This window comes from Micromonospora sp. NPDC000207, assembly GCF_040300925.1.
Lineage (GTDB): Bacteria > Actinomycetota > Actinomycetes > Mycobacteriales > Micromonosporaceae > Micromonospora.
Genome location: NZ_JBEPEQ010000006.1, coordinates 1 through 57,671, shown reverse-complemented (window position 1 = coordinate 57,671; position 57,671 = coordinate 1). Strand labels below are relative to the sequence as shown.

Genomic DNA, 57,671 nt, shown 5'->3' with positions numbered 1-57,671 from the left:
ACGCGGCCCGCCCGGCTGGAATCCGTACGGGTTGCCGTACTGACCGGCGGGGGGCCGGTAGGAGCTCCGCCGCGCCGGCGGGGGGACGCGAAGGTGTGCCCGCGGTCGGGTCCAGGCCTCCTTGAGCCTCTCCGCCTGGTCGGAGAGGTAAATGTTGGACTCGCTCTCCTGTTTCACCAGGTCCTGTACCCGGTACGTGGTGACCGCCGAGACGCAATCCTTGTGGAGTGCCCCGATGAAGGCGACCTCGTCGCCGCTCGGGCACGCCGACCTGCCCACCGAGGAGTTCATGTCGTAGCCCCGCGTCGTCCAGATGGTGTAGCGGTAGGCGAACTCGGCAGACGGCCGGCCGTAGCGCTCCAGGGCGTGGTCGAGGACGTACCGGCCGGGTTCGCGTTGCCGGGTGGTGCTCAGGATGCAGGTTTCAGCCTGTACGAGGTGCTCCGAGAGGGTTGCGGGAATCGCAGGGTCCGGCGGTTGCAGGTGCGCCTCGCCGAAGACCTCCTCCGGGGGTACGGGGCTCCAGCAGTACAGCGGTGCCCGGTCCACCCGGGGCACGTTGGCGGGGGTGTCGAAGCCGGTGTAGCGGTACATGACGTCCTCCCGGCGTGAGCGGTGTCCCGGACGGCGGCCGGGACGGGTCCACCCCGACGACGGCCCCACCGTGCCATCGGTTCGGAGATGGGACAGAGGTCATGTGTCGGTCACCGCTGGTGCCCCGGGCCGGGTGGGCGGCCGAGTTGTCCCGGCGGGCGGTGGGGACCCTGCGGACCGTAGGGCGGCTGCGCAGCTGACGGATACGGTCCGGCGGGGGCCGGTGGCATCGCGCCCGGGAGTGTTCTCGGCGGCGACCGGAACAGGATCGGGTGCGGCTGGTAGGACATCGGCTGGGCCGGATGCGGAATCGGCGGGGTCGGCCGTGGCCACGGGGCAGGCGGCGGGGCGAGTCGGGCCATGGCGCGGGTTGCCACCTGAGCCCGTTCGAAGTCCCGTTCCCGCCGCACCTGAACCGTGCCCCACGCATTGGGGTTGCCCACTGTCGCCCCGCACTGCCGGCTGTCTCGGTCGAACGGGGTGGCGGTGTCCACGTACTCCGGACCGACACGGTCCGGGATCAGCACCTCCTGTTGGTGGCTGTAGGCCGCCGGACCCAGCGAGGCCAGGACGTCGATCCCGCCCCGAATCGAGATCTTGTAGAGCCACAGTCCACCCGGCGTCGGATCCACCGAAGCGAGGATCTCCCGGAACAGCTCCGGGTCGACGCGCGGATCCCGGGTGGTGCTGACGAATCGGGTGTAGGGCGAGGATTTCTGGTAGTCCTGGAGGCTGACGGGCAGGTGGTCGTTGTACCCGGTGAAGCCCTCCTGGAAGATGACGTCGGGGGGCCGGGAGTCCAACCGGTAGAGGGTCTCCCGATCCAACCGGTACACGACCGGGTATCCGGCCGACGGTCCGGTACGAGCCACCCGCAGCGCTTCCGGTGGATAGGGAAGGTCCGCAGGGGGGTACGTGGTGACGTTCCGGTGGAAGCTCCGGTAGGCGTGGACGAAGGCGTCGTTCGATTCGGCCTCGTCGAAGGACTGGGCGTCACTGCCGGAGTCCGCGTACTGCGGCCGACCAGGATCCTGCAAGGCGTGGCTTCCTCTCCGCTGCCGAGTGGCAGAGGTGGGTACGAGCGCGCGGCGTGACCGGTTCGACGTCCTGCGCGCCGGTGTCAGGGTTTGCTCTCCCGGTACCAGGCGGCGGCTCCCGGGTGCAGGGGGAGCGGGGTGGTGGCGATCGCCGACCGGGGGCTCAGCCGACCGGCGGCGGGGTGGGCGGCGGCCAGCTCGGCGCGGCGTTCCATCAACAGCCGGGTCAGCTCGCGGACCAGACGGTCCGGCAGGTCGGCCTGGACGATGAGGTAGTTCGGGTTGGCCACCGTGGTGATCGGGTCCACCCCGTAGACGGACCGGGGGATGTCCCGGGAGACGTACACCTCGGGGTAGTTGCGGCGGAGGGGCTCGATCCAGTCGCCGAGGTCGACGACCCGGGCGGCGGTGTCGGCGAGCAGTTGCTCCACACCCCGCACCGGCAGCCCACCGGAGAAGAAGAAGGCGTCGATCCGGCCCTCCCGGAGGGCGGCCACCGAGTCGTCCAGGTTCAGGGCGTGCCTGTCGACGTCGCCCGCCACCCCGGCCACCGTCAGCAGCCGGTTCGCGGTGATCCCGGTGCCGGAGCCGGGGGCGCCCAGGGAGACCCGCCTCCCGCGCAGGTCGGCGACGGTCCGGATCGGGCTCTGCGCCGTGGTGACCAGGTGCAACAGGTCGTCGTAGACGCGGGCCACGGCGACCACGGCGGGGGTGGGGGTGGTCACCGGGGCCAGGACGTCGGCCTGGGTGAAGCCCAGCTCGGCCTGACCGGTACGGACCAGCTCGACGTTCGCCGCCGACGCGGCGGTCACCACCACGCTGGCCTCCACCTCGGGCAGCTCCCGGTTGAGGATGGTGGCCAGGGACTGGCCGAAGGCGTGGTAGACGGCGGTCGGGCTGCCGGTGGCGATCCGGATCTGCACCGCCTCGTCGGGGTCCTCCCGGCACCCACCGAGCGTGCCCGGCAGCATCAGCAGCACCGCCAGGCGGGCGGTGTACCGCCGTGAGCGCACAGACCAGCGACCGTTCACCCGCTGCACTGTGCGCCGTGAACGGGGCGTATGCAACCCGACCTGTGGTCGGGATGCGGTCAGCCGGTCGGTCGGAGGGGGGTGGCCAGGGCGGCGGCGTCCAGGATCCGGTCCCGGTCCGGGCCGTCGGCGACACTGACCACGAAGCATCCCGCCCCCGGGCGCAGCAGGGCCGGCACGTCGAGCATGGCGGCGCTGCGGACCAGGACGGCGGCCAGCTCCCGGTCGGCGAGTCGGACGCCGAGGATGTGTCGGCGTACGTGCCGTCCGGCGGCCAGCAGCGCCGAACGCCAGGCGGCTGCCGCCAGCCGGGCCCGCCACGCCTGACGGGTCGGGGAGGCCCCCGCCACGGGGCCGCCGAGGAGTTCCCGGCGGGCCTGCCGCCAACCGGTGTCCAGCAGCGCCACGTAGCTCGACTGGGCGGCCGGGGCGACCCGGAGCTGGTGCAGCTCGTACCGGCGGCGCAGGCCACCGACGGCCCGTTCGTGGCGGACCGGGACGGCGAGCCGGTCGAGGAGGTGGAGCATCCGCAGCGCGGCGTCCTCCCGGTTGAACTCGGCCGGCCCGGCCGGGCGGGGGCCGGTCGGGCGACGCCGTCCCGCCGACGCCGACGCCGGGGCGGGCGCAGGGGTGCAGCGCAGCAGACAGGCGGCCTCGAACGCGTCCGCCAGGGTCGGCCAGTCCAGGGGACCGGCGGGGGTCACCAGCGGCCGGGCGCGGTCGAGCAGGGTGGATTCGCGGGCCAAGGCGGGCACTCCTGGGGTCGGGGGAGAGCCCCTACCGTGTCAACACGGCAGGCCCGGCGGTACCGATCGGGGCGAGGCTTGAGGAAAACTTGCGCTACGAGGGCTGGAGGTCGGTCACCACGACGTCGACCTGCCGGGGCCGGTCGGTCGCCCCCGGCGACTCCAGCACCGTGTACTTGAGGTCCCGCAGCGCCGTCACCAGGTCGTCGGCGGTGTCCGGCCGGGCACCGGCGGTGAGCAGGTCCCGGACCAGTCGACCCTTGGTGGCCTTGTTGAAGTGGCTGACCACGGTCCGGACCACCGCCCCGTCGACGATCCGCTCGTGCAGCACCCGCACCGTCACCGTCCGTCCGGCCGACTCGCCCCGGGGGGTCCAGGTGGCCGCGTACGCCCCGGAGCGCAGGTCGAGCACCGGCCGTTCACCGGCGGTCGCCGTCATCGTCTCCGCCAGCTCCCGCCGCCAGTACGCCGACAGCGCCCCCGGGCCGGGCAGCCGGACCCCGATCGGGCAGCGGTACGGCGGGATCCGGTCGGTCAACCGGACCGCCCCCCACAGCCCGGAGGAGACCAGGACCGTACGGTTCGCCAGTCGGGCGGCGGGGGCGGGCAGGGTGCCCAGGTCCAGTGCGGTGTACAGCACCCCGGTGTAGATCCGCCCGGCGGGCGCACACGCGGCCCGGGTCAGTCGGGCGTTGCGGCGCAGTTCGGCGCGCTGCCCCTCGCCGAGTCCGAGGACCGTCCTCGCGGTGTCGTCGTCGCCGCTGCTGAGGTCGACGAGCGCGTCGAGGACCCGCTCCCGGGCCGCTGTCAGTTCGGGCAGGCTCAGGCGGGACAGGTCGAGGCGGCGGCCGGCACCGGCGTCGGCCTTGCCCTCCGAGGGCGGCAACAGGATCAGCATCCGGGTACGTCTCCTCGACGCGGTCGGCACGGGACGGCCCGGTCAGCGTACGGGTCGGTGCGGGGGTTCGATGTGACCGGTCTTTTGACCCGATTGTGTCTCGGTTGGTGCTGGTGATCGCCTCGCGTGGCCGGTCCCGTCCAGGTGTGGCAGGGTGGCAACGTGCCACCGACAACCGCCAAGCAGCTGGCAGTGCCGACCCTGCACCGGGCCGCCCGGATCGAGGACGCGCTGCACCAGTTCTTCGAACGGCGTCTGCGGCGGACCGGTTGGCAGACCAACGTGATCGCCTACACCGGGTACGGCGCACCGGGCTGGATCCGGGTGATGTGCCGGGTGCTGCTGGGGCGGCCCGACCACAGGCAGCGGGGGCGGCTGGAGAAGGTCCGCGGCTGGCGCAGCTTCGCCACCCTGCCGGCCAAGCACGCCACGGTCACCATCGAGGCGGCCGGTGTGCGACACCGGGCCAAGGCCGACCGTAGCGGCTTCGTCCAGGCCGTGATCAGGGCGGATCTGCCGCCCGGCTGGGGGACGGTCCGGATCAGCCTGCCCGACGCCGCGCCGGTCGAGGCCCCGGTGCGGATCCTCGACCCGGACGTCACGTTCGGCATCCTCTCCGACATCGACGACACAGTCATGGTCACCGCACTGCCCCGACCGCTGCTCGCGGCGTGGAACACCTTCGTCCTCGACGAGCACGCCCGGATGGCGGTGCCCGGGATGGCGGTGCTCTACGAGCGTCTGGTCACCGCCCACCCCGGGGCACCGGTCTTCTACCTGTCCACCGGGGCCTGGAACGTCGCCCCGACCCTGACCCGGTTCCTGTCCCGGCACCTCTACCCGGCCGGACCCCTGCTGCTCACCGACTGGGGTCCGACCCACGACCGCTGGTTCCGCAGCGGCCGGGAACACAAGCGGGCCACCCTGGAACGGCTCTCCCGGGAGTTCCCGAAGATGAAGTGGCTCCTCGTCGGCGACGACGGCCAACACGACCAGGAGATCTACCGGGAGTTCGCCGCCGGTCACCCGGACAACGTCGCCGGGGTCGCCATCCGCCAACTCTCGCCCACCGAGGCGGTCCTGGCCGGCACCCTGCCCACCCCCCTGGACAGCACCGTCGAGGGGCCGGTCGGCCAGCGGTGGCTCTCCGCCCCGGACGGCGCGGGCCTGTGGCGGCTCATGCGCGACAACGGCCTCGTCTGACCGACGGAACGAGGGTGTGACTCGATGGACCATCAGGAAGAGCTCGCCTACCTCCGGGAGAACCTGTCGGAGCGGGTGGGTTCGAGCGTCGCGGCACTCACAGACGATCAGCAGCGGTGGCTGCTGGCAGTCCCGGCCGTCCAGTCGCGCCTGGACGACCTCAGGCTTCAGCAGGCCAACACGCTGGGGTTGGAGGAGATGCGCGACTGGGTGCTCTCCTGGATCAGGGACAATCCGAGACCCGACCGGCCCGACTACTACCTCTACCACCAGAGAAGGGCCAACGGGAGGCTGTCGCCAACTCCGGCCACTACGCCATCGCCGTGCCGGAGATCATCCAGGGGGTGTCGGTGACCCAGGCGTACTCCTATGTCACCAGAGCGGGCCTTGCCCAGGCCGACCAGGCGGAGCGGGACTTCCTCAGAGGATCGGCCGGACGGGGTCGGTCGGTGTCGCAGGCCCAGATCGAAGACCAGAACGTCAGGGAGGAGACGGCTCGGCTCGACCTGGAGAGGGCTGTCACCACGGCACTCGGGGTTGCCGGACCGCCGCCCCCGACCCTGGTCCGGCAGGCGAACGCCAGGCTTGGGGGAGGCCCTCCGCCCGGCGGGAGGGGTCCGGGACCGTCCCGGGACCTCTCCGGCGGATCGGGTTCCCACCGGGTCGCTCCCCGGCGGTAGAAGACCCCGGAGGAACGGCCCCGACCCGACCGTACGGGGGCTGTGGGTGCCCCGGCCGGTGATCGACAATGGTCTGGCAGGATCAGCCGTAGCCCTCGTGGCGGGCCCGTCTCCCGGTGGCTGCCGACTGTGGGCCTCGGTGCCGCTGGCGGGCTTCCGGGTCCTGTTCGTCCGGCCCGAACCACAGCTGCCGCCGCTGCGGGTCGGGCCCCGGTTCACAGCGCCGCCGCAGACCTTCTCTGGGTAAGGACGGGTGTAGCCAGAGGGCGCCCAGCGGCGGACCGGTCCTTTCCTGGACCGACCGTGCGGCGGATCACGGGTGCGGGTCGTCACCTGGCCAGGTCTCTCGGCGGTGAACCGCGCCGCTGCTCGGCTCGTAGACGGACGAGCAGCCGTTAGGAGCACATTGTGGACCAGAATTCGCGTGACTTCCGCCGCCAGACGCCGCCTTTCTGGGGTGGCCCTTCGGCCGACGACCCGGGCGAGGAACCGGCCTCCTTCCTGCCAGCGGATCTTTCCGGGTCCTCGGCACCGCAGGCCGGGCAGTCCGACGACGCCTCCCGGCTTATGGAGGAGCGGGCATTCTGGTTCGACCAGCCGGATGTGGGGCAGTACGCCTCACCGGGGACGGGCGGAAATCTCTTCGCAGGGGCAATGGACTGGGCCGACGACATTCCGGACGAGCGCTCCACCAGAGAAACCAGGCGCCGGGTTCCAGTCGATCGAAAGAACTGGGTCAGCGAGTTCAACAAGCTTGTGGAAAAGGGGGTGATTAAGGAAAGCGGCAGGGTGATGGATTCCCGTAAAAAAAGCTCCCAAGTTGTGAAAGACCTGCGTCAATGGTACCCTCATGGAATCCCGTTGAAAATTAGAAATGACGAACATGAGATCATGAAGGCGTTGGAGAGTCACCCGGGGGTGTGGGGCAAGCTGACGAAAGCGCCGGGGGTCAGATTCGTCGATGGATACAAAGAATTCATGAGACTGCATCCCGGAGTGGTGCCGACGGGTAAGTCTGATTCGGTCTATGCCGGAGTGGATATCTCTGCTCAGCGAGCAGCACTTCATGATGGGCGGATTCTGCATTCTGAGGAGGCCGACTTCTTCGCGGGGAACCCTCAGTGGTTGGAATCTTTCCGCCCCCTGAAGAGGGAGCATCAGTCGGCCTACGACGAGGCGATCGCTGCGGCCCGGCAAAGGCTCGGGCTCCCTGAGTCGTCGAACTCGGTGAATCTCGAAGGCCCGGGTGAAGTACGTGTGCAGGGTGCCGATCGCTCGGGGTGGGTTACCGAGTTCCAGCAACTTGTAGAATCCGGGATCATCAAGTCGGATGGAATCCTGGCTGATTCGGGCCGGAAAGATTCCAGAGTTCTTCGCGACCTGCGCATGTGGTCTTCCAGGGGTAGTCTGCTGGAGTCAGTCGAACGTAACGAACCCGCTATCATGCAGGCGTTGAAGGGTCATCCTGGGGTGTGGGGTAAGCTGACGAAAGAACCGGGTGTCAGGTATGTCGATGGATTCAAGGAATTCATGAGACTGCATCCCGGAGCGGTGCCTCCGGCTAAGTCTGATGCGGTCTATGCCGGCGTAAAGGTCAGCGTTCGGCGAAGGACGATTGTGGATGGTTCGAAGCTGCAACCAGAGGAGGCCGAGTTTCTCGCGACAAACAATAAGTGGGGTGAATATTTCAGGCCGGTGAAGGCCGCCTTTCAGCGGGCCTACGACGAGGCGATCGCTGCGGCCCGGCAGAGGCTCGGAATCTCTGACGCCCAGCTTGCTCCCGCAGCCGTCGCGGGTTTGAGCTTCCGCCCGAACGTGGCCTCCGGGCAACCGTCGGACACCACCACTCCGCAACTACCCGGTTCCTTCGCGTCCCCTTCCGGTCAGCACCAGGCCGGTCGAGAAGGCAAGCGCCAGCGGCATCGGTGACCGGGGTCGTGCCCCGGCGGCGGTAGCCGTCGGGGCGTCGGCTTCGTCGGGTTGGTGCGGGCGGTTCGTCTGATCAGGACGGACGTAGCCAGAGGGCACCCAGCGGCGGCACCCGTAGCGACACCGAGGCAGGCTGCCCGTGCCAGGGCACGCCCTGGGCGTGCACCTCACCGAGGTTGCCCACCCCGGAGCCGCCGTAGTGGTGGGCGTCGGTGTTGACCACCTCGGTCCACCGCCCCCCGGCCGGGAGCCCGACCCGGTAGTCCTCCAACGGCAGGGCGGAGAAGTTGACCACGCAGACCAGGGTCTGTCCGTCCGGGGCGATCCGGACGAAGGAGATGGTGTTGTTGGCCAGGTCGTCCCCGGCCAGCCAGCGGAACCCGGCCGGGGAGGTGTCCTGGGCGTACAGGGCGGGGGAGTCCCGGTAGACCCGGTTGAGGTCGCCGACGAGGCGCTGCACCCCGGCGCGGGCCGGGTCGTGCAACAGGTACCAGTCGAGGCCCCGCTCCTCGCTCCACTCCCGCTCGTCACCCAGCTCGCAGCCCATGAAGAGCAGCTGCTTGCCCGGGTGGGCCCACATGTACGCCAGCAGTGCCCGGGCGGTGGCCAGCCGCTGCCAGGTGTCGCCGGGCATCTTCGCCACCAGCGCCCCCTTGCCGTGCACCACCTCGTCGTGGCTGATCGGCAGGAGGTAGTTCTCGCTCCACGCGTACGCCAGGGAGAAGGTGAGCTGGTGGTGGTGGTGCTGGCGGTAGACGGGGTCCTTCGAGGTGTAGAGCAGGGTGTCGTGCATCCAGCCCATGTTCCACTTGAACCCGAACCCGAGCCCGCCGTCGGAGGTCGGGCGGGTGACGCCCGGCCAGGCCGTCGACTCCTCGGCGATCATCATGACCCCGGCGTGGTGCTTGTAGACGGTCGCGTTCACCTCCTGCATGAACGCGATGGCCTCCAGGTTCTCCCGGCCGCCGTACTCGTTGGGCAGCCACTGCCCCTCCGGGCGGGAGTAGTCCAGGTAGAGCATCGAGGCGACGGCGTCGACCCGGAGCCCGTCGACGTGGAACTCCTCGCACCAGTAGAGGGCGTTGGCGACCAGGAAGTTGCGGACCTCCCGGCGGCCGAAGTCGAAGACGTACGTACCCCAGTCGGGGTGTTCGCCACGGCGCGGGTCGGGGTGCTCGTAGAGCGGTGTGCCGTCGAACCGGGCCAGGGCCCAGTCGTCCTTGGGGAAGTGGGCGGGGACCCAGTCCAGGATCACCCCGACCCCGGCCCGGTGCAGGGTGTCGACCAGGTGCCGGAAGTCGTCCGGGTCACCGAACCGGGAGGTGGGGGCGTAGTACCCGGTGACCTGGTAACCCCAGGACCCGCCGAAGGGGTGCTCCATCACCGGCAGGAACTCCACGTGGGTGAAGCCCAGCTCCACCACGTACGCGGTGAGCTGTTCGGCCAGCTCGCGGTAGCCGAGCCCGGGACGCCAGGAGCCGAGGTGCACCTCGTAGACGCTCATCGCCTCCTGGTGCGGCCGGCGGCGGACCCGCTCGGCCAGCCAGGCCCCGTCCGACCACTGGTACGTCGACCGGTGCACCACCGACGCGGTGGCCGGGGGGACCTCCGCGTACGCCGCCATCGGGTCGATCTTGTCCCGCCACCGTCCGTCGGCGCCGAGGATCCGGTACTTGTACCGCTGCCCGGAGACGGCCCCCGGGACGAAGACCTCCCACACGCCGCTGGAGCCCAGCGACCGCATCGGCCACCCGTCGTGCGCCCCCCACCCGGTGAAGTCCCCGACGACCCGGACCCCCCGGGCGTTGGGTGCCCAGACCGCGAACCCGACCCCGTCGTCGCGGACCCGCGCGCCGAGCGCCTCCCAGAGCCGTTCGTGTCGGCCCTCGGCGATCAGGTGCAGGTCCAGTTCCCCCAGGACCGGCGGGTGCCGGTACGGGTCGTCGACGACGGTGCCGTCCACGTCGAGGCGGTAGTCGAGCACGGTGCCGGGCACTGTGACCTCGAAGACCCCGACGCCGTGCACCCGGGTCGCCGGGTGTCGTTCCCCGCCGACCAGGACGGTGACCGACCCGGCTCCCCGCCGGAGGGTACGCACTGTGGTCCGGCCGTCGGCCGGGTGTGCCCCGAGGATCGCGTGCGGGTCGTGGGTCTCGCCGGCGATCAACTGGTCCATCGGGCCTCGTCCTTAGGGGCGTCGTCGGTCAGGTCGGGACCGGTCGGGGCCGGGGTGTCGCCGGTGTCCGGGTGCCGGACCGTGAACACGTGTGCGGGTTGAAGATACGGGTCGAGCCGGACCGCGTTGTGCTGGCCCCAGTCGTAGGTTGCCCCGGTCAGTTCGTCGTGGACGGTGAACCGGTCGTGCCAGTCCAGGCCGAGCGCCGGCATGTCCAGGACAGTGTTGCCCCACTGGACTTCCCGTGAGTCGAACGAGCAGACCACGAGCACCGTGTTCCCGGTGGCCGGATCGTGTTTGGACCAGCAGAGCACCGCCGGGTTGTCCACGTCGTGGAAGACGAGGTTGCGCAGCCGGTGCAGGGCAGGGTTCTCCCGGCGTACCCGGTTGAGGGTGCCGACGAACGGGGCGAGGGACCGGCCCTGGGCGAGCGCGTCGGACCAGTCCCGGGGGCGCAGCTCGAACTTCTCGTTGTCGAGGTACTCCTCAGCGCCGGGGCGGGGGACGTGCTCGAAGAGTTCGTATCCGGCGTACATCCCCCAGGAGGGGCTCAGCAACGCGGCCAGGACCGCCCGGATCTTGAACATCGGGGGTCCGCCGTGCTGCAACGACTCGTGCAGGATGTCCGGGGTGTTCGGCCAGAAGTTCGGCCGCATGTAGTCGGCCGCCGCGACCAGTTCCTCGCAGTACTCCCGCAGCTGCGCCGCCGAGGTACGCCAGGTGAAGTACGTGTACGACTGGGTGAAACCGATCCTGCCGAGCCCGTGCATGATCGCCGGCCGGGTGAACGCCTCGGCGAGGAACAACACGTCCGGGTCGACCCGCTTGACCTCGGCGATCAGCCAGTGCCAGAAGTCGAACGGCTTGGTGTGCGGATTGTCGACCCGGAAGATCCTGATCCCCTCGCCGACCCAGTGCAGCACCACCCGCAGGATCTCCGCCCGGATCCCCTCCGGGTCGTTGTCGAAGTTCAGCGGGTAGATGTCCTGGTACTTCTTGGGCGGGTTCTCCGCGTAGGCGATGCTCCCGTCGGCCCGGGTGGTGAACCACTGCGGGTGCTCGGTGACCCACGGGTGGTCCGGGGCGCACTGCAACGCCAGGTCCATCGCCACCTCCAGGCCCACCTCGGCGGCGGCGGCGACGAAGTCACGGAACTCCTGCGGCGTACCCAGGTCGGGGTGCAGGGCGTCGTGCCCGCCCTCGGCCGCGCCGATCGCCCACGGCGAGCCCACGTCGTCGGGACCGGCGGTCAGGGTGTTGTTCCGGCCCTTGCGGTTGACCCGCCCGATCGGGTGGATCGGCGGCAGGTAGAGCACGTCGAACCCCATCTGGGCCACCCCCGGCAGCCGGGACGTGGCGGTGACGAAGGTGCCCGACCGGGCCGGTTCGTCGGCCGTCGCCAGGACCGCCCCCTCGGAGCGGGGAAAGAACTCGTACCAGGCGGAGAAGAGCGCCCGGGGCCGGTCCACCCAGATCCGGTACGGCTCGCCGGTGGTCACCAGCTCCCGCACCGGATACGCCCAGAGCAGGTCGGCCAGCTCCAGCGCCGGGGCGACCCGGCGGGACAGCGGCAGCCCCTCGTCGCTGAGCGCCGCGACCGCCGCCCGGACCCGGTCGGTGTCGGCGGCCGGGACCAGGGCGAGGGCCCCGGTCAGGACCCGGGCACCCTCGGCGAGGTCGTTGGCCAGTTCGCCGACCGTCTGCCCGGCGGCGACCTTCTTCGTCACCGCGTTCTGCCAGGTCAGGTACGGATCCTGGAACGCCTCGACGGTGAAGGTCCACTCGCCGACGGCGTCCGGGGTGATGGTGGCGTGCCACAGGTCGTGCCCCGGCTCGCCGGCCACCATCCGGGTGAACGGCCGACCCCGCCCGTCCGGGCCGAGCCAGACCACGTTGCAGCCGAGCGCGTCGTGTCCCTCGCGGTACGCCCGCGCGGACACCGGGACCACCTCCCCGACCACCGCCTTGGCCGGGTAGCGACCGCAGGAGACGGCGGGGGTGACGTCTTCGATCGGAAACCGTCCACTCACCCGATCAACCTACTGTGCGAACCCCCTTCGCGCGCGGCCAAGCGCGACCGTTCGCTGGCCGACTGCCTCCTGCCCACCGCCGTGAACGCCACGCGACGTGGTTCCTTTCTGTTGAGGTCGTCGCCGACGTTGACGGTGATGCTGAACATGGCCGAGGTGTGGGGAGGTTGGAAGGTGGCGTCACCACAGGTGTCGCGTATCGTTGGTATTACGTGACACGGAGGTCGGGCATGCGGTTGAACAGCAAGGGGCAGGTCACCATCCCGGCAGCCCTGCGGGCACGTCATGGCCTGCATGAGGGGGACGAGGTGGACGTGGTGGAGGAGGGCGGAGCTTTGCGAATCGTCCGGGTCCAGGGGGCCGAAACTCGCGGCCAGCGCCTCGTTCGCCACATGCGCGGACGGGGTGGCACCAAGGAGACCGAGCACATGACCACCGACGAGTTGATGGAGCTGCTGCGTGGGGAGTGACCGGCTCCGGGTCCTGCCACCGCGTGCCCCAGGGACGTCGACAACCCTGGTCGACACGAACGTGTTGCTGGACATCCTGACCGAGGACCCGAAGTGGGCGCAGTGGTCGGAGGCGGCTCTGGCCGAGGCGCGCGACGCCGGCACCATCGTGATCAATCCGATCGTCTACGCGGAGGTATCGGTACGCTTCGAGCGCATCGAGATGTTGGACGAGGCACTGCCCGCCAGCGACTTCCTTCGCGAGGAGTTGCCGTATCCGGCGGGCTTTCTCGCAGGCAAGGCCTATGCGCGGTACCGTCGACTGGGTGGGGTGAAGCGAGCCCCGTTGGCCGACTTCTACATCGGGGCGCACGCGGCGGTGTGCCGGTACGCCCTGCTCACCCGGGACGCTTCGCGCTACCGCACGTATTTCCCGAGCCTGGCACTGACCACCCCGGAGCCCTGACGAACCCGTCCCGGCCCCCGCGCCCCCGCTGAAGTCCGGCGGATCTTGGACGATTCTGGCCCCTCTGGGGGCCGGTTCCTTCCAAGTCCGTAGGTGCGGCGGTTCAGCCGGGAAGGTCAGGCGGGCGGTTCCGGGGCGACGAAGGAGCCCTTGCCCTGGCGGGTCACGATCCAGCCGCGCTCTTCAAGGATCCGAAGGGCGTATCGGATGGGCCAGGCGCTCGACTGGTACTGCTCACGCAGTTCGGCGATGGACGGCAACTTGTCATCCGGCTGCAGGGTTCCCGCCCGGATGGAGGCCGAGACGTCGGTGATGATCTGCTCGTAAAGCGGTACCTGCGGCATCGTGGTGCACCTCTCGTCAGCGCTTCGATCTTCGCACTCGGAGTGACGCACCGTGCCTTCTCTGTTGACTGTGACGACAGTGCCTTCTATGTTGAGTCGAGTGGGGCCTCTCGTCAGCAGCGGAGTGCCTCGATCTCGGGGCGGGGTGGTTCCCCGTGCCACCCCGCCCTGACCTGCTCATTTCCCTGATCGTGAGGAGGCACCGATGAACGAGCGCCCGCACGAGGGGCCGTTGCCCCCGGCGTACCCGGTTGCCGGTGGTCGACCCCCGCTGCCCGACGGGGACCGGATGCCCTGCCCGCCACGGGCCTCGCCGGTCTCCCGCCGGGAGTACGTCTACGGGGTGGCCGTCGCGGTGGTGGTGCTGGTCCTGCTACTGGTCGGGATCCTCGGGTGGGGGAGGGCCGGATGGTGAACGAGCTGCCGGTGGGGCGGCGGGTGGCGCAGTGGCGGATCCGGCGGAACATGACCCAGCAGCAGTTCGCCGACCGGATCGGCAAGTCGAAGAGTTGGGTCGACAAGGTCGAACGCGGGGTACGCCGACTGGAACGGGTGTCGAGTCTCCGGGAGGTCGCCGAGGCGCTGCGGATCGAGATGGACGCACTCCTCCCGGAGCGACCCGGACGGGCCGTCCCCGGGGCCGGGGTGGAGCGGCTGCGGGCCGCCCTCGCCCGGTACCACGTTCCGACGCCGACCCGACCGCCGGACCTCGCCGAGCTGCGGGTCCGGATCGAGCATGCGGAGCAGAGTTACCGGCACGCCAGGTATCCGGCGCTGCTCACCGTCCTGCCCGACCTCCTCGACGCCGCCCGGGAGGCCCGCGCGACGCTGCCGGGTCGGACGACCGACGGGCTCCTGGTGCCGGTGTACGGCCTGATCGCGGTGACCCTGATCAAAGTGGACCAGCCGGAACTCGCCTGGCTGGCCGCGGACCGGGGGATGTCTGTCGCCCTGGCCGTCGGGGAACCTCGGCTGGCCGGGGTCGCCACCGTACCGCTGGTCCAGGCCCTGCGGGGTGTCGGTCGGCATCGGTCGGCGGTGGAGGCCGCCGTCGTCGCCGCCCACCGGCTCAGACCCCCGGGCGACGCTCGCCCGGCCGACCCGTCCCTGGTCGGGGTGCTCCTGTCGCAGGCCGCGCTGGCCGCCGCCGGTCGGGGAGACGAGTCCGGCACCCGAGAGTTGATCCTCCGAGCCAGGGCGCTCGCCACGACGACCGGTGCCGACACCGGGCTCTCCCGTTCCGCCGTCGAGGGCCGTGATGCCGACGTCGCGGCGCCCCGTGCCGCCGTCGGGAACCTCGGTCCCGGCCTGTCGCCCGGTGGGGCGAGCTTCGGGTCGGCGTCGGTGGCGGCCGTCGAGGTGGTGGCCGAGACCGCCCTCGGGCACGTCGCGGCGGCGACGGTACGCCACGAGCGGCTGCTCGCCGCCGAGGGCTGGCGGTGGCTGCCCCCCGAGCATCGGGCCGCCTACCTCCTCGACGCCGCCCGCGCGTACACCCTGGCCGGTGACATGTTCCGGGCCGGTCGCACCCTCCTGGAGGCCGAACGTACCGCCCGCAGCGAGGTCCACGACCGACCCGGCGTACGCGACCTCGTCGCCGTGGTGGCCCGTGCCGCGACCGCCCCCGCCGGACTGGCCCGCCTCGCCGCCGACCTGCACGTCACCTGAACCCACCCGAGCGCTGCTCGCGCTGCCCGGTGCGAGTGTGGAAGGGGAACCCTTCTATGCAGTAGGCGTTGACAGGGGCACTTCCTCACCCCAGGGTGCGGTAGAGGTCGAGGGTGCGGGTGGCGATGGTGTCCCAGGAGAAGTGGTCGACGGCCCGGCGGCGGCCCGCCTTCCCGAGGGCGGCGGTCCGGGCCGGATCGGAGAGCAGCTCGTTGACGGCGGCGGCCAGGTCGGCGACGAACTGGTCCGGGGCCAGCGGGGTGCCGGTGCCGTCGGCGGACTGCATGATCGGCACCAGGAGGCCGGTCTCGTCGTGGGCGACCACCTCGGGGATCCCGCCGGTGGCGGTCGCCACCACTGCGGTCTCGCAGGCCATCGCCTCCAGGTTGACGATCCCCATCGGCTCGTAGACCGAGGGGCAGACGAAGACCGTGGCGTGGGTGAGGACCTGGATCACCTCGGGCTTGGCAAGCATCTCGGCGACCCAGACCACCCCGGACCGACCGGCCCGCAGCTCGGCCACCAACCCCTCCACCTCGGCGGCGATCTCCGGAGTGTCGGGAGCACCGGCGAGCAGGACGAGCTGGGTGTCGGCGGGCAGCTCCCGGGCGGCCCGTAGCAGGTAGGGCAGCCCCTTCTGCCTGGTGATCCGCCCGACGTAGACCACGCTGGGGCGGGTCGGGTCGATTCCCAGCCGGTCCAGCACCGCCGTGTCGTGGTCCGGGGCGTACTGCTCGGTGTCGATCCCGTTGTGGATCACGTACACCCGGTCCGGGTCGACGGCCGGGTACGCGGCCAGGACGTCCCGGCGCATCCCCTCGCTGACGGCCACCACCGCGTCGGCCGCCTCGTACGCGGTCCGCTCGATCCAGGAGGAGAGGGCGTACCCGCCGCCGAGCTGTTCGGCCTTCCACGGTCGCAGCGGCTCCAGGCTGTGCGCCGTCACCACGTGGGGCACCCCGTGCAGCAGCTTGGCGGTGTGCCCGGCGAGGTTGGCGTACCAGGTGTGGCTGTGCACCACGTCGGTGCCGGCGCAGGCGGCGGCCATCTCCAGGTCGACGCCCATGGTCCGCAGGGCGGCGTTCGCCCCCGCCAACCCGGCCGGGTCGGGGTAGCCGGTGACCCCCGGCTCGGTGCGGTCACCGCCGAAGCAGTGCACCCGGACGTCGGCGAGTCGACGCAGCTCGCGGGCCAGGTACTCGACGTGGACCCCGGCCCCGCCGTACACCTCCGGGGGGTACTCCCGGGTCAACAGATCGACGCGCAGCGGTGAGGAGTCCGTCATGCCCTCGCACCCTAGTGCAGGAGAGTCGTCGTACGAGTGGTGAAGTCGGTCGAGGGTGGTTAGCGTCTGTTCATGGCTGCGAAGGTGCTTGCGATCGTCCTGGCGGGGGGAGAGGGTAAGCGCCTCATGCCGCTCACCGCCGACCGGGCCAAACCGGCCGTTCCGTTCGGCGGTATGTACCGGATGGTGGATTTCGTGCTGTCGAACCTGGCGAACGCCGGGTATCTGAAGATCGTCGTCCTGACCCAGTACAAGTCCCACTCGCTGGACCGGCACATCAGCATGACCTGGCGGATGTCGACGCTGCTCGGCAACTACGTCACCCCGGTCCCGGCCCAGCAGCGCCGGGGGCCGTGGTGGTTCGCCGGGTCCGCCGACGCCATCTACCAGAGCCTCAACCTGATCCACGACGAGCAGCCGGAGTACGTCATCGTCTTCGGCGCCGACCACATCTACCGGATGGATCCCCGCCAGATGGTGGAGGCTCACATCGCCTCCGGGGCCGGGGTGACGGTCGCCGGTATCCGCCAGCCGCTCTCCAGCGCCGACCAGTTCGGGGTGATCGAGGTCGGCGAGGACGGCCGCCGGATCCGGGCGTTCCGCGAGAAGCCCACCGACGCGGTAGGGCTCCCCGACGCACCCGACGAGATCTACGCCTCGATGGGCAACTACGTCTTCACCACCAAGGCCCTCCTGGACGTGGTGGAGGCCGACGCCGAGGACAAGACCAGCAAGCACGACATGGGCGGCAGCATCATCCCGCTGCTCGTCGAGCGGGGCGAGGCGAACGTCTACGACTTCCGTGACAACGAGGTCCCCGGCAGCACCGACCGGGACCGGGGTTACTGGCGGGACGTGGGGACCCTCGACTCGTTCTACGACGCACACATGGATCTGATCAACGTCCACCCGGTGTTCAACCTCTACAACTTCGACTGGCCGATCCTCACCGCGCAGCCGCCGTACCCGCCCGCGAAGTTCGTCCACCAGTGGGGCGAGCGGGTCGGCCGGGCCGTCGCCTCGATGGTGTCACCCGGTGCGGTGGTCTCCGGGTCGCTGGTGGAGAACTCGATCGTCTCCCCGAAGGTGAAGGTCCACTCCTGGGCGCACGTCGAGGGGTCGGTCCTGATGGAGGGGGTGGACATCGGCCGGCACGCGGTGGTCCGCCGGGCCATCCTCGACAAGAACGTGGTCGTCCCGGAGGGCGCCGAGATCGGCGTGGACCTGGAACGGGACCGGCAGCGCTACACCGTCTCCGACAACGGCGTCGTGGTCATCGGCAAGGGGCAGCGGGTCGAACCGTGACAACGTGTGACCCGGTCCCCGCCGGGGAATCAGCGAACCCACCGCACCACCCCACAGGAGGATCCCGTCGTGGCCCATCCCCGTGCCGGTCAGCCGGCCCAGCCCGCCGACCTGGTCGACGTGCCGAGGCTGGTCACCGCCTACTACGCCGAGCATCCCGACCCGGACGACCCGGCGCAGCAGGTCTCCTTCGGCACCTCCGGGCACCGGGGCTCGTCGCTGCGCGGGGCGTTCAACTCCGACCACATCCTCGCCGTCACCCAGGCCCTCTGCGACTACCGCCGGGACCGGGGGGTCGACGGACCCCTGTTCCTGGCCCGCGACACCCACGCGCTCTCCGCCCCCGCCGCGGTGGACGCGCTGGAGGTCCTCGCCGCCAACGGGGTCACGGTGCTGGTGGACAGCCGGGACGGCTACACCCCCACCCCGGCCCTGTCCCACGCGGTGCTCACCCACAACCGGGGGCGCACCACGGGCCTCGCCGACGGGATCGTGATCACCCCGTCGCACAACCCGCCCGACGACGGCGGGTTCAAGTACAACCCCACCCACGGCGGCCCCGCCGACTCCGACGCGACCAGATGGATCCAGGACCGGGCGAACGCGATCCTCGCCGCCGGCCTCAAGGAGGTGCAGCGGATTCCGTACGCCCGGGCCCGCGCCGCCGACACCACCGGTGAGTACGACTTCCTCGCCCACTACGTCGACGACCTGCCCGCCGTGCTGGACCTGGCCGCGATCCGCGACGCCGGGGTCCGGATCGGGGCGGACCCGCTCGGCGGGGCGAGCGTGGCGTACTGGGGGGAGATCGCCGACCGGCACCGGCTCGACCTGACGGTCCTCAACCCCACAGTCGACCCGACCTGGCGGTTCATGACCCTCGACGGGGACGGCAAGATCCGGATGGACTGCTCCTCGCCGAACGCGATGGCCTCCCTGATCGCCAACCGGACCGACTACGCCCTCTCCACAGGCAACGACGCCGACGCCGACCGGCACGGGATCGTCACCCCCGACGGGGGGCTGATGAACCCCAACCACTACCTGGCGGTGGCGATCGGGCACCTGTTCCGGACCCGGGACCGGTGGGGGGCGCAGGCGGCGGTCGGCAAGACCCTGGTCTCCTCGTCGATGATCGACCGGGTCGCCGCCGACCTGGGTCGGCCCCTGCTGGAGGTGCCTGTCGGGTTCAAGTGGTTCGTCCCGGGGCTCCTCGACGGGACTGTCGGGTTCGGCGGGGAGGAGAGCGCCGGGGCGTCCTTCCTGCGCCGCGACGGCGGCACCTGGACGACCGACAAGGACGGGCTGCTGCTCTGCCTGCTCGCCGCCGAGATCATCGCCACCACCGGGCGGACCCCCAGCGAGCACTACACAACGCTGACCGAACGTTTCGGTGCGCCCGCGTACGCCCGGATCGACGCCCCGGCCGACCGGGAGCAGAAGGCGGCGCTGGGGCGGCTCTCCCCGGCGCAGGTGACCGCGTCGGAGCTGGCCGGGGAGCCGATCACGGCCACCCTGACCGAGGCCCCCGGCAACGGGGCGGCGCTCGGCGGACTGAAGGTGACCACCGAGTCGGGGTGGTTCGCCGCCCGCCCCTCCGGCACCGAGGACGTCTACAAGATCTACGCCGAGTCGTTCCAGGGACCCGAGCACCTCGCCCGCATCCAGGAGGAGGCCAAGGCGCTCGTCGACGGGGTCCTCTCGGGGAGCTGACCGGGGCGCCCGCGTCACCGCCCGGCACGCGGATCGTTACCTCTGTGGTCGTCGAGCAGAGGGGGTCCCCGTGCCCAGTCGTGTCCGGGCGATCGTCGGCAGGGTGCACGACAGGTGGGCGGCGTCGCGTGACCCGATGGGCTTCGCCCGGTCGCTCGGGGTGAACCTCAACGGCCGGGTGACCTTCTACGGGATCAACAGGCAGATGTTCGGCTCGGAACCGTGGATGATCACCCTCGGGAACGACGTCCACGTCACCGCCGGGGTCCAGTTCGTCACCCACGACGGGGGCACCCTGATCCTCCGCAAGGACCATCCCGACCTGGAGTGGACCGCCCCGATCGTGGTCGGCGACGACGTCTACCTCGGCATCCGGACCATCGTCCTGCCCGGGGTCACCATCGGCGACAGGTGCGTCATCGGGGCCGGTTCGGTGGTGGCCCGGGACATCCCCGACGGCACAGTGGCGGCCGGGGTGCCGGCCCGACCGATCCGCACCACCGACGACTACCTGGCCCGGTTGCAGGCCAAGTCGCTACGGGTCGGACACCTGCCCGCCCAGGCCAAGGCCGAGGCGATCAAGAAGATCTACGGCATCCCGACCGGCTGACCGCCCGGCCCGGGGGTCACCGGGGCGGACGCATCCGACGCCTGTCGAACTGGTCGCGCAACTGCTCCGGGAGAAGTTCACGCAGCTGCTCGGGCAGCAGCGGCAGGTCCAACAGGCTCAACTTGATCTGGTTGCGTTCCTGGTAGCGGTTCGGGTCGAGGCGGACCACCTGCCCGGCGTCGCGCACGTAGCGGACCCGGACCGAGCCCTCGGTGGCGGCCTCCCTGATGACCAGGCCGTCCATCTCCACCGTCACCGCCGCCGAGTCCGGGCGCAGCTCCAGGTGGATCGTCTCGTCGGGGGAGAGGACCACCGAACGGGAGATCCCGGCCATCGGTGCCGACGGGGTCACCACCACCGCATGCGTCGCCGGGGAGACCAGCGGCCCGCCCGCCGCGTAGCTGTACGCCGTGGACCCGGTCGGGGTGGCCACCACCAGCGCGTCGCATCGGTAGTAGCCGTACCGCCGACCGTCCACCGACAGGGTGACGGTGACGAACCCGGAACCGGGCCGACGGACCAGGGCCACGTCGTTGAAGGCCACCACGTCGTCGCCGCACACCTCGCAGGAGAGGCAGGCGTGCGACTCGACGGTGAAGTCCCCCGTGGCCAGCCGGTCCAACGCCCCGGGCAACTCCGGCGGGTCCACCTCGACCAGGAACCCCAGCCGACCCAGGTGCACGCCGAGAACGGGTTTCGGGGTGCGGACCGCCGCACGCAGCGCGCCCAGCATCGTCCCGTCCCCGCCGATGCTGATCAGGGCGTCACAGCGGGCGGCCAACTCGTCGGCGGGCACCGGCTGCACCGAGGACGGCACCCGGTGCCGGTCGGCCGACCGTACGGCCAGGGTGCGCCCGTGCCGGGCCGCCCACCGGTCGACGATCCCCACCACCTCGGAGACGTCCCGGGTGGGATGTAGCACCAGACCGAACCCGTACCCCGCCACCGGTCCAGCTCACCACAGCGGGTCCGGCCACGCGGCGATCCGCCCGATCTCCGGCGACAAGTTCTCCGAGGAGTTTCCGCGACGGCCCCGCCCCCCGGTCGTTGAAGTCATGTACCGACCAGGGCGTGGAGGCAGCTCGTCATGCGACTACTCATCACCGGTGGTGCCGGGTTCATCGGCGCCAACCTCGCACGGGCGGCGGTCGCCGACCCGTCCATCGGGGACGTACGGGTCCTCGACGACCTGGCCACCGGTGTCCTCGGCAACCTCGACGGGCTCGACGTACGGGTCATCCCCGGGTCCATCCTCGCCCCCGACGTCCTCGACGACGCCGTACGGGGTCGCGACGCGATAGTGCACCTGGCGGCCCTGCCCAGCGTCCCCCGGTCGCTGCGCGACCCGGTAGCCTCCCACCACGCCAACGCCACCGGCACCCTCTGCGTCCTGGAGGCGGCCCGCCGTCACGGGGTGGGCCACGTCGTGGTGGCCTCCTCCTCGTCGGTGTACGGGGCCAACCCGGTGCTGCCCAAGACGGAGCTGACCTGGACCCGCCCGCTGAGCCCGTACGCGGTGAGCAAGCTGGCCACCGAGGCGTACGCCCTGGCGCACCAGGCCTCCTTCGGGCTGCCCACGCTGGCCTTCCGCTTCTTCAACGTGTACGGCCCCCGGCAGCGCCACGACCACGCGTACGCCGCTGTGGTGCCCCGGTTCGTGCACGCCGCCCTCAGCGACGAGCCGGTGCAGGTCAACGGCGACGGGCGGCAGTCCCGGGACTTCACCTACGTCCAGACTGTCTGCGACGTGCTGTTGGACGCCGTACGGCGGACCGTCTCCCACCCGCATCCGGTGAACCTCGCCTTCGGGGCCCGGGTGGACCTGCTGACAGTCCTCGACGAGTTGGAGCAGATCGTCGGTCGGCCGATCACCCGTCGACACGCCCCGCCCCGCACCGGCGACGTACGGCACTCCGAGGCCGACAACGAGGTGCTGCGTCGGCTCTTCCCGTCGGTGGTGCCCACCCCCCGGGCGCAGGGGTTGCGGGAGACCGTCGACTGGTTCCGGACCCACGTGATGAAGCAGCCGACCCGTTGACCGGCGCCGCCACCGGAACCGTCGAGGCCGGTGCGGCCCCGTCGTCCGGGGGCGGCCCGCCGGAGCCCGCCGGGGTCGGCCGGACCCGACGGTTGGCCACCGGGATCGTCTCGTCACTGGCCGGTCGGGCGGTGGGCCTGGTCGCGCCGCTTGTCGTCACCCCGTTGACCTTCGGCTACCTCGGTGCCGAACGGTACGGCCTGTGGATGGCTGTCACCTCCCTGACCGGGATGGCCCTCTTCGCCGACCTGGGGCTCGGCAACGGCCTGCTGACCCGACTGTCCCGACTGCACGGCACCGGTGACCGGCCCGCCGCCGCCCGGGAGGTCTCCAGCGCGTACGCGGTGCTCGGTGCGCTCACCGCCGGGCTGCTGGTGCTGCTCGCCGTCGCGGGGGTGACGGTGCCCTGGGCGGACCTGTTCGCGGTGACCGACCCCCGGGTGGCCGCCGGTGCGCCCGCCGTGGCGCTGGTCTGCCTCGGGGCCTTCCTGGTCAACGTCCCCCTCGCCCTGGTGCAGCGCATCCAGTACGCCCACCAGGAGGTGACCCGCAGCAACCTGTGGCAGGCGGCGGGAAGCCTGTCGTCGGTGGTCCTGGTCGGCGTGGCGGTGGCGGCCCGGGTCGACCCGGTGCTGGTGGTGGCGGTGGCGGTCGGTGCGGTACCGGCGACGAACCTGGTGAACACCGTGGCGTACTTCGCCGGTCGGGGTCGGGACCTGCGACCCCGCCGCCGACTCGTGGACCGGCGGGTCGCCCGGAACCTGCTGCGGCTGGGTGCGGCGTTCTGCGCCCTGTCGGTGCTGACCTCCGCCGCGCTCAACGTGGACGCCTTCCTGGTGGGGCGGGTGCTGGGGCTGACCGAGGCCGCCGTGTACGCGGTCGTCCTGCGGCTGTTCGCCCTGCTCGGTCTCTTCGTGACCGTGGTCAACCTGCCGTTGTGGCCTGCGAACGGGGAGGCGATCGCCCGGGGTGACGTGCGCTGGGTCCGCCGCAGCACCCGCCGGATGGTCCTGGTGTCCGTCGGGGCTGTGACACTGCCCGGGGTGGCCCTCGTGGTGGCGGGCAATCCCCTGCTCGACTGGTGGCTGCGCGATCCGCTGTTCCCGACCGTCCCGGTGGCGCTGCTGGCCGCGCTCGCCGGGTGGTCGGTGCTGGTGGCGGCGGCGGCCCCGCTGTTCATGGCACAGAACGCGGTGAGCCTCCTCGGCCCGCAGTTCTTCGGCTGGGCGGGGTTCCTGGCCGTGTCGGTCCCGGCGAAGGTGCTGCTCGCCGAGGGGTACGGCCTCACTGGCGTCGCCGTGGCCACCACCGCCGGTTACGCGCTCACGGTGCTGCCCGCCGCCGTCGTCGGCTACCGCCGGACCCTGTCCGCCGTCGCCACCGGCACCACCGCCGTCGCCACCGGCACCCGGGAGGCCGTCGTCGGCGGCGAGAGGAGGCCTGACGATGCGGATTGACGCCGGACGTCCCGGCCGGACGCTGGGTGCCCTGGCCCGGCTCGTCGACGCGGCCTGGCAGGCGGGGAACCGGACCCGGCGGGCGGTGCGCGGCTGGGCGGTCGCCCACCGGTTCGCCGCCCGGGGCGACCGCCTGGCCTTCGACCCCGACGGGACCTACACCTACGAGACGATCGAGGTGGGTGACGACGTCGACCTCGGGTACCGGCCGATACTGATCGCCGCCCGCAGTCGGATCCGGATCGGCGACAACGTGATGTTCGGTCCGGAGGTGACGATCCGGGGTGGCAACCACCGCATCGACCGGGTCGGCCTGCCGATGATCGCGGTCGGGAAGGAACCCGGCGACGAACGGTACGACAGGGGGGTGACCATCGGCGACGACGTCTGGGTGGGGACCCGGGCGATCATCCTGCACGGGGTGACGGTGGGACGGGGTGCGGTGGTGGGCGCCGGGGCGGTGGTCACCCGGTCGGTGCCGCCGTACGCGATAGTCGCCGGTAACCCGGCCCGGGTGCTGCGGCTGCGCTGGCCGGTCGACCGGATCGCCGCGCACGAGACGGCCTGCTACCCACCCGGGCGACGGTTGACCGAGGCTCAGTTGGCGGAGCTGTCCGACCTCGCCCCCGACGGCCCGGGAACGCCGCCGACACCCGCGTCCGGGGAGCCGTCCGTACCCGGTTCGGCGGAGCCGTCCGTACCCGCGTCGGGGGAGCCGGCCGACCCGTCGGGGGCCGTCGATCCGGTGGCGACGAAGGTGCTCACCGTCGACCGCCAGGCCCGGTAGTCGAAACTGGTGGTGGCGCGGTTGCGGGCCGCCAGGCTCAGCTGCCGCCAGCCCGCGTCGTCGAGTCGGGCGGCACGGCGCAGCCCGGCCCCCACGTCGGCCACCGTGGACCCGGCCAGGACGATGCCCTCCTGCCCGTCGACGACGTACCGGTGCAGGTCGCTGGTGTGGTTGAGCAGCACCGGGCAGCCGGCCGCCAGGCTCTCCGGGACCTTCGAGGGGAAACCCGCGTTGGCGTACCCGGCGTCCGGCCGGACCAGGACCGACAGGTGCGACCGGGACAGCTCCGCCAGGACCCGGTCGCGGGGGACCCGGCCGAGGAAGGTGACCCGGTCGCCGACCTCGACGAGCTGACCCCGGTCCAGGTCGGAGGCGCGGGCCGCGTCGGCCCCGGTCATCCCGGCGACCACCAGTTCGATCCGGTCCCGGTCGGCGGGCGGGAGGGCCAGCAGCGCCGAGACGACCACCGCCAGGAGGTCCTTCGGTCCGGCGGTACCGGCGTAGAGCAGCCGTACGCCGGTCGCCGTCGGGGGCGGGTCACACCTGGCGTACTCGGTGGGGTCGACCAGCGGCGGCACCACGAGCGTCGGCCGCCCGGCGGCCCGGAACCGCTCCCCGAGGGTCTGCGAGACGGTGGTCACCCGGTCGGCCAGCCGGGCGGCCAGCATCGACGCCCAGCGGTGCCGCAGGAAGTAGGGCGTCCACCGGCCCCGGGGGAACTGGGCGGCGTCGTGCCGTTCGCAGACGTCCACTGTCAACGGTCGCCGCAGGGCGGTCCGCAGGACCAGCCAGGTGGTGAGACTCCACAGGTTCAGGGGGACGCAGACCCCGGCCAGGTCCGCCGGGCGCAGCCCGTGCCGCCGCAGCGCCCGGACCATCCGCCACGGTCGGGTCCACTGCCACCACCAGCGCCCCCACCGTCCCTGCGGCGACCCGGTGAGGGTGATCAGCCGTACGCCCGCCGGGAGGATCGGCGCGGCGGGGGGCGGTGACCCCTGCGGGGGCCAGTCGTTGACCACGACGGTGGTGCCGCCCTCGGGGGTGGCCGACCGGGCCAGGTGCAGCAGCCGGTTGGACATCGCGTCGCCGTGGGGGAAGCGGAACGCGCTCAGGGCCACCGTGGTGTCGGGGGTGGCCGACGACGGGCGAAGCTCCGGTTCGACCTTAATTGCAGTATTTCTCATTACCTAGTCACCATTCCTCCGGAAAGTCGGTTAACCGTACGTCGTCGCGGCGGGACCGACGGTCAGGTGCCCCGGCCCGTCGTCGCCGACCCACGGAAGAGGTGACGATGGACGACCCCTATCGGCGGCCCCGACGTCCGGTGGTGGTGCAGCACTCGGCGGGCCGTTCCGGCTCCAACGGGCCGCTGACCGCCGTCGAGCGGGTCGTCGGCTCCCACCTCGCGCAACGGTACGAGTTCGTCCGGATGCACCAGTCCGACGACGGCAACGGCGCGCTCAACGTCCCACTGCTGCGCCGCTGGGTGTCGATGCTCCGGCAGGTCCGACCCGACCTGGTGCACGTGCGGGGACTACAGAACGAGGGCTTCCACGGGGTGCTCGCCGCCCGGCTCGCCCGCGTACCCCGGATCCTGGTCACTGTGCACGGCACGGTCCGTGACCTCACCAGCCCGCCGTCGTGGCGTCGTCACCTGCTGGTGCACGGCGCGGAGCCGTTCACCCTCCGGGCCGCCACCCACGTCGGCACCGTCTGCGAGTACGCCGCAGCGCGACGGTTCGTCCAGGCGGTGGGGGAGAGGTTCGTCGGCGTCATCCCCAACGGCGTACCGGTCCCCGCCGACCCCTCCGCCGCCCGCGACCGGGTCCGCGCCGAACTGGGCCTGGCCCCCAGCGACGTCGTCATGATCGCGGTCAGCCGACTGACCTGGGAGAAGGGGTACGCCGTCCTGGCCCGGGCGCTGCGCCGGCTGGCCCCCGGCCACCTGCGGCGGGTGCTGCTGGTCGTCGGGGACGGACCGGACCGGACCGGGATCGAGTCGGCGCTGTCCGACGCCGGACCGGTCGACGTCAGGTTCCTCGGATCCCGTCGGGACGTACCCGACCTGCTCTCCGCCGCCGACCTGTTCGTCTTCCCGACCCGGCACGAGAACCTGTCGAACGCGCTGCTGGAGGCGATGGCGTACGGACTTCCGGCGGTGGCCTCCGCCGTCGGCGGGAACGTGGAGGTGCTGCGGCGCGGCGGCGGCCGACTGGTGCCGCCGGACGACCCGTCGGCGTTGGCCGCCGCGATCGCCCCACTCCTTGCAGACCCGGTCGAACGTCGGCACCTCGGCGACCTGGCGCGAAAGGTCGTCGACGACGGCTACAGCCTCGACGTGATGCTCGGGACCCTGGACCGGACGTACCGGCGGATCCTCGGAACCCGGGGATGAACCCGCCCGACGCGCCCCGGGTCGCCCTGCTCGGGTTCACCGTCGCCGACGAGGAGTTCGCCAGCGCCACCGCCGGGGACGCCCTGTTGGCGACGCAGACCCACACCTTCGCCTGGGCGCTGGTCCGCAGCCTGACCACTGCGGGCTGCCCGGTGCGGCTGGTCTCGGCGGTCCCGGTCTCCACGTACCCGCGTAACCCGCACGTCCTGTTGCGCGGCGGACGGTTCCGACAGGACGGCGTCGAGGGGCGGCTGCTCGGCTTCGTCAACCTGATCGGCCTCAAGCACCTCACCCGGTTCCTGGCGGCACGTCGTGAGGTCGCCCGGATCCTGCGGGAACGACACACCGACGTCCTCGTCGTACACGGGGTGCACAGCCCGTTCCTGTGGTGCGGAGCGTGGGCCGCGCGCGGCGGTGACCTGCGGGTCGTCGTGGTCCTCACCGACCCGCCCGGAGTGGCCCAACCCACCGACGGTGGGCTGGTCCGTCTCCTGCGCGGCCTGGACGTCCGGCTGGTCCGGGCGGCGCTGCGGCGCTGCGCCGGAGTCGTCGCCCTGACCCCGGCGCTCGCCGACGACCTCGCCCCGGGTCGACCCCGGTTGGTCATGGAGGGCATCTGCACCCCGCCCGGCCCGGTTACGCCCTCCCCGGCGCCCCCCGGGGTACGGGAGATCGCCTACGCCGGCGGGCTGACCCGGGCGTACGGGGTGGACCGGCTGGTCACCGCGTTTCGCGCCCTCCCGGACCCGGATCTGCGGCTGTGCCTGTACGGGCGCGGCGACCTCACCGACTGGCTGAACGTCCAGGCGGTCCAGGACCCCCGGATCCTGCCGCCGACGGTCCTCGACCGGGCGGAGTTGGTGGGTCGACTCACCTCGGCCTCGGTGCTCGTCAACCCCCGCCCGGTCGACCAGGGCTTCGTCCGCTACTCGTTCCCCTCGAAGCTGATCGAGTACCTGGCCACCGGGGTTCCGGTGGTGACCACCCGGCTGCCCGGCATCCCGGCCGACTACACGCCCTGGCTGCGCTTCGCCGAGCCGGACACCGCCGAGGGGCTGCGGGCGGCGCTGGCCTCGGTGCTCGCCCTGCCGCCGGACACCGCCCGGGCGCTCGGATCGCAGGCGGCTGACTTCGTCCGGACCAGTCGCGGCCCGGCGGCCCAGGGCGAGCGGATGCGGACCTTCCTGGCCGACCTGGTGGCCGGAGCCCGGGCGGCCGACCGGACGGGGTCGGCCACCGCCACCACCGGTTAGGACGCCTCGTTGCCCGGACGAACCGTCACCTGTGGTCCCGCACCACCAGCGCGGTCCCCGTCCCCGTCCCCGGGCGGTCGGGCGTCGGCCGCCGCACCGGCATCCCCGGTACGACGCCGTTCGGGGTCTTCGGCCGACGGCGGGCCTCCCGGTCCGGGTCGGTCAGCAGCGACCGGCCCTCCCCGGCAGGCGACCGGTCCCCGGCATCCACCGATCCGCCCTCGGCGGTCAGGACCGAGGTGAGGGCGAGCAGGAGCCACATGCCCAGTGCCACGTCCCAGTGACCGGTCATCCAGATGGGCAGCAACCCGACCAGGAACAGCCCGGTGAGGCGTCGGCCACCCGCGGTGCGGGCCACCGGCACCAGGGCCGTGGCCACGACGGCGGCGAACAGCACCAGCCCGACCAGGCCGAGGTCGTTGCCGACGGTCAGAACCAGGCTGTGCGCCCCGAACCCGAGCGGGTTGGCGACCGGAAAGATCCCCGCGCCGACGCCGAGCAGCAACGACTCCGACCAGGACTGGAGGGCGTACGGCCACACCTGCATCCGTCCGGCGAGGTCACCTGTGGACCGGTAGGCGAAGAGCGTGTCCAGCCAGGTGAGGGCGGAGTGGGTCACCCTGATCGGAATCACCACCAGCAGCACCGGTACGCCGATCAGCGCCACCGGCCAGCAGAACCGCCCGGTCCACCGGGAGACCACGAAGTAGCCGGTGCCCAGGACCAGGGCGAAGAGGGCACCCCGGGTGCCGTTGAGCAGGACCGCGTACCCCAGGACCGGCAGGAGCCCGTACAGGCCGAGGCGCAGCACCCGGTGCAGGCCACCGACCCGGATCAGGACCAGCGCGAGCAGGAACCCGGTGGCCAGCGAGTACGCCGTGAAGTTGATGTTGAATCCCTCGATGCCGTACCGGACCGACAGGGCCATCGACCCGGTGTTCGGGGAGATCCCGGCGGCCTGGGCGTCGGCAATCACCTGCCCGGCCCGGACCGTGCACCCGAGCAGGTACGCGCCGCCGACGAGCAGCAGGTCGACCCGGGTGGTGACCAGGTGGCGCACCGTGACGAACAGGAACGTGGCGGCGACGTACAGGTAGGCGTTGGTGCGGGACACCCCGACGTCGGGGGTCCAGAACAGGGTGCAGACGGCCCACCCGCCGAGGAGCAACGCGAGTGTGTCGGCGGCCCGGGGCCGGGGCATCCGTCCGCTGAGTGCGACGGCGGCCAGCAGCGCCACCCCCAGCAGCGTCTGGTCCCGCAGCCAGCAGGCCAGGAACGCGACCACGCAGAGGATGCCGACGCTGAGGGTGGTGACCTCCCGTCGGGGGGTGGGTGCCGATCCGGGGGCGGAACCGGTGCCGGGAACCTGCCGTCGGGCCGACAGCGGGGGCAGACCGTTCATCGTGGAGCCGTACACGCCTTCGTCCTTCGCGCCGATGCGGATGGAACGACGTCGTGACGACGTCGGGAGGCCACCTGGACGCGGATGGTCCGGCGACGGCACGCCGGGCGACCCGTCGCCGCCGGGACGACAGGTAGGGCGTGAACCGCTCAATGGTGACTGGTCGGTTCTATCAGATGTTGGGGAAGTCAGACGCTTTTTCTGGATTTCGTTGCTTGGTCCGGCCTGTGTCGTTGCCCGAGTTGAGGCCTGCCGCCTGCCGATGTCGGCACGCGGGGCCACCAGACGAACAACGGGAGCGTCAGTGACTTTCTTGACTGCCGGACGCCGGGTGCTCATCACCGGCGGCACCGGCTCGTTCGGCCAGACGATGGTGCGTCGCCTCCTCGACGGAGACGTCGGCGAGGTCCGGGTGCTCAGCCGGGACGAGGCCAAGCAGGACGAGATGCGTCGCCGTCTCGGTGACGAACGGGTCCGCTACCTCATCGGTGACGTCCGGGACCCGGACTCGGTCCGGCTCGCCACCCGGGACGTCGACTTCGTCTTCCACGCCGCCGCGCTCAAGCAGGTACCCTCCTGCGAGTTCTTCCCGCTGGAGGCGGTCCGCACCAACATTCTCGGCAGCGCCAACGTCATCGAGGCCGCCGAACGCAACGGCGTCGGCTCGGTGGTGGTGCTCAGCACCGACAAGGCCGTCTACCCGGTGAACGCCATGGGCATCAGCAAGGCCCTGATGGAGAAGGTCGCCCAGGCCCACGCCCGCAACAACCCACGCAGCGCCACGGTGGTCTCCTGCGTCCGCTACGGCAACGTGATGTACTCCCGGGGCTCGGTGATCCCGCTCTTCGTCGAGCAGGTCAAGGCGGGCCGGGCCCCCACCGTGACGAACCCGGCGATGACCCGGTTCCTGATGTCGCTGACCGAGTCGGTGGAGCTGGTGGAGCACGCCTTCCAGCACGCCCGCCCCGGTGACGTGTTCGTCCGCAAGGCGGTCGCCTGCACCATCGGTGACCTCGCCGAGGCGGTCTGCCGGATCTTCGACGTTCCGTCCAAGATCGAGATGATCGGGGTGCGGCACGGCGAGAAGCAGGACGAGACACTGGCCAGCCGGGAGGAGTTGGCCCAGGCCGAGGACTTCGGCGACTTCTTCCGGGTTCCGGTCGACGCCCGGGACCTCAACTACGCCGTCTACACCTCCGAGGGCGAGTTCCGGGAGTCCCTCCCCGAGGACTTCAACTCGGCCAACGCGCCCCGTCTGGACGTACCGGGGATCATGGAACTGCTCCTCGACCTGCCCGAGATCCGGGCGGAGCTGGCGCTGCGGGACCCGGTGTTGGCGTGCTGAGGCTGGCGCTCACCGGCGGTCGGGGCTTCCTCGGCTGGCACGTCCGGGTCCTCGCCCGCGCCCTGGGCTGGCCGGAACCGGTCCTGGTCGACCGCGACGACCTGCGCGACGACGTCGCCACCGCCGCCAAGCTGGCCGGGGTGGACCGGGTGCTGCACCTGGCCGGGGTGAACCGGGGTGATCCCCGCGAGGTGGCCGCCGGCAACGTCGAGCTGGCCGCCGCCCTCGTCCGAGGGCTGCGTCGGTGCGACACCCCGCCGCCCACAGTGGTCTTCGCCAACTCGGTGCAGGCGGGCAACGGCACACCGTACGGCGACTCGAAGGCGTTGGCCGCCGTCACCCTGGCGGCGGCCCGACCGGACCTGGTCGACGTCGAACTGCCGAACCTGTACGGCGAACACGGCCAGCCCTACTACAACTCGGTGGTGGCCACCTTCTGCCGGCTCCTGGCCGAGCAGCGTGCGCCGCAGGTGGACCAGGACCGGGAACTGAACCTGGTGCACGTCTCCGACGCGGCGGCCCGCCTGATGGGCGCCCCCACCCAGGGCCCCTGGGACGCCGACATGCCGGGACTGCGCGTGGGGGTGCGCGAGTTGGCCGACCGGCTCGCCGGGTTCGCCGCCGTCTACCGGGGCGGGGAGATCCCCCCGCTGACCGACCGGCACGCGGTACGCCTGTTCAACACCTACCGGTCGCACTGCTTCCCGGCGCACTATCCGCTGCCGACGGTGCGGCGGGCCGACGCCCGGGGCGAACTGGTCGAGACGGTGAAGGTGCACGGCGGGGGCGGGCAGACGTTCTGCTCCACCAGTCGTCCCGGGGTCGTCCGGGGGGAGCACTTCCACCTGGCCAAGGTGGAGCGCTTCTGTGTCCTGCGGGGGACCGCCGAGATCCGGCTGCGTCGGGTCGGCACCGACGAGGTCGTCAGGTTCCCGGTCGAGGGCACCGAGCCGGTGGTGGTGGACATGCCGACGATGTGGGTGCACAACATCGTCAACACCGGCTCGACGGAGCTGCTCACTCTCTTCTGGACCAACGAGCTGTTCGATGCGGCCCGCCCCGACACCTGGGCCGAGGCGGTGGAGTTGACTCCGGCGGAGCCGGCCGTGGCGGCGGCGTGAACGCCCACCGGGCGGTCGGCGGGATCAGGGAGGAACAGGCATGACCAGAGTGATGACAGTGGTCGGCACCCGTCCGGAGATCATCCGGCTGTCCCGGGTGTTGGACCGGCTGGACCGTACCGTCGACCACGTCCTGGTGCACACCGGGCAGAACTGGGACCGGTCGCTGTCCGACGTGTTCTTCACCGAGCTGCGGCTGCGCCAGCCGGACCGGTTCCTCAGGGTGGACACCTCGTCGTTGGGGCGGGTCCTGGGCGGGGTCCTGGTCGGGGTGGAGCAGGCCATCACCGAGGTACGCCCCGACGCCCTGCTGGTCCTCGGGGACACCAACAGCTGCATCGCGGCGCTGATGGCCCGCCGGATGCGGGTGCCGGTCTACCACATGGAGGCCGGGAACCGGTGTTTCGACCTCAACGTCCCGGAGGAGACCAACAGGCGGCTTGTCGACCACGTCGCCGACTTCAACCTGGTCTACACCGAGCACGCCCGACGCAACCTGCTCGCCGAGGGCCTGCACCCGCGCCGGATCCTGCACACCGGCTCCCCGATGCGGGAGGTGTTGACGCACTACCTGCCCGACGTGGAACGCTCCGCCGTCCTCGACCAACTCGGTCTCACCGAGGACGGGTACTTCCTGGTCAGCGCGCACCGGGAGGAGAACGTCGACAGGCCGGACCGGTTGGGTTGCCTGCTCGACTGCCTCCGCGCGGTCCGTGACACCTGGGGACTGCCGGTGCTGGTCAGCACCCATCCCCGGACCCGCAAGCGGTTGGAGTCGCTGGCCGCCGACGCGTTGAGCCTGGACCGGATCACCTTCCACGAACCGTTCGGTCTGATCGACTACGTCCAGTTGCAGCGCCGGGCCCGCTGCACCCTCTCCGACAGCGGCACGATCAGCGAGGAGGCGGCGATCCTCGGCTTCCCGGCGGTCACCCTCCGCGAGTCGATCGAGCGTCCGGAGGCGCTGGACGCGGGCGGGATCGTGATGACCGGCCTGGACCCGGCCGGGGTGGTGGAGGCGGTCCGGGTGGTAGTCGACCAGGTGGCCGCCGACGGGGTGCCCTGCCCGGCCGACTACCGGGTCACCGACACGTCCCGCCGGGTTGTCGACTTCGTCCTCTCCACAGTCCGCCGCCACCACGACTGGGCCGGCATCCGCCACTGACGACCCGACGCGGGCCGGGGATTCGACCTCCGACCCGACGCGCGGGCCGGGGGGTTCGACCTCCGGCCCGCGCGTCGCCGGGTCACCTGCTGAGCACCACCCGCACGGTACGGGCGAGGATGCGCAGGTCCCCGAGGAAGCTGCGGGTGTCGACGTAGCGCAGGTACATCTCCACCTTCCGGGGCAGGACCACCGAGACGTAGTACTCCTCCGGCTGGGCGGCCTGCGCCAACTCGGCCGACTCGTGGCGGTACGCGATCGACGCCGGGTCGGTGATCCCGGGCCGTACGGACAGGATCCGCAGACGGGCCGGCGGGGGCCAGTGGGCGACGTACCTGTGCACCTCGGGACGCGGACCCACCAGGCTCATGTGGCCGACCAGGACGTCGTACAGCTGGGGGAGTTCGTCGAGTTTCGTGGCGCGCAGGAGTCGACCCACCCGGGTGATCCGGTCGTCGGTGTCGGAGGTGACGGCGGCCCCCGCCACCGACCGCATGCTGCGGAACTTGTGGATGTGGAAGCTGGTGCCACCCCGACCGGCCCGCTGCTGCCGGAACAGCACCGGGCCGCCGTCGTCGAGCCGGATCGCCACAGCGATCAGGGCCAGCACCGGGGCGGACAGCAGCAGGGCCACGGCCGCGACCGTGACGTCGAAGATCCTCTTGATCACTGGAGCACCTTGTGGACAGTGGTGACGACCCGCTCGACCTGTTCGTCGGTCATGGCCGAGAAGAGGGGCAGGCTGACCACCCGGGCGAACTCCGCGCTGGCGACCGGGAACAGGTCGTCGGTGAGCCGCCCCCGGTCGCGCCAGTAGGTGTGCTGGTGCAGCGGGATGAAGTGCACGCTGCACCCGACGCCGAGGCGGGACATCTCCCGGACGAAACCGTCCCGGTCGCAGGGCGCGTCGGAGCGCAGCCGGACCACGAACAGGTGCCAGGCGTGCACGTCCCCGGCTGGACCGGGCGGCGGGAGGTCCAGGGGGAGGTCGGCGAAGGCGCTCCGGTACCGCCCGGCGATCTCCTGTCGGCGGGCGCGCATCGCCTCCGCCCGGTCGAGTTGGACCAGGCCCATGGCGGCGGCCGGGTCGGTGAGGTTGCACTTCCAACCCGCCTCGACCACGTCGTACCGCCAGGACGGTCGGTCGCTGCGGTACCGGGCGAAGCCGTCCCTGTCGAACCCGTGCAGCCGGGTGGTACGGATCCGGCGGGCCACGTCGGGGTCGCGGGTGACCACCATCCCGCCCTCGCCGGTGGTGATGGTCTTCGTCGCGTAGAAGCTGAAGACCGTCGCCGCGCTGGTGCCGGCACCCACCGGGATCCCCTGGCTGCTCGCCGGGAAGGAGTGGGCGGCGTCCTCGACCACAGCGAGGCGGTGGGTGTCGGCGAAGTCGCGAAGGTCGGCGGCGGACACGGGTTGGCCGGCGAAGTGCACCGGGACGACGGCGACGGTCCGGTCGGTGACCTTGCGGGCCGCGTCGGTGAAGTCGATGTGGAGGGTGTCCGGTTCCACGTCGACGAGGACCGGTTCGGCGCCCAGGTGGACCACGACCTCGGCGGTGGCGGTGAAGGTCCAGGTCGGGACCAGCACCTCCATGCCGGGGCCGACGCCGAGCGCCTCCAACGCCAGGTGCAGACCGGCGGTCGCGGAGTTCACCGCGACGGCACCGACCCGGCCCCCGCACGCGTCGGCGAAGCGCTGTTCGAAGCGGGGCACCAGGGGACCGCTGGAGAGCCAGCCCGAACGCAGGGCGTCGGTGACGGCGGCGATCTCCTCCTCCCCGATGTCCGGCAACGCGAAGGGAAGCCTGCTGTCGTCCACCACGAACTCCTCTTTCCTGCATTGCGAGTTTTCGGGTCTACCGCAGAGTTAAACTCCTTTCGCCCTTTCTGGTGACTATTCAACCGTTATGCGAATCTTTCTCGTGAGGTGCGAATGCGGGTCGGCCTGCTCACCCAGTGGTACGACCCCGAGCCGGGTCCGGCGGCACTGCCCGGTGCCCTCGCCCGGGGGCTCGCCCGCCGAGGCCACGACGTCCAGGTGCTCACCGGGTTCCCGAACTACCCCACCGGCCGACTCGCCCCCGGTCACCGGATCACCCGCCGCCGCGACGAGGTCGGCGACGAGGGCGTACGGATCCGCCGGGTCGCCCTCTACCCCAGCCACGACGCGTCGGCGCTGCGCCGACTGACCACCTACGGCTCCTTCGCCGCCTCCGCCCTCGCCTCCGGCACCGACGCGCTGCGCGGCCTCGACGCCCTCTGGGTCAGCAACTCCCCGATCACCGTCTCGCTGCCGATGTGGTTCACCCGCTACGCCCACCGGATCCCGGTCGTCCTGCACGTGCTCGACCTCTGGCCGGACAGCGCCCAGGCCAGCGGATTCCTCGGCACCGGCCGACGCGGACGGGTCCTCACCCACGCCATGAGCGGCTGGTGCGCGGCGATGTACCGGGCCGCCGCCCGGGTCGCCTACATCTCGCCCGGAGTCGGGGAACTCCTCGCCCGCCGGGGCGTACCCGAGGAGAAGCTCGTGCACATCCCGATGTGGGCCGACGAACACCCCGGCCCCGGCCCCGGCGACCTCCGCGCCGAACTGGGCCTGAGCCCCGACCAGACCGTCCTGGCGTACGCGGGCACCATGGGCGAGGCCCAGGGGCTCGACGCCCTGGTGGAGGCCCTGACCCTGGTCGACGAGCCCGGACTGGTCTGCCTCTTCGCCGGCTCCGGGAACGCCGAGGGACGCCTACGGGACCAGGTCGAACGGCACGGGCTGCGCAACGTCCGGTTCCTCGGGCGGCTGCCCGCCGACCGGATGCCGGCCCTGCTGCGCACCGGTGACGCCCACGTGGTGAGCCTGCGATCCACCGGGATGTCGGCCTACACCATGCCGAGCAAGGTCCAGACCATCCTCGCCGCCGGACGCGCCCTGCTGGTCGCCGCCGACGGTGACGCGGCGGCCGTCGCGGCGGCCAGCGGTGCCGGGATCACCGCCCGGCCCGGCGACCCGCACTCGATCGCCGACGCCGTCCGCGAGGTGTGCGCGCTCGGCAGGGAGAAACTCGACATCCTGGGCCGGGCCGGCCGCGAGTTCTACGACAGGGAGTACTCGCTCGCCGCCGGGGTGCGGCGGGTCGAGGAGGCGCTGCGGGCCGCCGCCGCGACCGGGGGCCGTCGATGAACCCCGGCACCCACTGCGACCTCGCCCCGCTGACCGCAGCAGACGTCCGGGCCGCCGCCGCGCTGCACGTCCGCGCCTTCGACAGGTTCTTCCTGTCCAGCCTCGGCGAGCCCTTCCTCAGGGAGTTCTACACCGGCTTCGTGCAGGACCCCGACGCGGTCACCGCCGTGGCCCGGGATCCCGACGGTCGGCTCGTCGGCACCGTCGTCGGGACAGTCGCCCCGGGGATGTTCTTCCGCCGGCTCCTGCGCCGCAGGGGCGCCCGGCTGGCGTTGGCGGCCGTGCCGGCGGTGCTGCGTCGACCCGGGGTGGCGGTACGGGTGCTGCGCGGGCTCGCCTACCGGGGCGAGGTGCCCGTCGCCACCCGGGGTGCCCTGCTCAGCTCGATCTGCGTCGACCCCGCCACCGAACACGGCGGGCACGGTCGCCGCCTCGTCGACGCCTGGTGGCGGCAGGTCCGCCGACGGGGGGTCACCTCGGCGTACCTGACCACCGACGCCGTCGACAACGACCGGGTCAACGCCTTCTACCGCCGGGCCGGGTGGACCCCGGCGGGAAGCTTCACCACCGCCGAGGGACGGCCGATGAACTGCTACACCCGCTGCGCCGGTGTCGACGCCGACCAGCCGGTCAGCGCCAGTCGTCACCGGCCTCCAGTCGCCGGGTGAGCAGGGCCCGCAACGGGATCGACTCGCCGTCGCGGCCACCCCGACCGAGCACCAACGGCGGCGGATCACCCGCCGGCTCCACCCCGAACAACCGGAACCGGAACCGGGACGGGACGCTCAACAGGTGGAACCGGCCTTCGGTGTCCACCGCCCGGGTCCGGGCCCGATCCACGTACCAGCCGGTCAGTGGCGTCCGGTAGCGCGCCCGGCCGTCGTGGGACCGGGCGGTAAGACGGGTCGTGGCCAGCCCGCGCCGGGCCGCCTCGGCGGCGAACCCCGCCACCATCTCGGCGGCCTCGGCGTGCTCGGCCGCCAGTCGCCGCCGCTCGGCCTCCGCGTGCGCCCGGACCGCCCGCCCGCGCTGCTCCTGCCAGTCCCGGCCGTCGTCGTCACCCACGCCCCGACGCTACGCCCCGCACCCCCGACCGGACCACGCCGGACGGGGGTGCGGGCACCGGTTCAGGCCAGGCCGGCCCGGCGCAGCGCCTCGGCCATCGCGTCGTTGACCGGGGCGGCACCCCGGCCGGAACGCTGCTGCGGCCCGCCCCGTGCACCCCGGCCGCCCTGGTCACCGCGCTGGTCACCCCGGCCGCCGCGCTGGCCACCGGCGGTCGACCGCCCGGCCCCGCCCGCACCGGCCTGGTCGCTCCGGTCGCCGCGCTGACCACCCGAACCACCCCGTCGGCCCCCACCGGCGTCCCGCTGACCGCCGGTCGGCGCGGCACCCCGGCGACCACCCTCGCCGGAGCCCCGACCGCCACCGGCCGGCGACTCGTCCTCCAGCCGCAGGGTCAGCGAGATCCGCTTGCGCGGTACGTCCACGTCGAGCACCTTCACCCGGACCACGTCACCGGACTTCACCACGTCGCGGGGATCCTTGACGAAGGTGTGCGACATCGCCGAGACGTGCACCAGGCCGTCCTGGTGCACCCCGACGTCGACGAAGGCCCCGAACGCGGCCACGTTCGTGACCACCCCCTCCAGCACCATGCCGGGGGTGAGGTCGCCGATCTTCTCCACCCCCTCGACGAAGGTCGCCGTACGGAACTCCGGCCGGGGGTCACGTCCCGGCTTCTCCAACTCGGCGAGGATGTCGGTGACTGTGGGCAGACCGAACGTGTCGTCGACGAAGTCGGTGGCCCGCAGCCCGCGCAGGATGGCGCTCTTGCCGATGATCGAGGTGAGGTCCTGCCCGGTGCCGGCCAGGATCCGGCGGACCACCGGGTACGCCTCCGGGTGCACGCTCGACGAGTCCAGCGGGTCGTCCCCACCCGGGACGCGCAGGAAGCCCGCGCACTGCTCGAACGCCTTCGGCCCGAGCCGGGGCACCTTGCGCAGCTCCGCCCGGCTCCGGAACGGGCCGTTGGCGTCCCGGTGCAGCACGATGTTCTCGGCCAACCCCGCACCGATCCCGGAGACCCGGGTGAGCAGCGGGGCGGAGGCGGTGTTCACGTCCACCCCGACCGCGTTGACGCAGTCCTCGACCACAGCGTCCAGCGACCGGGAGAGCTTCACCTCGGAGAGGTCGTGCTGGTACTGCCCGACCCCGATCGAGCGCGGGTCGATCTTGACCAGCTCGGCCAGCGGGTCCTGGAGCCGACGGGCGATGGAGACCGCACCGCGCAGCGACACGTCCAGACCGGGCAGCTCCTGCGAGGCGTACGCGGAGGCGGAGTAGACAGAGGCCCCGGCCTCGGAGACCACCACCTTGGTCAACGACAGCTCCGGGTGCCGCTTGATCAGCTCACCGGCGAGCTTGTCGGTCTCCCGGCTGGCGGTGCCGTTGCCGATGGCGATCAGCTCCACGCCGTGCGCGGCGGCCAGCGTCGCCAGGGTCGACAGCGAGGCGTCCCACTGTCGGCGCGGCTCGTGCGGGTAGATCGTGTCGGTGGCGACGACCTTTCCGGTGGCGTCCACCACCGCCACCTTCACCCCGGTACGCAGACCCGGGTCCAGGCCCATGGTCGCCCGGGTGCCGGCCGGCGCGGCCAGCAGGAGGTCACGCAGGTTGGTGGCGAAGACCCGGACCGCCTCCTCCTCGGCGGCCTGCCACAGCCGCATCCGCAGGTCCGCCCCGAGGTGGATGAGGATCCGGGTACGCCACGCCCAACGGACCGTGTCCGCCAGCCACCGGTCCGCCGGGCGACCCGCGTCGGTGATCCCGAACCGGCCGGCGACCGCCGCCTCGTACCGGCTGGGGCCGGCCGGGACGCCGTCCGAGTCACCCTCGGGCTCCGGATCCATCGTCAGGTCGAGCACGCCCTCCTTCTCGCCCCGCAGCATCGCCAGGATCCGGTGCGAGGGCAGCTTCGGGTACGGCTCGGCGAAGTCGAAGTAGTCGGCGAACTTCGCCCCGGCGGCCTCCTGGCCGTCGCGTACCTTCGCCACCAGCCGGCCCCGCGACCACATCTGCTCCCGCAGGGTGCCGATCAGGTCGGCGTCCTCGGCGAAGCGCTCGATGAGGATGGCCCGGGCCCCCTCCAGCGCGGCTGCCGGATCGGCCACCCCGGCGTCGGCGTTCACGTACCCGACGGCGGCGACCTTCGGCTCCACCCCCGGATCGGCCAGCAGCGTCTCGGCCAACGGCTCCAGACCGGCCTCCCGGGCGATCTGGGCCCGGGTCCGGCGCTTCGGCTTGAACGGCAGGTAGATGTCCTCCAGCCGGGACTTCGAGTCGGCCGCCATGATCTGGGCTTCGAGGGCCTCGTCGAGCTTGCCCTGGCCCCTGATCGACTCCAGCACCGCCGCGCGCCGCTCGTCCAGCTCCCGCAGGTAGCGCAGCCGTTCCTCAAGGGTGCGCAGCTGGGCGTCGTCGAGGAGCCCGGTGGCCTCCTTGCGGTAGCGGGCGATGAACGGGACTGTGGAGCCGCCGTCGAGCAGCTCCACTGCCGCCCGTACCTGGCGCTCGGCGACGCCGAGCTCGTCGGCGATCCGCTGATGAACAGACTGGGTCACGATGATGATCCGCCTTCTCGGGTGGGTTCCGTCCTGCATTGTGCCGCCCTGCCCCGACAGCCGACCCCGCACCCGCCGGGAACCGCTGCGATCAGGGCCTCGACTGTCGTGTCCACCGCGCTCCGGTGACCCGTCGCCCCGCCGCCGGGTCTGCGCTAGCGTGGCGATCATGGAACCACCTGCGGACGCGCGGGCCCGCCGACTCTTCGGCGGAAGTGCCCGCACCCTCGGTGACCTGGCCGCCAGCCCGTTCCGGGCGGACCGGGACCGGATCGTCAGCTCACCGTTCTTCGCCCGGCTGGCCGGGGTCACCCAGGTGGTCAGTCCCGGCGGATCCGGGCTGCTGGTGCACAACCGGCTCACCCACAGCCTGAAGGTCGCCCAGGTGGCCCGGGCGATCGCCGAGCGGCTCGGGACCGACGAGGGGCACCGCGAGCTGCTGACCGCCCTCGGCGGCTGTGACCCGGACGTGGTGGAGGCCGCCGCGCTCGCCCACGACCTGGGCCACCCGCCCTTCGGGCACCTGGGGGAGCGGGTACTGGATCGGCTCGCCCGCAACCGGCTCGGCCTGACCGACGGATTCGAGGGCAACGCCCAGTCGTACCGGATCGTCACCAGCACCGAGATCCGGGGAGCTGCCACCACCGGGCTCGACCTGACCGCCGCCGTCCGCGCCGCGATGCTGAAGTACCCGTGGACCCGGCTGGACCACCCCGACCCGCACCCCCGCCTGCTCGACCCGCCGCCGCGTGGGGCCACCCCACCGCCGGACGACCCGGGCAGCGGCTCGTCGAAGTTCGGGGCGTACCGCACGGAGCTGGGTGACCTCCGGCAGGCCCGGGAGCCGTTCGTCGGGCGGATCGCCGACTGGCAGCAGACCCCCGAGGCGTCGGTGATGGACACCGCCGACGACATCGCGTACGCCATCCACGACGTGGAGGACTTCTACCGGGTGGGGGTGCTCCAGCAGGGCACCGTGGCCGCCGAGCTGATGGCCTGGCAGCGGGAGAGCGGCCACTTCCGGGCGATCACCGACCCGGCGCTGGACGGGGTGGCCCGCCGACCCGGGGCCGCCATCGAACAGCTCCGTCGACAACTGCACCGCAAGGACGGCTGGATCGCCGACGACGAGGCGTTCGCCGCCGCCGTCGAGCACGTCCGCGCCGAACTGGTCGAGGGACTGTTGGCGTTGCCCTTCGACGGGTCGATCGAGGCGGAACAGTACGTGGCCCGCTTCTCCGCCCGCTGGACCACCCGACTGGTCGACTCGATCACCGTCACCGACAAGCCCTCGATGCGCTCAGGTCACGTCCTGCTCGCCCCGGCCCAGTGGCACGAGGTGCAGGTCCTCAAGTTCGTCCACCACCGGTTCGTGCTGGCCCGCCCCGACCTGGCCCTGCACCAGCGGGGTCAGGCCCGGCTGTTGGACACCCTGGTCGACGCGTTGTGGGAGTGGCTGCTGGACCCGGAGGAGACCTCCCGGCTGCCGCGCCGACTGCACGACCTGGTCGAGTTGGCCGAGGCCGAACTGCACCCCCGGACCACCGACCGGATCGGCAAGGCCCGGGGACGGGCGATCATCGACTTCGTCGCCCAGCTCACCGACGGACAGGCGGTGGCGATGCTCGACGTCCTCTCCGGGCGCTCCGGGGCGCTCTGGACCGACGCCTTCGTCCTCTGACCCGACCACCTCGGGGCGACCGACGCCGTCAGGTGATCGAGCGCCACCATCGGTCGACCGGCGGCGGGTCGTCGACCACCACCCGCTCGCCGGGGCGGGGGACGGCCAGCCGGACGCCCCGGGTCGCCGCCTCGGCCACCAGCCGCTCCACCGGTTCGGACCAGTCGTGCAGGGCCAGGGTGAAGGTGGCCCAGTGGACCGGGATCAGCAGGTCACCACGGAGGTCGACGTGGGCGGCGACGGCCTCCTCGGGGAACATGTGGATGCTCGGCCACGCCCTGTCGTACGCGCCGATCTGCATCAACGTCACGTCGAAGGGGCCGTGTTCGGCACCGATCTCGGCGTACCCGTCGAAGTAGCCCGAGTCACCTGTGTAGTAGACCCGCCGCCGTTCCCCGGCCACCACCCAGGAACTCCAGAGCGTGCCGTCGCGGCTCAACCCCCGCCCGGAGAAGTGCTGGGCGACGGTGGCGGTGATGGTCAACCCGGCCACCCGGTGGCTCTGCGACCAGTCCAGCTCGACGATCCGGTGCTCCGGCACCCCCCACCGTTCCAGGTGGGCGCCCACCCCCAACGGCACCAGGAACGGCGCGGACTGCCCCTCGGTCAACGCCCGTACGGTGGCGAGGTCGAGGTGGTCGTAGTGGTCGTGGGAGATCAGCACCGCGTCCACCGCGGGCAGGTCGGCCAGCTCGACCGGGGGCTGGTGCAGCCGCTTCGGCCCGACCACCGACGACGGGGAGCAACGTCGGCTCCACACCGGGTCGAGCAGCACCCGCCGCCCCTCGATCTCGATCAGGGCGGAGGCGTGGCCGTACCAGACGATGTTGAGTTCGGCGTGGTCGCCGGGGGTGGGGGCGGCCCCGGGGCGTACCACCGGAACCGGTCGGCGCGGGTGGCGCTGCTGCTTGCCGAAGATCAGCTCCCGGACCAGGTCCCGGTCGGGGGCACCCGCTATCGACCGGCTCCGTCCCCGGTTTCGGAAGGTGCCGTCGTGGAACTGCGGGGACCGCGCGGCCCGCTCGGCGCGGGCCCCGGTGACCCGACCCCCGAGGGCCGCCGGGATGTCCCGGACGACCCAGGCCAGTCCGGCCAGGGCGGCCAGACCCACTGCGGCGGGCACCCACCGCCCCGCACCCCGTCGGGGATCCTGCTCCGTCGGTCCCGCCATGTCCGTCGTCCTCCCACCCGTACCGCCGTCCTCCACGTTAGGGCACGGGCGGTGGCGGCACCCGCCCGCCCGGCCCGGTGGTGAGCTGGTCCACGGCGGCGAGGAGGCCACTGCCCATCCGGGACCGGGCCCGGACCGCCGGGTGGGTCGCCCCGAAGTCGTCGGCACCCGCCTGACCGGCCGCGAACAGGGCGTACGTCACCACCGGCGCCCCGTCGTCGGCGAAGACGATCCCGGCCTCGTGTCGGGCGTCGACGAACCAGCCCGCCTTGGTGGCGACCCGGGACCGCTGCGCCGAGGACATCTCCCGGCGGATCCCGTCGGTGAACGCGACGGGCGAGCGGAGCAACCCGAACAGGTATCCCGTCGACTCCGCCGAGAGCAGTGCCCCGGTGGCCAACCCCCGCAGCAGGTCGTGGGTGCCCCGGGCGGTGGTGGTGCCCAGGTGGAACCGGTGCGGGTCGGCCGCCGGTCGGACCTGGGTCTCCGGTCGGCCCTTGTCCCGCAGGATCCGGTTGACCAGGTCGGCCGGGCAGACCAGCCCACAGAGTCGGACCGCCGTGTCGTCGGAGACGGTGAGCAGGTTCGCCAGCGCGTGACCGAGGGTGACGGTGCTCGGCCAGGCCCCGTCCAGGGCGAAGATCCCGTCCGACCCGGGCACCACGACGTCCCGGGTGACCTCGATGCGCCGGTCGAGGGCGACCTGTCCCCGGTCGACCAGGTCCAACACCGCCACCGCCACCGCGACCTTGTTGACGCTGTACGCCTCGACGGGGGTGTCCGGCTCCTCGGCCACCGCCTCCCGGGGTGTCCCGTCCGGCCCGGCGACGCTGACGTACGCCCGCCAGGTTCCGCCGGCTTGGTCCCGGTGCCGGGCGTATCCGGCGGCCACCCGCCGCAGGGCTGTCGCCGTCCGGCGGTCGGCGGCGGACCGGCCGCTCACAGGGACCGCAGGGTCCGGACCAGCCGGACCAGCCCGGTCAGGCCGGATCCCCACCCACCTCGGACCGCCGACCCGGCCGGTGCCGGGGCGAAGACCACCCCGTCGTGCGGACCGATCCGCTCCCCGGTCAGCCCGACCCGGCGCATCAGCGGTCCGACCAGGACGTCGTACGTCCCGGGGAGCACTGTGAACCCGAGTCGCATCAGCCCGTTGAGCCGACCCACCGAGACCTCCCGGCGGGGCCGGTCGGCGCAGTCCAGGACGGCCCGCGCCACCCGTCGGGCGTCGGTGGCCGGGGGTGGTGGTCGACCGGCCCACCCCAGGTAGTTGGCCGCCTGCTGGTAGACCGGGGTGTCCACGCTCCCCGGGCTGACCAGGCAGATCCGCACGTCCGGTCGGTCCCGACCCTCCTGTTGCAGGGTCCGGACCAGCCCGTGCAGGCCCCACTTGCTGGCGACGTAGGCGCTCATGTACGGCGCGGTGATGTGACCGAGCACCGAACCGGTGAGGACGAGGGTGCCGCCCCCGGTGGCCCGTAGCCGCCGCAGCGCCTCCCGGGCCACCACCGCCGCGCCCAGCAGATCGGTCCGGATCACCTGCTCGAAGACCCGCTCCGGGATCTCCTCGAACCGGCCGTACGCCATCACCGCTGCGGTGTGCGCCCACACGTCGATCCGGCCGAACTCCCGCTCCGCCGTGTCGGCAAGCTCCTCGACCCGTGCCGAGTCGGTGATGTCGGTGGGCACCGTGCGGACCGTCGCGCCGACCGCCCGGCACTCGGCGCGTACCTGGTCGAGGGCCTCGGGGGAGCGGGCGGCGAGGACCAGCCGGTCGCCGCGGGCGGCGAACGCCCGGGCCGCCGCCCGGCCGATCCCGCTCGTCGCGCCGGTGACCACCACCGTCCGGTTCACGGTTGCAGCACGACCTTGACGCATCCGTCGGTCTTGTCCTGGAACATCTGGTACGCCTGCGGGGCGTCGGCCAGCGGCATCCGGTGGGTCATCAGATCCTCCACACCCAGCGGGTCGTCGTCCCCGGCGAGCAGCGGGAGGATCTCGTCGGTCCACCGCCGGACGTGGCACTGACCCATCCGGACCTGGATGCCCCTGTCGAACATCTCCATCAGCGGCAGCGGGTCGGCCTCCCCGCCGTACACCCCGGAGATGGAGACGGTCCCGCCCCGCCGGACGGCCTTCAACGCCGCCTTGAGCACCACCAGCCGGTCCCCGCCGACCTTGTCGATCATGGGTTGGGCGACGGCGTCGGGGAGCAGCCCGACGGCGGCCTGGGCCACCTTGCCGGGAGTGGACCCGTGCGCCTCCATCCCGACCGCGTCGATCACCGCGTCCGGACCCCGCCCGTCGACCAGGGCGATCAGCGCCTCCGGTACGTCGCTGAGCTTGTTGACGTCGACGACCTCGATCCCGTGCCGACGGGCCATCTCCAACCGCTCGGGCACCAGGTCCAGGCCGATCACCCGCTCGGCCCCGAGGTGCCGCCCGATCCGGGCGCAGAGCTGCCCCACCGGCCCGAGACCGAACACGGCGAGGGTCCCCCCGCGCGGCACGTCGGCGTACTTCACCGCCTGCCAGGCGGTCGGCAGGATGTCGGAGAGGTAGAGGTAGCGTTCGTCCGGTCCGCTCTCCGGGACCTTGATCGGCCCGAAGTGCGCCTGCGGTACGCGCAGGTACTCGGCCTGCCCGCCCGGCACCGACCCGTAGAGCGAGGTGTACCCGAACAGGCTGGCCCCCTTGCCCTGCGCCCGGACCTGGGTGGTCTCGCACTGGGCGTAGAGCTGTCGGCGGCACATCCAACAGGAGCCGCAGGCGATGTTGAACGGGATCACCACCCGGTCACCGGGGCGCAGGTGGGTCACCTCCGGCCCCACCTCCTCGACGATCCCCATCGGTTCGTGCCCCAGCACGTCACCCGGGTTCAGGTAGGGGCCGAGCACCTCGTACAGGTGCAGGTCGGAGCCACAGATCGCGGTCGAGGTGATCCGGACGACGGCGTCGGTCGGCTCCTCGATGCGCGGGTCGGGCACCTCCTCCACCCGGACGTCCCGCTTACCGTGCCACGTCAGTGCCTTCATGCGGCTGCCTTCCCGTCGTCTCGGAGCCCGTATCGCGGTCCTGGTCCGTACGAGGTGCTACCCGTGTTGCAGCCCTTGAACCCTGGCCCGCCCCGCACCGCCGCAACGTTGCACCCTCGACCACCCGGGCACCCGGATTCCCCCTCCCCCGGTGACCAGCACCTTCCTTAGGTGCAGACAGCGCGTTGTACACCTCGACGACGTGGGCGGCGTCCACCATCTCGGCGGCGCAGGTGCCGACGAGTCGAAAACGCCACCGGCGTCCAGCTCCGGGGAGCATGGACGCCGGTGGTCGTCGCGTCGGCGGGGCCGCACCGCGGCGGCCCGGAGGGGAAAGCTCAGGTGCCCGGGGTGTCGCCCCGCTTGGCGCTGGCCGCCAGGTAGTCGCGGTTGAGCCGGCCGATGGTGCTCAGCGGGATGCCCTTGGGGCAGACCACAGTGCACTCACCGGCGTTGGTGCAGCCACCGAAGCCGGCCTCGTCGTGTGCGTCGACCATCCCGATCACCCGGGTGTACCGCTCCGGCTGCCCCTGCGGCAGCAGCGACAGCTGGGTCACCTTGGCTGCGGTGAAGAGCATCCCGGAGCCGTTCGGGCAGGCCGCGACGCAGGCGCCGCAGCCGATGCAGGCGGCCGACTCGAAGGCGGCGTCGGCGTGGGCCTTCGCCACCGGCACCGAGTGGGCCTCGGGGGCACTTCCGGTCGGCACCGTCACGTAGCCACCGGCGGCGATGATGTCGTCGAACGCCTCCCGGTTCACCACCAGGTCCTTGATGACCGGGAATGCCTGGGCCCGCCACGGCTCGATGTCGATCGTCTCGCCGTCGGAGAACTGCCGCATGTGCAGCTGACAGGCGGTGGTGCCGCGCTGCGGTCCGTGCGCGTCACCGTTGATCATGAGGCCGCACATGCCGCAGATGCCCTCGCGGCAGTCGTGGTCGAAGGCGACCGGCTCCTCGCCGGCCAGGATCAGCCGCTCGTTGAGCACGTCGAGCATCTCCAGGAACGACATGTCCGCAGAGACGTCTTCGACCTTGTAGGTCACCATCCGACCCTTGTCCTGGGGGCCGGACTGGCGCCAGATGCGCAGGGTCAGGTTCACTTGTAGCTCCGCTGCGTCGGGTGGACGTATTCGAACTTCAGGTCTTCCTTGTGCAGCACCGACGGCTGCCCGGTCGCGGTGAACTCCCACGCCGCCACGTACGCGAACTTCTCGTCGTCGCGCTGCGCCTCGCCCTCCGGGGTCTGGTGCTCACCCCGGAAGTGCCCACCGCAGGACTCCTCGCGGTGCAGGGCGTCGATGCACATCAGCTCGGCCAGCTCGAAGAAGTCGGCCACCCGGCCGGCCTTCTCCAGCGACTGGTTGAGCCCCTCGCCGGTGCCCGACACCTTGACCCGCTTCCAGAACTGCTCGCGCAGGCTGCGGATCTCGTCGATCGCCTTGCGCAGCCCGGCCTCGGTCCGCTCCATCCCGCAGTGTTCCCACATGATCTGGCCGAGCTCCCGGTGGAACGAGTCCACGGTCCGGTCGCCGTCGACGGCCAGCAGTCGCTGGATCCGGTCCTCCACGTCGGCGCGGGCCTCGACCGCCGCCGGGTGACTCCCGTCGACCTTCTCGAACGGGCCGGCCGCCAGGTAGTTGGCGATCGTGCTGGGGAGCACGAAGTACCCGTCGGCGAGCCCCTGCATCAGCGCCGACGCGCCGAGCCGGTTCGCGCCGTGGTCGGAGAAGTTCGCCTCACCGATCACGAACAGGCCCGGGACGCTCGACTGGAGGTCGTAGTCGACCCAGAGGCCGCCCATCGTGTAGTGCACGGCGGGGTAGATCCGCATCGGGACCTCGTACGGGTCCTCGCCGGTGATCCGCTCGTACATCTCGAAGAGGTTGCCGTACTTGGCCTCGACGGCCTTGCGGCCGAGGCGGGTGATCGCGTCGGCGAAGTCGAGGTAGACCCCGAGCTTGGTCGGGCCGACGCCCCGCCCGTCGTCGCAGACGTTCTTGGCGGCCCGGGAGGCGATGTCCCGGGGGACCAGGTTGCCGAAGGAGGGGTAGATCCGCTCCAGGTAGTAGTCCCGCTCGTCCTCGGGGATGTCCTTCGGGTTGCGGTCGTCGCCCTTGGTCTTGGGCACCCACACCCGGCCGTCGTTGCGCAGCGACTCGCTCATCAGGGTCAGCTTCGACTGGTGGTCGCCGGAGACCGGGATGCAGGTCGGGTGGATCTGGGTGTAGCAGGGGTTGGCGAAGTACGCGCCCTTGCGGTGGGCCCGCCAGGTGGCGGTGACGTTGCAGCCCTTGGCGTTGGTGGAGAGGTAGAAGACGTTGCCGTACCCGCCGGAGGCGAGCACCACGGCGTCGGCCATCTCGGTGGTGATCTCACCGGTGACCATGTCCCGGACCACGATGCCCCGGGCCTTGCCGTCGACGAGGATCAGCTCCAGCATCTCGTGCCGGGTGTTCATCTCCACGTTGCCCAGGCCGATCTGCCGCTCCAGGGCCTGGTACGCGCCGAGCAGGAGCTGCTGACCCGTCTGCCCCCGGGCGTAGAAGGTCCGCTGCACCTGCGCCCCGCCGAAGGAGCGGGTGTCGAGCAGCCCGCCGTACTCGCGGGCGAAGGGGACACCCTGGGCGACGCACTGGTCGATGATGTTGACCGAGACCTCGGCCAACCGGTGCACGTTCGACTCCCGGGAGCGGAAGTCGCCGCCCTTGACGGTGTCGTAGAAGAGCCGGTGGATCGAGTCGCCGTCGTTGCGGTAGTTCTTGGCGGCGTTGATGCCGCCCTGGGCGGCGATCGAGTGGGCCCGGCGGGGGCTGTCCTGGTAGCAGTAGGACTTGACCCGGTACCCCTGCTCGCCCAGGGTGGCCGCGGCGGCACCGCCGGCGAGGCCGGTGCCCACCACGATCACCGTCATCTTGCGGCGGTTGGCCGGGTTGACCAGCTTGGCCTCGAAGCGGCGACGCTCCCAGCGGGTCTCGACGGGACCGTCCGGCGCCTTGGCGTCGGCGATCGGGTCGCCCTCGGTGTAGAGATCCATCTCAGGCCACCAATCCGGTGAGTACGGCGAACGGGACCAGCAGGAAGCCGGCGCTGAGCACGACGGCGAAGACCAGGGCCACCAGCCGGGCGCGGCGCTCACCGTTCGGGGTCTGCTGACCGAGGCTGCGCAGTGCGCTGAACACCCCGTGCCGCAGGTGGAACCCGAGGGCCACCACGGCCAGGGTGTAGAAGAGCGTGACGTACCAGCGCTCGGGGGCGAATCCGGCGACGACGTTGGCGTACGGGCGGTTCGGGTCGCCGACCGGGTTCAACGTCCCGGTGGTCAGGTCCAGGATGTGGTAGATCAGGAAGAGCAGGATGATCACACCGCCCCACCGCATGGTGCGGGCCGCGTAGCTGCCCCGGACCTTCTTGCGGTGGGCGTACTTGACCGGGCGGGCGGCGCGGGCCCGCAGCGCCAGGGTGGTGGCGGCCCAGATGTGTGCGACGGCGGCGACCACCAGGCCGATCCGCATGAACCAGAGGAACCACACGCCGGGCAGGATCGGCTTGCCGATGTCCCGTAGCCAGTGCGCGTAGCTGTCGAAGGACGTCGCGCCGGCGAAGACCTTCAGGTTGCCGAGCATGTGCGCGATGAGGAACCCCACCAGGAAGATGCCGGACACCGCCATGACGGCCTTGAGGCCGACGTTGGAGCGGATCGGCGACCGCGTTCTCGTGACTACCACGAGATCGACGCTAGGAGCTTGTTGGATCAGTCGTCCAATGCATCGAACTCGCAGTGTTGATAGTCATAGGCTATCTAGATGCAGCTGCATCAGTTGAAGTCCTTCGTGACAGTGGCCGAAGTACGACATTTCACGCAAGCCGCCGACCTCGTCGGCATCACCCAGCCGTCGTTGAGTAAGCAAATTCACGCCTTGGAGAACACCCTCGGAGCCCCGTTGTTCGAACGGGTAAGGGGGAACATCACCCTCACCGTCGCCGGGGAGGTCCTGTTGCCGCTGGCCAGACGGATCCTCGCCGACGTCGACACGGCCACCCGGGAGGTGCAGGAACTGGTCGGTCTGCGCCGGGGCTGGGTCCGGATCGGGGCCACCCCGAGCCTGGCCACCTCCCTGGCCCCGCCGGTCCTGCGCCGCTTCCACGACGCGTACCCGGCGGTGGAACTCCGGGTCGAGGAGGGCGGCTCCCAGGACCTGGTCCGGGGACTCCTGCGGGGCGCACTGGACCTGGCGTTGATCGTGCTGCCCGCCCACGGCACCGACCCCGGCCTGCGGACCGAGCCGATCCTGCGGGAGAGCCTGGTGGTCGCCTCGCTGGACGAACTCCCCGCCGCCCGCCCCACCGGTCGACTGCGCATCACCGACCTGCGCGACCAACCCCTGGTGATGTTCCGCGAGGGCTACGACCTGCGGGACGTCACCCTCCAGGCGTGCCGGGAGGCCGGATTCGAGCCCTCCTTCACAGTGGACGGCGGCGAGATGGACGCCGTGCTCAGCTTCGTCGAGGCCGGGCTGGGGGTGGCCCTGGTCCCCGGCATCGTGGTCGCCCGCCGACCCGGGATCCGGGTCACCCCGCTCGCCCCGCCCGGGGTGACCCGCACCGTCGCGCTCGCCCGCCGCCGCGACGCGGTGCCCACCCAGGCCAGCCGGGAGCTGCGCCGGATCCTGCTCGGTTACGTGCAGACCACCATGGCCGCCGACGGGACCACTGTCGTCACCGACAGCGACTGAGGCGACCCGGACCACCGACCCCGGCCGCGACCCCAGGCAGGTCCGTGGCCCCACCGACCCGACCTCACCGCCCCTCGGCCTCGTCCATCGCCCGGTAGATCCGCTGCTCGGAGACCGGGTACGGGGTCCCCAACGCCTGGGCGAACACGTTCACCCGCAACTCCTCGATCATCCACCGGATCTGGCGGGCCGCAGTCGACTGCCGACGGGCCGCAGGCAGCGCGGCGAGCAGGTCCGCGTACTCCTTCTGCACCGCAGCGATCCGATCCTGCTGCTGCCGGTCCCGCTGCGGGTTGCCGGGCAGCCGGTCCAACCGCCGCTCGATCGCGGTCAGGTAGCGCAGCAGATCGGGCAGCCGGGCGTACCCGGCCTCGGTGACGAAACCCGGGTGCACCAGGGCGTCGAGCTGCTGACGGATGTCGGCCAGGGCGGCCACCACCGCCAGGTTCCGGGTCGCACCGAGCCGCTGCTGGACCGCGTACGCCGACGCGAGCACCCGGCGGACCCGGTCCATCACCTCCACCACCGTGTCGACGAGGTCGGCCCGGACGCTGTCGCGCAGCGCGGCGAACCCGTCGGCGTCCCAGGCCGGGCCACCGGCCTGCCCGATCAGCCTGTCGACGGCAGCCCCGGCCGCGTCCTCGATCAGCGCCTGCACACTGCCGTGCGGGTTGCGGCTGAGGGCCAGCTTCGCCTCGTTGCTCAACCGCCCCTGCAGGATCTTCGCCGGGGACGGCACCGTCAGCCGCAGGAGCCGCCGGGTACCCGCCCAGTGCGCCGTCTCCTGCTCGGCCTCGGAGTCGAAGACCCGTACGCCGACCGTGGCGCCCTCGTCGACGAGCGCCGGGTACGCCGTCACCGCGAACCCGGACCTGACCTGCTCGACGGTGCGGGGCAGGGGTCCGATGCTCCACTCCCGCAGCCCGGTCCGGGTGACCTCCGGCGCGGCGGCGGCCACCACCTGCCGTACCTGCTGGCGGAGCTGACGTTGCAGGGCCGGCAGGTCCTTGCCCTCGGCGACCGGCTGGTCCTCCTCGCCGATCACCCGGAAGGTGACCCGCAGGTGCGGCGGGAGCCGGGTCAGGTCCCACGCCTCGCGGGGCACCGTCACCCCGGTCATCCGGCGCAGCTGCCGGGTCAGCGCGTCCAACAGCGGCTCCTCGCCCGGGGTGATCGCGGCGAGGGCGTCGCGGGCGTGGTCCGGAACCGGCACGAAGTTGCGGCGGACCGCCTTGGGCAGCGACCGGATCAGCGCCACCACCAGCTCCTCCCGCAACCCCGGCACCTGCCAGTCGAAACTGTCGGTAGGCACCTGGTTGAGCATCGGCAGCGGGATGTCCACTGTCACGCCGTCGGTAGCCGTCCCCGGGTCGAACCGGTACGTCAGGGGCAGGGCGACCCCCTCGGCCCGCCACTCGTCCGGGTAGTCGTCCTCCCCGACCCCACCCCGACCCTCGTTGACAAGCAGTTCCCGGGTGAAGGTGAGCAGGTCCGGCTCGTCGCGTCGGGTCTTCTTCCACCAGGTGTCGAAGTGCCGGCCGGAGACCACGTCGGCCGGGATCCGCTCGTCGTAGAAGCGGAACACCGTCTCGTCGTCGACCAGGATGTCCCGCCGACGGGCCCGGTTCTCCAACTCCTCGACCTCGGCGAGCAGCCGCTTGTTGTCGTCGAAGAAGTGGTGGTGGGTGGACCAGTCGCCCTCCACCAGGGCGTGTCGGATGAACAACTCCCGACTCATACCCGGGTCGATCCGGCCGTAGTTGACCTTCCGGGAGGTGACGATCGGGACGCCGTACAGGGTGACCTTCTCGTACGCCATCACCGCCGCCTGCTTCTTCTCCCAGTGCGGCTCGCTGTAGCTGCGTTTGACCAGGTGCTGGGCGAGCGGCTCGACCCACTCCGGCTCGATCCGACCCGCCACCCGCCCCCAGAGCCGGGACGTCTCCACCAGTTCGGCGGCCATCACCCACCGGGGCGGCTTCTTGAACAGGGCCGAGCCGGGGAAGAGCGCGAACTTCGCCCCCCGCGCCCCCAGGTACTCGTGCTTCTGCGCATCCTTGAGCCCGAGGTGGGACAGGAGCCCGGCCAGCAGGGACTGGTGCACCTTCGGGGTGTCGATCTCCTCCGGCAGGTCCGCCCCGCCGCGTCGCCCGCCGGGTCCGCCCCCGTCCGGGGCCGCCGCGTCCGGCCCGGCCCCGCGTCCGGCCCGCCCACCGCGCCCGGTCCCGCCCTGATCCGGGGTACGCAGGACCTGCCGCAGCTGGCCGACGATGTCCTGCCACTCCCGTACCCGCAGGTAGTTGAGGTACTCGGCCTTGCACAACCGGCGGAACGCGCTGGAGGAGAGGGCCTGCTGCTGCTCCCGCAGGTACCGCCAGAGGTTGAGCAGGGCGACGAAGTCCGACTCCTTGTCGGCGAACCGGGCGTGCGCCTGGTCGGCCTGGGCCTGCCGGTCCGCCGGTCGTTCCCGGGGGTCCTGGATGGAGAGCGCGGCGGCGATCACCACGACCTCGGTGGCGCAGCCGTTGCGCTCGCCCTCCAGGACCATCCGGGCCAGCCGGGGGTCGACCGGAAGCTGGGCCAGCCGCCGACCGAGGGAGGTGAGGCGTCGGTCCGCGTCGGTCTCGGTGGGGTCCAGGGCGCCCAGTTCGTGCAGCAGGTTGACGCCGTCGGTGACGTTGCGCCGGTCCGGGGGGTCGATGAACGGGAAGGCGGCGATGTCGCCGAGCCCGATCGCCGTCATCTGGAGGATGACCGAGGCGAGGTTGGTCCGCAGGATCTCCGGGTCGGTGAACTCCGGGCGGCTGTCGAAGTCCTGCTCGTCGTAGAGGCGGATGCAGATCCCGTCCGAGGTCCGCCCGCACCGGCCCTTGCGCTGGTTGGCCGAGGCCTGGGACACCGGCTCGATCGGCAGCCGCTGCACCTTCAACCGGTTGCTGTATCGGGAGATCCGGGCGGTCCCCGGGTCGACGACGTACTTGATCCCCGGGACGGTCAGGGAGGTCTCCGCCACGTTCGTGGCGAGGACCACCCGACGCGCGGTGTGCGGGGCGAAGACCCGGTGCTGCTCGGCGGTGGAGAGCCGGGCGTACAACGGGAGGATCTCGGTGCCCAGGAGCGAGCGCTTCTTCTGCACCAACCGACCCAGCGACTCGGCGGTGTCCCGGATCTCCCGCTCGCCGCTGAGGAAGACCAGCACGTCCCCGGGACCCTCGGCGGCCAACTCCTCGACCGCGTCCCCGATGGCCTGGATCTGGTCCCTGACGTTCTCCTCGTCGGCGGCGTCGTCCTCGTCGGTCTCGGCCACCTCGACCAGCGGCCGGTACCTGACCTCGACCGGGTACGTCCGCCCGGAGACCTCGACCACCGGGGCCGGGCGGCCCTCGGCGTCGGCGAAGTGCTTGGCGAACCGGTCCGTCTCGATGGTCGCCGAGGTGATGACCACCTTCAGGTCGGGACGGCGGGGCAGCAGCTGCCGCAGGTACCCGAGGATGAAGTCGATGTTGAGGCTGCGCTCGTGCGCCTCGTCGATGATCAGGGTGTCGTACCGGCGCAGCATCCGGTCGGTCTGCAACTCGGCCAGGAGGATGCCGTCGGTCATCAGCTTGACCAGGCTCCGGTCGCTCACCTGGTCGTTGAAGCGGACCTTGTAGCCGACCACGTCCCCGAGTTCGGTGCCGAGTTCGGCGGCGATCCGGTCGGCGACGGTCCGGGCGGCCAACCGTCGGGGCTGGGTGTGCCCGATCAGACCGTGCACCCCGCGCCCCAACTCCAGGCAGATCTTGGGCAGCTGGGTCGTCTTGCCGGACCCGGTCTCCCCGGCCACGATCACCACCTGGTGGTCGCGGATCGTCGCGGCGATGTCGGCGGCCCGCTCGCTGACCGGCAGGCCGACCGGATAGGTGACAGTGGGTACGGCGGCCTGTCGGGTGGCCAGCCGGGCCTCGGCCCGGCCCACGTCTGCGGTGATCTCGGCCAACGCCTCGTCGCGTCGCTGCGGGTCACGCAGCCGTCGGACGCCGTCGAGCCGACGGCGCAGCCGACGCTGGTCGTCGAAGATCAGAGGGGACAGGCGGCGGTGCAGCTCGCGGACGGTGTCGGTCGCGGCCGGTACTGGTGGAGTCTGCATGACGTCGCCAAGGATAGGCAGCCGTCCGCCGCAGCGCCCGTGGGTTCCGCCCGGAGTGCCCCTCGGTTCCGCCTGGAGCGCCTGCCGGTCCCGCCCCGAGCGCCAGTGGTTTCCGTCCGGACGGCCCCGTCTAGGCTTGACCGTCGATCGACGGGCGACCCTGGGGGCGGGATGACGACGTTGCGCGACACGGACCGGGCACTGGTGCAGGCTGCCGCCGCGGTGGCCAAGCTGCGGTGCCGCAGCGCCGCCCACACCCTCGCCACAGCGGCGCGTACCGCCGACGGTCGGATCGTCTCCGGTGTGAACGTCGTGCACCCCACCGGGGACACCTGCGCCGAGGTGGTCACCCTCGGCGCGGCGGTCACCCAGAACGTCGGCGCGCTGGAGACCCTCGTGACGGTCGGCGACCGGGGCCGGCAGGTCGTCGCCCCCTGCGACAGGTGCCGTCGGCTGCTGGCCGACCGCCTCCCGGCGCTGCGGGTGATCGTCGGGCCGGTGGACGCCCCCGAGGTCGTCGCGGTCACCGACCTTCCACCCGGGACCTGACCACCCCGGTCGAGGCGTCCGGGTCGCCCTGGGCGGGGTGATCGGCCTGGTCGCTCGGGGGCCGGTGGTCGGTCGTGTTGCGCCGCCGCAGCCAGAGGGCGGCGGCGGCCGGGGCGCCGATCACGAGCAGGGCCACCTTGAGGCCGGTGGGGCTGATCGCGAGGTAGCCCAGCCCACTGGTCAGGCTCCCGACCCACCAGGCGGGGTCGAGGTAACGGCTGCGGTCGGGGTCGTACTCCCAGCCCCGGACCCACCAGCCCAGAGCCAGCAGGGTCAGGGCGAACACCATGGTGACCAGTGCCGCACCGATCAACCGTCGGGAGTTCCCGTCACGTCGCGTCATGACATCGACGGTAGGGCACGTACCGGGGCGGTAGCTCCTACCGCAGGTCGATCCGTGCCCTGCCCCAGGGTGTATCCCCGGGTCGTCCGCGCTCGGGTTTGCCGCCGACGATTGATTCCTGAATGGGTGATAGCGACTTCATGGCGAACCGTGGGGCACTAAGTGAGGTTTGCTCGACTTGACGGACGGCTCCGAGGAAGGGACGCGGCGTGGTCACACGGAGGCAGGTGCTCCTCATGGGGGCGGCGGGCGGTGCGGCGGCTCTGGTGCCGGTGGGGTGGGGTGCCGCCCGGGACCTGACCCCCCGTCTGGACGCCACAGCGATACCCAAGTACGTCACCCGGCTGCCGGTGCCCGGGGTCATGCCGGCGCTGCGCACCGACGGAGAGGCGGACGAGTACGCCGTCGCGCTGCGTCAGTTCCGTCAGCAGGTCCTCCCGGCACCGCTGCCGACGACACAGGTCTGGGGGTTCGGCTCCGCCGCCCACCCCGGCACGTTCCACTACCCGGCCCGCACCGTCGAGGCCCGGGTCGACCGGCCGGTGCGGGTGACCTGGCTCAACGAACTCGTCGACGGTGACGGTCGCTACCTGCCCCACCTGCTGCCGGTGGACCCGACGGTGCACTGGGCCGACCCGGCCGGTGCGGGCCACGCCGGTACGCCGAGCCGGTACGCCGGGCCGGTGCCGATGGTGGTCCACCTGCACGGCGGCCACAACCGGGAGGAGGCCGACGGCTACCCGGACGCCTGGTACCTGCCGACCGCCCGGGACCTCCCCACCGCCTACGCCCGGGTGGGTCGGTCCTACGCGGAGTTCGAGGCCCGGTCGGTGGAGGCGGGCGGTGCGCGCTGGTCGCCCGGGGCGGCCCAGTTCGAGTACGGCAACGACCAGCGGGCCACCGCCCTGTGGTACCACGACCACTGCCTCGGCCTGACCCGACTGAGCGTGTACGCCGGGGCGGCCGGCTTCTACCTGCTCCGGGGCGGCGACAGCGACCTGCCGTCCGGGGTGCTACCCGGCCCGGCCGACCCGGGTACGGACCTCGGCGGCGGTCCGTACGAGATCGTGCTGCTCATCCAGGACCGGTCGTTCCGCGCCGACGGGCAGCTTTACTACCCGGACGGACTGTCGGGGGCCACCGGGGGTGTGCCACGGTGGCAGCCGTCCTTCTTCGGCGACACCATCGTCGTCAACGGGGCCACCTGGCCGGTGCTGTCGGTGCAGCGGCGGCGGTACCGGTTCCGGCTGCTCAACGGCTGCAACAGCCGGTTCCTCAGGGTGTCGGTGGTGACCGATCCCGCCGTCCGCCCGGCCCGGCCGGTGCTGCCGATCTGGCAGGTCGGCAGCGACGGCGGCTTCCTGCCCGAGCCGGTGGAACTGGGTGCGGTCCCGCTGAGCATCGGGGCCCGGGTCGACGTGGTCGTCGACTTCTCCGAGGTGCCGCCGGGCACCGAGCTCTACCTGGTCAACGAGGGGCCGGACGGGTCGCAGGCACACGGCGACAACCCGGTGGAGGCGGATCCGCACACCACCGGGCAGGTGTTGAAGTTCGTGGTCACCGAGCGGACCGGGCCGGACCGGTCGGTCCCACCAGATCAGCTCCGCCTGCCGGCACCACCCCGGCTCGGTGCGGCCGACCGGGTACGCCGACTGGCGTTGCTGCACGCCCGCTCCGGTGACCACGGTGGGGGCGGGTTCCAGCCGCTGCTGGGCGTCGTCGACGAACGGGGGCGGGGAGTCCCCCTGACCTGGGACGAGCCGGTCACCGAGCAGGTCGAGCTGGGTGCCACCGAGATCTGGGAACTGCACAACTTCACCGGCGAGACCCATCCGGTCCACCTGCACCAGGTGCAGTTCGAGGTGGTCGGCCGGGGTCGGTCCCGGATCCGCCCGCCCGGCCCGACCGAGCGGGGCCTGCACGACACGGTGCCGGTCTTCCCCGGGACGGTGACCCAGATCAAGGCCCGGTTCGACCTGCCCGGCCGGTATGCCTGGCACTGCCACATCCTCGAACACGAGGACAACGAGATGATGCGCCCCTACGTGGTCCTGCCCGCCGGTGCCGTCGAGGCCGGCGGCGGCGGTGGGGACCGCCCGC

The 57,671-nt window shown here is 71.9% G+C and carries 48 protein-coding genes and 1 pseudogene (1 of these 49 running past the window's edge); 24 read left to right on the top strand and 25 right to left on the bottom strand.

The window, feature by feature from the left end:
* From ABT336_RS03430 to yaaA, 5 genes are all read right to left on the bottom strand, one after another.
* Positions 1–594 carry the 5' portion of a scabin-related ADP-ribosyltransferase gene (locus tag ABT336_RS03430; protein WP_350894883.1) on the bottom strand. 6 nt of this gene lie to the left of the window's left edge, so the window shows 594 of its 600 coding nt (coding positions 1–594); the start codon lies at positions 592–594; the stop codon falls past the left edge of the window.
* A gap of 110 nt (positions 595–704) precedes the next feature.
* Complete coding sequence (locus tag ABT336_RS03425) at positions 705–1,631, bottom strand: scabin-related ADP-ribosyltransferase (protein ID WP_350894882.1); 927 nt, start codon at positions 1,629–1,631, stop codon at positions 705–707.
* 83 nt (positions 1,632–1,714) lie between these two features.
* Positions 1,715–2,644, bottom strand: a complete 930-nt coding sequence (locus ABT336_RS03420) for a TAXI family TRAP transporter solute-binding subunit (protein ID WP_350894881.1) — start codon at positions 2,642–2,644, stop codon at positions 1,715–1,717.
* A gap of 77 nt (positions 2,645–2,721) precedes the next feature.
* A complete protein-coding gene (locus ABT336_RS03415; RefSeq protein ID WP_350894880.1) occupies positions 2,722–3,408 on the bottom strand; it encodes a hypothetical protein in 687 nt (228 codons plus the stop codon).
* Positions 3,409–3,502: 94 nt separating this feature from the next.
* On the bottom strand, positions 3,503–4,306 hold the full coding sequence (gene yaaA / locus ABT336_RS03410) for a peroxide stress protein YaaA (RefSeq protein ID WP_350894879.1): 804 nt from the start codon (positions 4,304–4,306) through the stop codon (positions 3,503–3,505).
* A gap of 162 nt (positions 4,307–4,468) precedes the next feature.
* On the opposite strand from yaaA, the gene ABT336_RS03405 reads away from it, so the two are divergent.
* The 3 genes from ABT336_RS03405 to ABT336_RS03395 all read left to right on the top strand — a co-directional run bounded on the left by ABT336_RS03405 (position 4,469) and on the right by ABT336_RS03395 (position 8,118).
* Positions 4,469–5,509 (top strand): App1 family protein phosphatidate phosphatase, encoded by a 1,041-nt coding sequence (locus ABT336_RS03405; RefSeq protein ID WP_350894878.1) that lies wholly within the window; start codon positions 4,469–4,471, stop codon positions 5,507–5,509.
* A 24-nt stretch (positions 5,510–5,533) separates the two neighbouring features.
* Positions 5,534–5,863 carry a hypothetical protein gene (locus ABT336_RS03400; RefSeq protein ID WP_350894877.1) on the top strand — a complete coding sequence of 110 codons (330 nt, stop codon included), beginning with the start codon at positions 5,534–5,536 and terminating at the stop codon, positions 5,861–5,863.
* Positions 5,864–6,597: 734 nt separating this feature from the next.
* Positions 6,598–8,118, top strand: coding sequence for a hypothetical protein (locus ABT336_RS03395; RefSeq protein WP_350894876.1), 1,521 nt, complete (start codon positions 6,598–6,600; stop codon positions 8,116–8,118).
* Between the two features lie 73 nt (positions 8,119–8,191).
* On the opposite strand, the gene glgB is transcribed toward ABT336_RS03395, so the two are convergent.
* Positions 8,192–10,294 (bottom strand): 1,4-alpha-glucan branching protein GlgB, encoded by a 2,103-nt coding sequence (glgB, locus tag ABT336_RS03390; RefSeq protein WP_350894875.1) that lies wholly within the window; start codon positions 10,292–10,294, stop codon positions 8,192–8,194.
* On the bottom strand, positions 10,282–12,324 hold the full coding sequence (locus ABT336_RS03385; RefSeq protein WP_350894874.1) for an alpha-1,4-glucan--maltose-1-phosphate maltosyltransferase: 2,043 nt from the start codon (positions 12,322–12,324) through the stop codon (positions 10,282–10,284). The genes glgB and ABT336_RS03385 overlap by 13 nt, the downstream gene beginning before the upstream one ends.
* A gap of 230 nt (positions 12,325–12,554) precedes the next feature.
* Here ABT336_RS03385 and ABT336_RS03380 point away from each other — a divergent pair, with 230 nt between their 5' ends.
* Complete coding sequence (locus ABT336_RS03380; protein WP_350894873.1) at positions 12,555–12,794, top strand: AbrB/MazE/SpoVT family DNA-binding domain-containing protein; 240 nt, start codon at positions 12,555–12,557, stop codon at positions 12,792–12,794.
* Complete coding sequence (locus tag ABT336_RS03375; RefSeq protein ID WP_350894872.1) at positions 12,784–13,239, top strand: type II toxin-antitoxin system VapC family toxin; 456 nt, start codon at positions 12,784–12,786, stop codon at positions 13,237–13,239. The genes ABT336_RS03380 and ABT336_RS03375 overlap by 11 nt, the downstream gene beginning before the upstream one ends.
* A 116-nt stretch (positions 13,240–13,355) precedes the next feature.
* Here ABT336_RS03375 and ABT336_RS03370 read toward each other — a convergent pair whose 3' ends face one another.
* Positions 13,356–13,583 (bottom strand): winged helix-turn-helix domain-containing protein, encoded by a 228-nt coding sequence (locus tag ABT336_RS03370; RefSeq protein WP_350894871.1) that lies wholly within the window; start codon positions 13,581–13,583, stop codon positions 13,356–13,358.
* 205 nt (positions 13,584–13,788) lie between these two features.
* On the opposite strand from ABT336_RS03370, the gene ABT336_RS03365 reads away from it, so the two are divergent.
* Complete coding sequence (locus ABT336_RS03365) at positions 13,789–13,998, top strand: hypothetical protein (RefSeq protein WP_350894870.1); 210 nt, start codon at positions 13,789–13,791, stop codon at positions 13,996–13,998.
* Positions 13,995–15,251, top strand: a complete 1,257-nt coding sequence (locus ABT336_RS03360) for a helix-turn-helix domain-containing protein (protein WP_502891091.1) — start codon at positions 13,995–13,997, stop codon at positions 15,249–15,251. The genes ABT336_RS03365 and ABT336_RS03360 overlap by 4 nt, the downstream gene beginning before the upstream one ends.
* 85 nt (positions 15,252–15,336) lie before the next feature.
* Here the strand turns inward: ABT336_RS03360 and glgA are convergent, their stop codons facing one another.
* The gene (glgA, locus tag ABT336_RS03355; protein WP_350894868.1) at positions 15,337–16,536 is read right to left on the bottom strand and encodes a glycogen synthase; all 1,200 of its coding nucleotides are present in this window, start codon (positions 16,534–16,536) and stop codon (positions 15,337–15,339) included.
* Positions 16,537–16,608: 72 nt separating this feature from the next.
* Here glgA and glgC point away from each other — a divergent pair, with 72 nt between their 5' ends.
* The 3 genes from glgC (at position 16,609) to ABT336_RS03340 (ending at position 20,164) form a co-directional block, all read left to right on the top strand.
* Entirely contained in the window at positions 16,609–17,841 is a 1,233-nt protein-coding gene (gene glgC, locus ABT336_RS03350) for a glucose-1-phosphate adenylyltransferase (protein WP_350894867.1), read from the top strand.
* A 69-nt stretch (positions 17,842–17,910) separates the two neighbouring features.
* Positions 17,911–19,554 carry a phosphoglucomutase (alpha-D-glucose-1,6-bisphosphate-dependent) gene (pgm, locus tag ABT336_RS03345; RefSeq protein WP_350894866.1) on the top strand — a complete coding sequence of 548 codons (1,644 nt, stop codon included), beginning with the start codon at positions 17,911–17,913 and terminating at the stop codon, positions 19,552–19,554.
* Between the two features lie 70 nt (positions 19,555–19,624).
* On the top strand, positions 19,625–20,164 hold the full coding sequence (locus ABT336_RS03340; protein ID WP_350894865.1) for a DapH/DapD/GlmU-related protein: 540 nt from the start codon (positions 19,625–19,627) through the stop codon (positions 20,162–20,164).
* Between the two features lie 16 nt (positions 20,165–20,180).
* On the opposite strand, the gene ABT336_RS03335 is transcribed toward ABT336_RS03340, so the two are convergent.
* Positions 20,181–21,110 (bottom strand): NAD(+)/NADH kinase, encoded by a 930-nt coding sequence (locus tag ABT336_RS03335; protein ID WP_350894864.1) that lies wholly within the window; start codon positions 21,108–21,110, stop codon positions 20,181–20,183.
* 141 nt (positions 21,111–21,251) lie between these two features.
* On the opposite strand from ABT336_RS03335, the gene ABT336_RS03330 reads away from it, so the two are divergent.
* The 3 genes and pseudogenes from ABT336_RS03330 to ABT336_RS03320 all read left to right on the top strand — a co-directional run.
* On the top strand, positions 21,252–22,202 hold the full coding sequence (locus tag ABT336_RS03330; protein WP_350894863.1) for an NAD-dependent epimerase/dehydratase family protein: 951 nt from the start codon (positions 21,252–21,254) through the stop codon (positions 22,200–22,202).
* Entirely contained in the window at positions 22,199–23,659 is a 1,461-nt protein-coding gene (locus tag ABT336_RS03325; protein WP_350894862.1) for a lipopolysaccharide biosynthesis protein, read from the top strand. The genes ABT336_RS03330 and ABT336_RS03325 overlap by 4 nt, the downstream gene beginning before the upstream one ends.
* Positions 23,649–24,209: pseudogene (locus ABT336_RS03320) on the top strand (acyltransferase); the annotation flags it as partial. The gene ABT336_RS03325 and the pseudogene ABT336_RS03320, both read left to right, overlap by 11 nt.
* Positions 24,210–24,256: 47 nt before the next feature.
* On the opposite strand, the gene ABT336_RS03315 reads toward ABT336_RS03320, so the two are convergent.
* A complete protein-coding gene (locus ABT336_RS03315) occupies positions 24,257–25,630 on the bottom strand; it encodes a glycosyltransferase (protein ID WP_350894861.1) in 1,374 nt (457 codons plus the stop codon).
* Positions 25,631–25,737: 107 nt separating this feature from the next.
* Here ABT336_RS03315 and ABT336_RS03310 point away from each other — a divergent pair, with 107 nt between their 5' ends.
* Positions 25,738–26,841 carry a glycosyltransferase gene (locus tag ABT336_RS03310; RefSeq protein WP_350894860.1) on the top strand — a complete coding sequence of 368 codons (1,104 nt, stop codon included), beginning with the start codon at positions 25,738–25,740 and terminating at the stop codon, positions 26,839–26,841.
* On the top strand, positions 26,838–28,094 hold the full coding sequence (locus ABT336_RS03305; RefSeq protein ID WP_350894859.1) for a glycosyltransferase: 1,257 nt from the start codon (positions 26,838–26,840) through the stop codon (positions 28,092–28,094). Before ABT336_RS03310 ends, ABT336_RS03305 begins: the two co-directional genes overlap by 4 nt.
* A gap of 25 nt (positions 28,095–28,119) precedes the next feature.
* On the opposite strand, the gene ABT336_RS03300 is transcribed toward ABT336_RS03305, so the two are convergent.
* Positions 28,120–29,511, bottom strand: a complete 1,392-nt coding sequence (locus ABT336_RS03300; RefSeq protein WP_350894858.1) for an O-antigen ligase family protein — start codon at positions 29,509–29,511, stop codon at positions 28,120–28,122.
* A 289-nt stretch (positions 29,512–29,800) separates the two neighbouring features.
* Between ABT336_RS03300 and ABT336_RS03295 the strand changes: the two genes are divergently transcribed.
* The 3 genes from ABT336_RS03295 to wecB are packed head-to-tail and all read left to right on the top strand — an operon-like array spanning position 29,801 to position 33,127.
* Positions 29,801–30,841: a polysaccharide biosynthesis protein gene (locus ABT336_RS03295; protein ID WP_350894857.1), complete on the top strand. Its 1,041-nt coding sequence runs from the start codon at positions 29,801–29,803 to the stop codon at positions 30,839–30,841.
* Positions 30,835–31,962: a polysaccharide biosynthesis C-terminal domain-containing protein gene (locus ABT336_RS03290; protein ID WP_350894855.1), complete on the top strand. Its 1,128-nt coding sequence runs from the start codon at positions 30,835–30,837 to the stop codon at positions 31,960–31,962. The genes ABT336_RS03295 and ABT336_RS03290 overlap by 7 nt, the downstream gene beginning before the upstream one ends.
* Before the next feature lie 40 nt (positions 31,963–32,002).
* The gene (gene wecB, locus ABT336_RS03285) at positions 32,003–33,127 is read left to right on the top strand and encodes a non-hydrolyzing UDP-N-acetylglucosamine 2-epimerase (RefSeq protein ID WP_350894854.1); all 1,125 of its coding nucleotides are present in this window, start codon (positions 32,003–32,005) and stop codon (positions 33,125–33,127) included.
* Positions 33,128–33,209: 82 nt separating this feature from the next.
* Here wecB and ABT336_RS03280 read toward each other — a convergent pair whose 3' ends face one another.
* Positions 33,210–33,797: a sugar transferase gene (locus ABT336_RS03280; RefSeq protein ID WP_350894853.1), complete on the bottom strand. Its 588-nt coding sequence runs from the start codon at positions 33,795–33,797 to the stop codon at positions 33,210–33,212.
* Entirely contained in the window at positions 33,794–34,948 is a 1,155-nt protein-coding gene (locus tag ABT336_RS03275) for a DegT/DnrJ/EryC1/StrS family aminotransferase (protein ID WP_350894852.1), read from the bottom strand. The genes ABT336_RS03280 and ABT336_RS03275 overlap by 4 nt, the downstream gene beginning before the upstream one ends.
* Positions 34,949–35,062: 114 nt before the next feature.
* Between ABT336_RS03275 and ABT336_RS03270 the strand changes: the two genes are divergently transcribed.
* Entirely contained in the window at positions 35,063–36,307 is a 1,245-nt protein-coding gene (locus ABT336_RS03270; protein ID WP_350894905.1) for a glycosyltransferase family 4 protein, read from the top strand.
* Positions 36,304–36,975 carry a GNAT family N-acetyltransferase gene (locus ABT336_RS03265; protein WP_350894851.1) on the top strand — a complete coding sequence of 224 codons (672 nt, stop codon included), beginning with the start codon at positions 36,304–36,306 and terminating at the stop codon, positions 36,973–36,975. Before ABT336_RS03270 ends, ABT336_RS03265 begins: the two co-directional genes overlap by 4 nt.
* On the opposite strand, the gene ABT336_RS03260 is transcribed toward ABT336_RS03265, so the two are convergent.
* Together ABT336_RS03260 and ABT336_RS03255 are read right to left on the bottom strand one after the other, a co-directional pair.
* Complete coding sequence (locus tag ABT336_RS03260) at positions 36,938–37,372, bottom strand: hypothetical protein (protein ID WP_350894850.1); 435 nt, start codon at positions 37,370–37,372, stop codon at positions 36,938–36,940. The genes ABT336_RS03265 and ABT336_RS03260 overlap by 38 nt on opposite strands.
* A gap of 62 nt (positions 37,373–37,434) precedes the next feature.
* A complete protein-coding gene (locus ABT336_RS03255) occupies positions 37,435–39,930 on the bottom strand; it encodes a Tex family protein (RefSeq protein WP_350894904.1) in 2,496 nt (831 codons plus the stop codon).
* Positions 39,931–40,099: 169 nt separating this feature from the next.
* Between ABT336_RS03255 and ABT336_RS03250 the strand changes: the two genes are divergently transcribed.
* Positions 40,100–41,611, top strand: coding sequence for a deoxyguanosinetriphosphate triphosphohydrolase family protein (locus tag ABT336_RS03250; RefSeq protein ID WP_350894849.1), 1,512 nt, complete (start codon positions 40,100–40,102; stop codon positions 41,609–41,611).
* A 28-nt stretch (positions 41,612–41,639) separates the two neighbouring features.
* On the opposite strand, the gene ABT336_RS03245 is transcribed toward ABT336_RS03250, so the two are convergent.
* The 7 genes from ABT336_RS03245 to ABT336_RS03215 form a co-directional block, all read right to left on the bottom strand.
* Positions 41,640–42,782, bottom strand: a complete 1,143-nt coding sequence (locus tag ABT336_RS03245; RefSeq protein ID WP_350894848.1) for an MBL fold metallo-hydrolase — start codon at positions 42,780–42,782, stop codon at positions 41,640–41,642.
* 37 nt (positions 42,783–42,819) lie between these two features.
* A complete protein-coding gene (locus ABT336_RS03240; RefSeq protein ID WP_350894847.1) occupies positions 42,820–43,725 on the bottom strand; it encodes a serine hydrolase in 906 nt (301 codons plus the stop codon).
* A complete protein-coding gene (locus ABT336_RS03235; RefSeq protein WP_350894846.1) occupies positions 43,722–44,636 on the bottom strand; it encodes an SDR family NAD(P)-dependent oxidoreductase in 915 nt (304 codons plus the stop codon). Before ABT336_RS03235 ends, ABT336_RS03240 begins: the two co-directional genes overlap by 4 nt.
* Positions 44,633–45,817, bottom strand: coding sequence for a zinc-dependent alcohol dehydrogenase (locus ABT336_RS03230; protein ID WP_350894845.1), 1,185 nt, complete (start codon positions 45,815–45,817; stop codon positions 44,633–44,635). The genes ABT336_RS03235 and ABT336_RS03230 overlap by 4 nt, the downstream gene beginning before the upstream one ends.
* Positions 45,818–46,155: 338 nt before the next feature.
* The gene (locus ABT336_RS03225) at positions 46,156–46,917 is read right to left on the bottom strand and encodes a succinate dehydrogenase/fumarate reductase iron-sulfur subunit (RefSeq protein WP_350894843.1); all 762 of its coding nucleotides are present in this window, start codon (positions 46,915–46,917) and stop codon (positions 46,156–46,158) included.
* The gene (locus ABT336_RS03220) at positions 46,914–48,851 is read right to left on the bottom strand and encodes a fumarate reductase/succinate dehydrogenase flavoprotein subunit (protein WP_350894842.1); all 1,938 of its coding nucleotides are present in this window, start codon (positions 48,849–48,851) and stop codon (positions 46,914–46,916) included. Before ABT336_RS03220 ends, ABT336_RS03225 begins: the two co-directional genes overlap by 4 nt.
* A 1-nt stretch (position 48,852) precedes the next feature.
* Entirely contained in the window at positions 48,853–49,542 is a 690-nt protein-coding gene (locus tag ABT336_RS03215; protein WP_350894841.1) for a succinate dehydrogenase cytochrome b subunit, read from the bottom strand.
* Between the two features lie 78 nt (positions 49,543–49,620).
* On the opposite strand from ABT336_RS03215, the gene ABT336_RS03210 reads away from it, so the two are divergent.
* On the top strand, positions 49,621–50,550 hold the full coding sequence (locus ABT336_RS03210) for a LysR family transcriptional regulator (RefSeq protein ID WP_350894840.1): 930 nt from the start codon (positions 49,621–49,623) through the stop codon (positions 50,548–50,550).
* A gap of 64 nt (positions 50,551–50,614) precedes the next feature.
* Here ABT336_RS03210 and hrpA read toward each other — a convergent pair whose 3' ends face one another.
* Positions 50,615–54,679 carry an ATP-dependent RNA helicase HrpA gene (hrpA, locus tag ABT336_RS03205; RefSeq protein ID WP_350894839.1) on the bottom strand — a complete coding sequence of 1,355 codons (4,065 nt, stop codon included), beginning with the start codon at positions 54,677–54,679 and terminating at the stop codon, positions 50,615–50,617.
* Between the two features lie 171 nt (positions 54,680–54,850).
* On the opposite strand from hrpA, the gene ABT336_RS03200 reads away from it, so the two are divergent.
* Entirely contained in the window at positions 54,851–55,228 is a 378-nt protein-coding gene (locus ABT336_RS03200; RefSeq protein ID WP_350894838.1) for a cytidine/deoxycytidylate deaminase family protein, read from the top strand.
* Here ABT336_RS03200 and ABT336_RS03195 read toward each other — a convergent pair.
* Positions 55,203–55,571, bottom strand: coding sequence for a hypothetical protein (locus ABT336_RS03195; protein ID WP_350894837.1), 369 nt, complete (start codon positions 55,569–55,571; stop codon positions 55,203–55,205). The genes ABT336_RS03200 and ABT336_RS03195 overlap by 26 nt on opposite strands.
* A 209-nt stretch (positions 55,572–55,780) precedes the next feature.
* Here ABT336_RS03195 and ABT336_RS03190 point away from each other — a divergent pair.
* Positions 55,781–57,671: multicopper oxidase family protein (locus ABT336_RS03190; RefSeq protein ID WP_350894836.1), on the top strand; the 1,891-nt coding region annotated here is incomplete at its 3' end.

What these genes read in the sequence shown, in the direction of transcription:
- ABT336_RS03265 (WP_350894851.1), top strand. Translation starts at nt 36,304, where the DNA reads ATGAACCCCGGCACCCACTGCGACCTCGCCCCGCTGACCGCAGCAGAC.
- ABT336_RS03220 (WP_350894842.1), bottom strand. Translation starts at nt 48,851, where the DNA reads ATGGATCTCTACACCGAGGGCGACCCGATCGCCGACGCCAAGGCGCCG.
- ABT336_RS03400 (WP_350894877.1), top strand. Translation starts at nt 5,534, where the DNA reads ATGGACCATCAGGAAGAGCTCGCCTACCTCCGGGAGAACCTGTCGGAG.
- ABT336_RS03195 (WP_350894837.1), bottom strand. Translation starts at nt 55,571, where the DNA reads ATGACGCGACGTGACGGGAACTCCCGACGGTTGATCGGTGCGGCACTG.
- yaaA (WP_350894879.1), bottom strand. Translation starts at nt 4,306, where the DNA reads ATGCTGATCCTGTTGCCGCCCTCGGAGGGCAAGGCCGACGCCGGTGCC.
- glgB (WP_350894875.1), bottom strand. Translation starts at nt 10,294, where the DNA reads ATGGACCAGTTGATCGCCGGCGAGACCCACGACCCGCACGCGATCCTC.
- hrpA (WP_350894839.1), bottom strand. Translation starts at nt 54,679, where the DNA reads ATGCAGACTCCACCAGTACCGGCCGCGACCGACACCGTCCGCGAGCTG.
- ABT336_RS03370 (WP_350894871.1), bottom strand. Translation starts at nt 13,583, where the DNA reads ATGCCGCAGGTACCGCTTTACGAGCAGATCATCACCGACGTCTCGGCC.
- ABT336_RS03305 (WP_350894859.1), top strand. Translation starts at nt 26,838, where the DNA reads ATGAACCCGCCCGACGCGCCCCGGGTCGCCCTGCTCGGGTTCACCGTC.
- ABT336_RS03250 (WP_350894849.1), top strand. Translation starts at nt 40,100, where the DNA reads ATGGAACCACCTGCGGACGCGCGGGCCCGCCGACTCTTCGGCGGAAGT.
- ABT336_RS03270 (WP_350894905.1), top strand. Translation starts at nt 35,063, where the DNA reads ATGCGGGTCGGCCTGCTCACCCAGTGGTACGACCCCGAGCCGGGTCCG.
- wecB (WP_350894854.1), top strand. Translation starts at nt 32,003, where the DNA reads ATGACCAGAGTGATGACAGTGGTCGGCACCCGTCCGGAGATCATCCGG.
- ABT336_RS03230 (WP_350894845.1), bottom strand. Translation starts at nt 45,817, where the DNA reads ATGAAGGCACTGACGTGGCACGGTAAGCGGGACGTCCGGGTGGAGGAG.
- ABT336_RS03200 (WP_350894838.1), top strand. Translation starts at nt 54,851, where the DNA reads ATGACGACGTTGCGCGACACGGACCGGGCACTGGTGCAGGCTGCCGCC.
- ABT336_RS03380 (WP_350894873.1), top strand. Translation starts at nt 12,555, where the DNA reads ATGCGGTTGAACAGCAAGGGGCAGGTCACCATCCCGGCAGCCCTGCGG.
- ABT336_RS03210 (WP_350894840.1), top strand. Translation starts at nt 49,621, where the DNA reads ATGCAGCTGCATCAGTTGAAGTCCTTCGTGACAGTGGCCGAAGTACGA.
- ABT336_RS03310 (WP_350894860.1), top strand. Translation starts at nt 25,738, where the DNA reads ATGGACGACCCCTATCGGCGGCCCCGACGTCCGGTGGTGGTGCAGCAC.
- ABT336_RS03365 (WP_350894870.1), top strand. Translation starts at nt 13,789, where the DNA reads ATGAACGAGCGCCCGCACGAGGGGCCGTTGCCCCCGGCGTACCCGGTT.
- ABT336_RS03245 (WP_350894848.1), bottom strand. Translation starts at nt 42,782, where the DNA reads ATGGCGGGACCGACGGAGCAGGATCCCCGACGGGGTGCGGGGCGGTGG.
- glgA (WP_350894868.1), bottom strand. Translation starts at nt 16,536, where the DNA reads ATGACGGACTCCTCACCGCTGCGCGTCGATCTGTTGACCCGGGAGTAC.
- glgC (WP_350894867.1), top strand. Translation starts at nt 16,609, where the DNA reads ATGGCTGCGAAGGTGCTTGCGATCGTCCTGGCGGGGGGAGAGGGTAAG.
- ABT336_RS03315 (WP_350894861.1), bottom strand. Translation starts at nt 25,630, where the DNA reads ATGAGAAATACTGCAATTAAGGTCGAACCGGAGCTTCGCCCGTCGTCG.
- ABT336_RS03330 (WP_350894863.1), top strand. Translation starts at nt 21,252, where the DNA reads ATGCGACTACTCATCACCGGTGGTGCCGGGTTCATCGGCGCCAACCTC.